A 57,671-nucleotide genomic window follows, 5' to 3' on the forward strand; every position below is an offset into this window, starting at 1 on the left:
GCGCCGCGATCATGAACGGGGGGCGTAGAAACGGAAGTCGGCAAAGTCGGCGTGCTGGTCACTGGGGGTGCGCCAGTCCTCACCGTGGCCACCGAAGAAGGTCGAGAACATCAGGCCATCGATGTGCACGTCGTCGTCGGTACGGTAGGTGAGATTGGTCTGCTCGAGCACCGGCCGACCATCGACCCACACCCGGGCAATGCCGTTGGCCTTGCCGGGGTCGTTGAGGATGATCTCCTGCTCCAGGGTGACCCACTGACCGGTGGGAAAGGTGAAGCGGCCTCGGGCCACCGAGTCGCCGTAGTCGCCCTCGCCGCCGACCACGTATTCGTAAAGTTCACCCTGGCCGTCTTCGCGCCACATGTAGCGCATGGAGAAGCCGTTCTCGCCGGTGACGTCGTCACCGCCGCTGGGCGCTTCGCCGCCGTAGAGCCCCGGCAGCTTGCCGCCCTTGACGAAGTTGAACCCGCTCTCGAAGCGAACCCGGTAGCTCAGGCAGGCGTGATCGCGCCCTTCGAGCGCGGAAGGCTCGGTGTAGAAGCCGGCGCCTCCGGTGTCGGTGTCGCCAGGCGAGGAGGTGTCCTCGGGATAGAGGACCCTGAGCGCCGGTGTCGCCGAATGACCCGACAACAGCTCGACGTTCTCCTCGGTGCCCCAGGTACGGGTGGTGTCGAAGCCTTCGCGGATGGCGTCGTGGGCGCTTTTCTCACCCAGCGCAGGGGCGGGTGAGGCGACCAGCGGATGGCGCGCCGAGCAGGCGGCGACCTGGGGGACGCCGGGGCCCTGCTGATCGGCTTCGCTGTCATTGGCGCCGTTGTCCGCCAGGGCGGGTTGGGTAGCGCAGATGGCCAGTAGGGTGGCGGACAGGCGCGTCGTCAGTGTCGACATGGCGTTCGTACTCCTGTTGGCTCACGACCACCGCGGTGGTCGTGGCAAGTGGAACGGATACGTGTAAAGAAAGAGCGTGGCTCAGCCGGCGGTGTCGGCGGCGTCGTTGTCACCAATGCCCGAGAACAGCTGGCTGGCCTGCTGGACCACCCGGCGGCCGCTCTGCCAGATCCACTCGGCGGTGGCGCCCAGCAGGGCCTGTTCGGTAAAGCGCACGTCCACCGGAGTACCGACGCTTTCCACCGGCAGCGGCTTTTCCGGTACCAGCAGCACGCTGGCGACGTTCTGCTGTTGGCGTACCCAGCTCGGGAAGCCGGCGCGCGGCTGGCGCTCGATGTCCAGCGCCACGCTGCGCACCCGAGCGCTGATCGGGCCGGAGGCGTTGGGCAGCGACAGATAGGCGAGTTGATCGGGCTCGATGCGATCGATGTCGTCCATATGCACCAGCGCCTCGACCATGACCTCGTCGTCGCCGGTACGCATCAGCGTCATGATCTTTTCGCTTTCGTTGATATAGGTGCCGTCGGAGCTCGACAGCGCCCACGCCACCAGGCAGTCGCAGGGGCTGTAGATCTCGTTCTGGGACTGGCGCGCCTGCAGCGCGGTGACCCTGGACGCCTGGAAGTCTCGGGCGGTCTCGAACTGATCGATGCGTGCACGAGCGATGTCCGGGGACACCGTCTCGAAGCTCACGGCGTCACCGTTGCCGGGCTCGGCGGAGTTGGCCAGGCTGACCTGTCCGCCATTGGCGCCGTCGAGGTTTTCCTGAAGGTTCTCGATCAGTTGGCTGTTGTAGCGCTGGGCGGCCTCGGCCAGGATCAGGTCGGACTCCAGATCGACGTCCTTGACCCGGGTGAGCTGCTCGTCCCGTGTGACACGGTCACCTGCCTTGAGTTCGTGCGCCATCAGGATGCCGGGGCTCGGTGCACGAATGTCGATGCGTGGCGCGGTGACGGCGGCGAAGTTGGGCTCGATCAGCATGAAGTTGCGATAGGCGGTGGCCGCGGCCACCACCGCGAGCACCGCGAAGCCGATGAACAGCGCCACGTAGCGGCCCATGGGCCTCGGCGGACGAGCCGCCGCCTGGGGCGTGCTGCCGGTGCCGCGACGCTTGCGTGGGGTCTGGGCATCCTCGCCCTGGACCATCTGCTCGACGTCCAGCGGTCGGCCGGCCAGGTGGGCGCGGACCACGCGGCGCAGCAGCTCAAGGTGGGAGGGGGAGATGTCGGTGATCTCGAAGCCGGCGTGGTGTGCGCCACCGCGACCTTCCAGCGCCAGGCTATGGCGGCACTGGGCGCTCACGGGCACCAGCAGCTCGCCGCTGGCGGTGGTGATGGCGATGCTGCCGCGCACCCTGGCGTCCTGGCGCATCGGGCGCGGGCTCTCGATGGCGAAGCCGCCCTGGGACAGGTCCAGCCCGCGGAAGCGGTTGCCGTCATCGAAGCGCACCTCGAAGGTCGGCGAAACGCGGATGTAGCGGCGTTCATCGCGGCGCTCATGGGCCAGTCCCGAGCCTGCCGGTGCCTCTTCTTGGCGCGGCTGAGAGCGCGCATCGCCCAGATGAGGTTCGGCGCGCGGCGCGGGGTCCGGCTGACGAGCAGGCTCGTGGCGGGGTGTTGAGGTGTCCTTGTCGTCGAAGTAATCGCTCATATCGGTGTCCTGAAGTCAGTATTCGCTGAGCCGTGGCGGTGTCTGGCCGTACATGCGGCTCAGCGACAAAGTGTGGCCGTGTCGTCGTTGTCAGCCGTGGCGTGGCTATCAGCCGTGGCGTGGCTGCACCTGGATGCGCAGGTCACTCAGCGACAGCCTGGTGTCGTGAAGATCAAGCGAGCAGCGCTGCTGGTCGGTGCAGCTCAACAGATCGCCTGGGGCTGGAGTGGTGCCCTGGGCGTCCTTGAGGCGATCGATCAAGGTCGGCGGAACCTCTAGCGTGGTGCCCTGGGGGCTGCCGCTGAGATTGGTGGCCTCGCCGATGCTGCTTGCGCCCAGGCGTTCGATCAGCCGATCGCTGATCCGCAGCTCGCCGGCAGGCAGGCGCAGCTCGCCCGAGCCATCCTCGATGCGGCTGGCCAGCCAGCGACTGGCGTCAGGCAGCGCGGCACTGTCGCTGGGCACCGGGCCTGCCCGTTCGAGGATCTTCAGCGAGGTAGCGTCAGGTACCTTCAGTACGCCGGTGGCCAGGGTCAGCACGAACAACATCAGGCACACATGAAAGCCATGCAGCAGATGCCCCATGCGACGCTGGCGGCGTACCGCCTTTTCGTCACCAGGCTCACCGGCAGAAATGCCCTGGCGTGACCACTTCTGACGGTTGAAGCGAAAGCTCACGTAGGTCTTGAGCAGGGCGCCGTAGACCTGGTTGTAGTAGATCAGCGGGATCCACAGAAGGCTGAAGCGACCACGCTGCCAGGCCAGGATCGAGGTGGAGATCCCGCGGGTGAACAGGATCCACAGGGCATAGGCGAAGATGAACGACGGCCGCACGAACAGCGTCACCAGGATCGCCACGATGGGGCCGATCAGGGTCGTCCACATGGACAGCCGCTGGTCGATCAGGCTCCACCAGGTGAACAGCCCCATCGGCCTCGGCCCCAGGGCAATGGCGCGACCGCTGGTGCGCAGCATGTTGCCGTACCAGCGACGCATCAGGTCGGTGGTCGAGGCGAAGAAGCGCTTGCGGTCCGGCAGCTCCTCGAATCCCGAGACGTAGACGTCCGGCAGGTAGAGCATCTTCCAGCCGTTCTTGAGCAACCAGTACCAGGTCGATTTGTCGTCCCCGGACAGGAACTTGAAGTTGCCGAAGCGCCAATGCTCGACGTGGTCGTTCTCGACCATGTCGATAAAGTCCGGGTGGGTCGCCAGGTCGGCGCGGAAGGCGCTGTAGCGGCCGGTCAGGACCAGCAGCCGCTCGGACACCGACATCGAGCTCATCACCAGATGACGCTGGGCGTAACGCAGGTCGTACCACTCCTTGGTGGCATCGTTGCCGGTGACGATGGCGCTGTTGTTGGTGGTCAGGGCGCCGAGATCATCGCGCAGGGCGAAGAACGACAGCGAGCGCTCCAGGGTTCCGGGCTCGAGCAGGATATCCCCGTCCATGGACACCAGCAGGGCGTCGGGGGCCGGGGCCCGGCGCGAGATCGCACGCAGCACCTCGGCCATGGCCGAACGCTTGCCGTCGCCCTTCTGGAACATGTAGCGGACCTCGATATGCGACGGCCAGCGGTGTTCCTGCAGCACGTGGGAGATGATGTCCACGTCGGTCTGGTCCGAGACCGAGGCAAAAATGGTGGTCGGCACGCCATAGTGCCGGGTCTCCTCGATCAGTGCGTCGTAGACCCGAAAACAGACGTCGGGGTCGATGCGAAAGGAGGTGCACAGCACGTAGAGCTCTGACGGCTTGCCGGACTCACCCAGGGCGTCGGCCTCGGCCCGCATCTGTGGAAAGACGCGGCGGTTGTACCACACCGATCGCAGCGCCTGGACGAACCACCATGAATAGCGCCACGCTCCGACCGCGCCAATGGCGAAGAAGAAGCTCTTCGACGCCGGCGAGAACACCTCGGAGGGCAACTCGCTGACCAGCACGATCAGCAGCGACAGCAGCAGCGCCAGGGTGGTCAGCTCCGTGGCCTTGCTGGCCACGGAGGTGTGCTTGGGTAGCGATGACATGGTGGCGTCCTTACACCCGGGGGTGTTGCAGGGAGGCGCCGCGACCCATGGCGTAGTATTCGAGACCCGCCGCTTCGACGTCCTCGGGTGAGAAGAGGTTGCGTCCATCGATCACCAGCGGGTGATTGAGGGTGCGCGCGATCTTGTCGAAGTCGACGGTGCGGAAGGCCTTCCACTCGGTGCAGATGACCAGGGCGTCCGCGCCTTCCAGGGCAGCGTCACGCTGCTTGGAGAGACACAGGTCCGAGCGCTCGCCGTAGATGCGATGGCACTCGGCGGCGGCCTCGGGGTCGTAGGCCTGGACCCGGGCGCCGGCTTGCCACAGCTGTTCCATCAGTACCCGGCTCGGCGCCTCGCGCATGTCGTCGGTGTTGGGCTTGAAGGCGAGCCCCCACAGGGCGATGGTGCGGCCCTTGAGGTTGCCGTGAAGCGCCAGTTCCAGCTTGTCGAACAGCCGCGTCTTCTGGGCGTCGTTGACCGTTTCCACCGCCTGCAGCATGCGGGCGGGGGCGCCGACCTCGCTGGCGGTGCGAGCCAGTGCCTTGACGTCCTTGGGGAAGCAGGAGCCGCCGTAGCCACAGCCGGGATAGATGAAGTGGTAGCCGATACGCGGGTCGCTGCCGATGCCGTGGCGGACCTGCTCGACGTCCGCACCCAGATGCTCGGCCAGGTTGGCGATTTCGTTGATGAAGCTGATCTTGGTGGCGAGCATGGCGTTGGCGGCGTACTTGGTCAGTTCGGCGCTGCGCACGTCCATGAACATCAGCTTGTCGCGCTGGCGGCTGTAGGGGGCATAGCACTCGCGCATCAGCTTGCGGACCTTGTCGCTGTCGGTACCGATGACGATCCGCGCCCCCCGCGAGAAGTCCTCGATTGCCGCGCCTTCCTTGAGGAATTCCGGGTTGGAGCAGACGTCGAAGTCGACCTCGGCCTGGCGTCCCTCCAGGGTATCGGCCACCGCCTGATGAACCTTGTCGGCGGTCCCCACCGGGACGGTGGACTTGTTGATGATGACGCGATATCCGTACATGTGCTGGCCGATGGTACGGGCCACGCCAAGCACGTGGGTCAGGTCGGCGCTGCCGTCCTCGTCAGGGGGCGTTCCCACCGCGATGAACTGCAACAGGCCATGGGCCACCCCTTCCTCCGGGCTATCGGAGAAGGTCAGGCGCTCGTCTTCCATATTGTGGCGGATCAGGTCCTCGAGGCCTGGCTCAAAGATCGGTACCTCACCGCGCTTGAGGCGGGCGACCTTGACCTGATCGACGTCCACACACATCACGTCGTGTCCCACATCGGCCAGGCAGGCGCCGGTGACCAGTCCTACGTAACCCGAGCCGTGAATCGTGATTTTCATGAACTCACTCCTTGCCGTCGCTTGTGATATTGGCGGCCTTGCCTCGGGCGTCGAAGGGACGCCGGGAAAGCCTTGTTCTGACCGCAATGAGGGCAAGGATCGATCCATTTATTTTTTTGTTCCGTAAAAACAATAGGTTATTGGATTACGTGCTCTGGTGAGCGTTCTCAGGGATGACCGATGGTCGGCCGGAATGTCGCCATTAAGAGACAATGGTGCGCGACGTTCGTATAAAGCATTTAAAATCAGTTGGTTATATGTTGCTCTATGGATACGCCAATGATTTTTCGTGTGATAAGCTGTTGAAAATAAAGTGAAAACACTGTTTTTTTACGTTTCGCCGATCAGCACCCGATCGGAGCATCATGCTTGAGACGGTTTTTGCGGCATGACGATCGCCATGCTGACGTTGTCGACGCCGAGTAACGGCAGAGCCGCCAGGCGTCGAGCCGCGGCGAACGTCGAGCTGGACGACCCGGTAGTGAAACAGCGCCATCAGCGGATGAGGGGAGGAATGCTTTGTTGAACAGTGGCTTAGGCTTTGAATATGGGTCGAACAGCGGTGCCGGGAGGGACCGAGGCTCACATGCGTACACTGAAGAGTATGAAGTTTCTCGCCATCATTGGTGTTAGTTAAGTATGAATGACGCGAAGTTATTGGCGTTAATTATATGAGCGTTGTTTTCAGAAGTTTGCATAAAACATCAATGGAATAGATGGGTCACAAAAATACTGTACTTGAGTCCAATGCTAGTTATAAAAAAGCTTCGCTAATACTGCTTCCACAGTGTGCCGATAAGGTGCGTTATCGAGGACAGAAATATCCTTGGGCGCGCTCGATAAACGACAACGAGCATCAGGGGAAGCGACATGAGCACGGCGACGGTGGTGATGGTACAGGGGCAGGCTTTTGTTCAGGGCACCGATGGAAGCCTTCGCGAACTCAGGCCGGGAGACGTGATCAGCGACGGGGAGCGCCTGGTGACGTCACAGGGTGGCGAAATCTCGATTTCGCCCGGTGGCGTCGGCGACCCCGTGACACTTTCCGGTAGCGGACAGGTGCGCCTGTTGCCATCCACCACCGAGCCGGCCGGCCCTTCGTTGGTCGATCAGGGGATTGTGGAGATTTCCGACGACTCTGCGCCCATTGCTGCACCCGCGACCCCTTTGGGCAGCCCGGTGACGGCTGGCGCGGCTGTCGGCATTGACGCACCGGTTCCCGAGGGCACCCAGGCGTCCGGCTCCACGGACGATGAACTCGCGGCTCTCGCCCAGATCGCCGAGCAGGCCGACAACGTGCTGGGTGACGAGGAACTCAACGAGCTGCTGGCCGCCATCGACTCCGGCGAAGGCGACCTGTTCGATGATCTTGAGGATCCGGCGGCCGGCGGCACCGGCGGGGGAGGGGACGACGAGGGCAGTGGTTTTGTCCGTCTGCTGCGCATCGTGGAGACGGTAGATCCGCTGGCCTTCCAGTTTGGCCTTGAGGGGCGCGATGGTCCCATCGAGCGTGATTTCACCGGTGTCGACGCGGTGGATCCCGGCGATGACGATGAAGGTGTCACCCTGACGGGTCTCGACGGCCCCGAACCATCGGGCCCCGGTGGTCCTGACGGCCCTGGTGGTCCTGACGGCCCTGGTGGTCCTGGTGGTCCTGGTGGTCCTGGCGGTCCTGGTGGTCCTGGCGGCCCTGGCGAGCTGCCGATTGGCGCCGCCGGTGCCGAACAAGTGCTGTTCGAAGCGGACCTGGCCGGCGGTAGCCGTGGCGACGCCACCCAGCTGGTTCGCACCGGCTCCTTTGGGTTTGATTCACCTGATGGCCTGGCCACCCTGACGGTGGGGCCGGTTTCCCTGACGCTTGCCCAGCTTGATGCTCTGGGGACCTCGCCGGTCACCATCGTCACCGATCATGGTGTGGTGACGCTGACCGGCTTCACCGGGTCGGCCGCAGGGGGCACCGTCAGCTACACCTATGAACTGACCGACAACGTCGACAATGACAGCGTTGCCGGCGCCACCGATGGCGGCTATCTCGAGAGCCTGAATGTCCAGGCGGTGGACGTGGACGGCAGTAGCGCCAGCGGCTCGCTCGACATTTTGATCGTGGATGACGCGCCCCGCGCCGAGGACGATCCTACCGTCGAGACCACCGACGATACGGCGGTGAGTATCAACGTCATCACCAATACGACCGGCGCCGATACTCTCGGTGCCGATGGCGCCGAGCTGACCGCTGCAGAACTGGTGGACAGCACCGCCGGCAGCCTGGACTTCGACGCCGACGGTACCATCACCTTTACCCCGGCGGCGGGCTTCGAGGGGACCGCCGAGATCCTCTATACCCTGACCGACAACGACGGTGATACCAGCCAGGCGACCTGGCGGGTGGAGGTGGAGGACGACGAGCCCGAGATCGAGGTCAATCCAGAGTCGCCCAACGCCTCGGGCAACAACGAGGTCGACGAGGCGGGTCTCGACGACGGCGGAAGCAAGGCGCAGACCAACCTGGAGACCACCAGCGGTGCGATCAACATCGACACCGGCAGTGACACCCTGGCCAAGGTGGAGATCGATGGTATCGATGTGACCGACGGTACCGAGGCCAATCCTGTCGAGGTCGACGGAGACCTCGGCACCCTGGAGGTGTGGAAGGATAGCGCGGGGACCTATCAGTACCGCTATACCCTGACCGACAACAGTACGGACCACACCAGCCAGGGCACCGCCAGCGACGCCGTGCAGGACGCCTTCAGCGTGGTGGTGACCGACTCCGACGGTGACGCCAGTGATCCGGCCACCCTGACCATCGACATCAAGGACGACGTGCCCGAGGCCAAGGATGACACCGCCGAGACCGATGAGAACCAGCCGATCACCGTCAATGTGCTCGACGGTACGGCGGGCGAGCCTGACGTGGCCGGGGCCGACGGTCCCTACACCTTCGTCACCGACAGCGTGAGCCTGGAAAGCGGCAGCGGCACCATCACCAACGTCGACACCAGCGGCAATATCACCTTCACGCCAGCCAATGGCTTCGAGGGTGACGCGGTGATCAACTACTCGATCCGCGACGCCGACGGTGACACCAGCACCGCGACGCTGACCATCACCGTGGACTCTACACCGGAGGTCGAGATCAAGCCCACGCCTCCGCAAGGTGGTGCTGCAAATCAGGTGGACGAGGCGGGTCTGAACGACGGTGGCAGCCAGGCGTCGACCAACCTCGAGACCACCAGCGGTGAGATCAATATCGATACCGGCAACGACACTCTCGAGTCGCTGAAGATCAAGGACAAGGATGGCACCCCGGTCGACGTGACCGGTGGCGGTACCGTGCAGGGCAATTACGGTACGCTGACGGTGACCACCTCCGGTGGCAACTACACCTACAGCTACACCCTGGCTGACAATACCGAAGACCATTCGACCCAGGGCACCGCTACCGATGGAATCAAGGACGACTTCGCGCTGGTGATCGAGGACAGCGACGGCGACGTCAACGATGACGCTGTCCTGAGTATCGCGATCAAGGATGACGTGCCCCAGGTGTTTTCGAATGCGGAGCACGTTCTGGAGAGTGGTAGCGGCAGCCTGGACTTCGGGCCCAATGTCGGAGCCGATGGGGTCGGGGAGGTGGTCTTTGCCGCCGCCCTCGACGGCCAGCCGGCGACGGATAGCCAGGGCAACGCGCTGCGAGTCGACGGCAAGCCGCTGAGCTACCGTCTGAGCGCCGACGGAACGACGCTGTACGCCGAAAGCGCCGACGGTGCCGAGGACGGCTTCAGCGTCACCCTCAACGCAGCAGGTGACGGCTACAGCATCGAGGTGATCGGTGCGATCACCAATGGCGAGGCGTTCGATTCCAAGCCGGCAGATGCCCAGACGATCGGTGACTACCTGGCCTTGAACACCGGCGATGACGTCGCGGTCAACGACCTCTTGCTGTCGGGAACGACCGACCTGGATGCCGACGGCCACGTCGCCATGGGTACCGATAGGACGGTCCGCATCGACGCGCTCAAGGGCATCACCGCGTCCGGGACGACGCCTGAATGGCAGGACCACGTAGGCCTGACGAGCTATTCGCAGAAGGTCCATGTGACCAACGGCGTCACCGCCGCGCTGTTGCTCTCTGCCGTCGTGTTCGATGCCGAAGGCGCAGGCAGCGGTGATCCAGGGGCGACCAGCGGTGCTGCCATGGATCTCAGCGTCGATGACGTCAAGGTGTTCGACGCTCGGGGCGTGGATGTCACGGGAAGGGTGTTGTTGGTCGATACCGGCGATGGCATTGAGGTCGACGGCCTCAAGGATGGCTGGGAGGTGCGCCTGAGTACCGGTGACGATCGCCCCTTCGAGGCGGTCTCCATCGAGGCGCAGCAGAGTGGCAGTGAGTCCCCTGGCGATCTGTCACTGGGTGACATCAACCATCGTAGCGGCGAGCAGCGCGAGGACTTCGAGGTGCCCCTCGGTCTGGTCGGTGTCGATGGCGACGGCGATCGGCTCGAGAGCACCCTGACCCTCAACGGAGAGGCACCGGATACCCTGTACGTGGATGACAACGACAACAGCGAACAGGCCGGTGGTGATGGCGACGACGTGATGATCGGCGACGTCGGCGGGGTGGCCCAGGCGGAGCCCGAAAACTACAACCTGTCGTTGATCGTCGACAGTTCGGGCAGCATGGGCAATGCTTCCGGTTCCAGCGGCAAGACGCGCATGCAACTGGCCAAGGACGCCTTGAACAACCTGCTGGAGCATCTCCAGACTTACGGCGGCACGATCAATCTGCAGATCGTGGACTTTGACTCCCTGGTTCGTCCTGGAGTCAATGGCGCTGGCCTGTCGGTCAACTCGCTGATCATCGAGGACTTCGGCCCTGGCGATCTGGCCCTGGCCATGGCATATATCGAGGCCATGGTGGCTTCAGGGGGCACCAACTACGAGGCAGGGTTCAACGAATCCGAGACGTTCTTCGAGGGAATTGCGGGCACGACCTCTGGCTACAAGAACCTCGCGCTGTTTTTGACCGACGGTGAGCCGACTTACCATGTCAATAGCTCAGGTGGCTTCAGCGGCCCCGGAGGCAACAACAGCACCGCGGTGATGACGCAATCGATCGCCGCCTTCAATGACTTGGTCGCCAATGATGTCGAGGTTGCTGCCATCGGCATCGGCAACGGGATCAACGAGGAAACGCTTGAGTACTTCGATAACAGCAACGTCGATGGCACTGGCAGCCTGACCATCGGCGGTACGACCTTCAATGATTCGGTCGGCCAGGTGCAGATCGTCAACGACGAGGATGGGCTCAACAACGCCATCCAGGAGGCCGCAGGAGGGCTTCTGCCACTTGGCGATGACGTCCTGTCGGGCGGAGGCGGCGACGACATCCTGATCGGCGATGTGCTCAACAGTGACCACCTGGCCTGGACGAATACCGACACCGGTGAGGTCTTTACCGCGGGCGGGCATGACGGTCTGGGCTACGAAGGGCTCTACGAATACGTCAAGTGGGGAGTCAATGGTGGTACCGAACCCACCGATGGCGAAATGATCGGTTATATCCGGGACAATCTCGATGACCTGATCGACGAGTCGCGTGATGAAGGCGGGATCAACACCCTGGACGGCGGCGACGGCAACGACACCCTGATTGGTGGCGCCGGGGGGGATACCCTCCTTGGCGGCGAAGGTAATGACACCCTGGTTGGTGGCAAGGGCAACGATACGCTCGATGGCGGCGCGGGCAACGATATCATCGATCTGGGCACCGGTGCCGATGTGGTCGCCTGGAATGATGGCGACGCTGGGACCAGTGCAACGCCTGCCAGTGATGAGGTCAACGACTTTACCCTGGGTGGCTTTGGTAGTAACGCCGAGGCCGACCGCCTGGAGATGGCGGACCTGCTCGATGGGGCGACCGAGGCCAGCGTCAATGACTACCTCTACGCCGAGGAGGACGGCAGTGGCAATACCGTGTTGTACGTGAAGAGTGACGGTGGCATCGGCGCTGGAGGGGGGGATGCCGATCAGGTCATTACCCTCAACGGTGTCGGCATGGGTGGGCAGGACTCGGCGGCCTTCCTGCAGCAGATGATCGACAACGAACAGCTGCAGGTGGAGTAGCAGGTGGAGTAGCAGGGCAGCGGTCTCCCTCGGCGCGCCCGGGGGAGGCCAACGCCGGGCCGGGGCGTCCGGTCTCGGCGAGTGACAGGCAACAGAGCCCGGCTGGCGTCGGGCTCTGTGTCGTCGGGTCGAGCTGCTTTGGTGCCGCGAGGTGCCTATCGTCGCTCGCGGCGCTTGCTGGCGTCGGGTGTGCTCAGAAGTCGATGCCGCGGCGGGCCTTGAGGCCATTGGTGAAGCCGTGCTTGACCTCCTGCATCTCGGTCACGGTGTCGGCCATGGCAACCAGTTCGCGATGGGCGTTGCGCCCGGTGATGATGACCGTCTGCTCGGCAGGCCGGTTGGCGATGGCCGTGCGCACGGTGTCGATGTCCAGGTAGCCGAACTTGAGCATGTAGGTGATCTCGTCGAGCACCACCAGGTAGACCTCGGGATCGGCCAGCATGCGGCTGGCCTCCTGCCAGACCTCGCGGCATGCCTGGGTGTCCGACTCGCGATTCTGGGTATCCCAGGTGAAACCGGTGGCCATGATCGCCACCTCGAGGTTGTCGTCGGCCTCGAGACGGTCGCGTTCTCCGCACTCCCACAGTCCCTTGATGAACTGCACCACGCCCACCCGGTAGCCGTAACCCAGGGCGCGGGTGACGGTGCCCCAGGCGGCGGTGGTCTTGCCCTTGCCGTTGCCGGTAAACACCAGCATCAGCCCGCGCTCCTCGTCGGCGGCGGCGACCTTGGCGTCGACGTGGGACTTGAGCTTCTCCATGGCCTTCTTGTGTCGGGTGTTTCTGTCCTGCTCGCTCATGCCGGCTCCCGCTGTCTGGTGAAAAGCGCAGGGTAGCCGAGGCGGACGCCGGCGTCAGCCCGGATATGCCTTTCCGCCTCAGCCGGGATCATTGGCTGGAAGGCTCTGGCGTCCCGCCTGGGGCGAAGCCGTGTTAGCCGAGCGTGCCTGTCGGCGTGCCTCCATGCGCCTGGCGAAGACCTCCATCAGGCGATCGTAGAGCGCCGCACCCAGCACGCTGTCCTCGATGCCCGCATCGATGTTGGGATTGTCGTTGACCTCGATCACCAGCACACGGTCGCCGACCTGCTTGAGGTCGACACCGTAGAGGCCATTGCCGATCAGCCGGGTGGCCTTGAGCGCCGCACGCAGCACGGCGGCCGGCACCTCGTCGATGGGGTGGCTGCTGAAGCCGCCGCTGCGGGTGCGAGCACCGGAATGATCGTAGATCTGCCAATGGCCACGGGCCATGTAGTAGCGGCTGGCGAACAGCGGAGCACCGTCGAGCACGCCGATGCGCCAGTCGTATTCGGTAGGCAGCCATTCCTGCAGCAACAGCAGGTCCGAGCTCTTGAACAGGGTATCGGCTTCCCGCGCCAGCGATTCGCTGGACGTCACCTTGACGATGCCACGGGAGAAGGCGCCATCGGGGACCTTCAGCACCCTCGGGTAGCTGAGACCCTGCGTCTGCTCGAGGAGACGTGCTCTATCCGAACGCTTGAGCAACAGTCCCTCGGGAGCGGCGACCCCCCGGGTGCGAAGCAGTTCATGCAGATAGACCTTGTTGGTGCAGCGCAGAATGTCCTGGGGCGCGTCGATGACCACCAGGCCCTCGTGTTCGGCACGCCGGGCCATGCGCCAGGTGGGGTGGTCGAGGGCGGTGGTCTGGCGCAGAAACAGAGCGTCGAACTCGGCCAGCCGGGCGCTGTCACGATGGGTGATCAGCGAGACATTGATGCCCTGGCGCCGACCGGCGCGGATAAATTGCTTGAGCGCGCCCTTGTTGCTGGGCGGCAGGTGTTCTTCAGGGTCGATCAACATGGCCAGGTCGAAGCGATAGCGCCTCCGCGCCCTGGGGGTACGCCAGATCTTCAGCGAATGGCGATTGAGGGCGCGAGCGAAGGCGTCCTGCTCGTCTTCATGAAGCCGCCCAAGCGCAAGCGGACGCAGCCGCACCAGTCGATAGCCCTGGGCGGTGCGATTCAGGCGCGCCTCCATCAGCGGACAGGGCAGGCGCTCGAACAGGCGGCGGGCGACGCGTGCCAGCAGGGGCTCGACGCATTCGCCGAACAGCACCCTGAAATGGACGTCATCGCCGAGTCGCTCGACTGCAGCGGGCCGGCTCAGCTCATCGAGCAGCCCGGTAAGGCCCTCGAGCTGCATGTCGGTGGTCGACTTGCGGCGCAGGGAGTTGAGGGTATCGACACTGGGGATCACTCTGGCACCCCGCGCCTGGGCGAGCAGCGAGACATAGTAGCCTCGGCCCAGGTAGCCGAGGTCGGAGCACAGGTTGATGACCTGTGCGCTGGTGGCGCCCGAGGTGGCCTTGGCATCGGCGATGTCCGCGGCGTCGACATAGTGGTCGGCGTCGATCACATCGTCACTGGGGTGGTAGGGCTGCCAGTCGCGCTGGCGGTCGACAACGATACGCAGGGCGCACATCGCAAGAATTCCTCGGCAAGGGGCGAGATAGGGGCGAGACAAGGGGCGAAACTGGTACGAGACAATGGCGGAGCAAGGGTGAAGCAAGGCCGCAACAAGGTGATAGCCCGAAGCCGGAGGACACCGCACGAGTCGGGGTAGAGGTCAGGGCCGACGGTGGCAGGATGCGCCTGGGTTGGCGGCAAAGCAATACGGCAAGAAAGTGAAAAATATTCATTCTGTCGGCGGCTGACAGCGGCGTGTGGGCCAGACAGAATCAACAGATAACACACGTCGCCCGAGTCGGGCGTCGGGCTGCCGAGACGGGACCTCTCACTATGCCACTTGCCTTGCGTTCGGCCACCCCAAGCGATCTCGATGCCCTGGAAGGACTGGAGAGTCGCGGTTTTTCGGGGGACCGCTTCACTCGTCGCCAATTGCGCCACCTGCTCCAGCGCGCCCATGGGCTGACCCTGATCGCCGAGGACGCCACCGGCTCCGTTTTGCCGCTCGGCTACGGTACCTTGCTGTTTCGTCGCAACAGCCGCGCAGCGCGCCTCTATTCGCTGTGTGTGGCCCCCGAGGCGCGTGGCCAAGGAGTGGGAAAGGCCTTGCTCGAGGCGCTCGAGCGCGACGGGCGCAAGCGTGGCTGCGAGCGCATGACGCTGGAGGTGCGGGCCGACAATCGTGTTGCTCTCGGCCTCTATCGACGGGCGGGCTTTCGCCTGGCTTGCTGGCTCGACGACTACTATGAGGATGGCTGCGCCGCCTGGCGCATGGTCAAGGCGCTGGGCCTGTCTCGAGAGCAGCCTGCCGTCGTGCCTCAGGGTTCACCGTCCGTGGCAGCTCCAGCGACATCTTCTGCGCCGTCTTCTACACCACCTTCCGAGCCGTCCTCCGTGACATCCCGGGAGGACGCGGTAGTGACACCCTGCGGGTCGCCGTCGATGGTAGACTAGCGTTTTTGTCAGCGGAGCAGAGCGAGCATGCCCTCTTTCGATATTGTGTCCGAATTCGATCGCCACGAAGCCCAGAACGCCGTGGACCAGGCTAACCGTGAGGTTCAGGGGCGCTTTGACTTTCGCGGTGTCGACGCCGGTTTCGAGCTGTCCGATGAATCCGTGGCGTTGCACGCCGAGGTCGACTTCCAGCTCAAGCAGATGCTCGACATCCTGCGCAACAAGCTGATCGCCAGAAGCATCGACCCGCGCATCATGGACGTTCAGGACGCCGAGCTGTCCGGCGTCAAGGCGCGTCAGACGGTCGCCCTCAAGCAGGGGCTGGAGCAGAAGGAAGCCAAGGACATCGTCAAGCGCATCAAGGACTCGAAGCTCAAGGTCCAGGCCCAGATCCAGGGCGACAAGGTACGCGTGACCGGCAAGAAGCGCGATGACCTGCAAAGTGTGATGGCACTGCTGCGCGGTGATGAGGGCCCTGATCTGGCGCTGCAGTTCGACAATTTCCGCGACTGACGGATCGGCGGCTGACATGTCTCTGTTGCCGGCATCGTGAGGCGAGTGGCCCTGCGGATTCGGCAGGCTACTGGCCTGATAGCGGCGTCCGATTGGCCTCTTCGCACCTGCTGCGTTTCAATAAGTGAATTCTTGACCAATTGGCGTGGCGAGTGCGCCGCCGGAGTTCGCCCTTGATTTCCACCACCCGTCGCCTGGCCTGGCAGTTGCTGGCCTGGACCAGCTTTGCCCTCGGTGTCATCGGGGCCTTCGTGCCGCTGCTGCCCAGCACCTGCTTTCTGCTGGTGGCGGTGTGGGCGGCGTCGAAGGGGTCGCCGCGGTTCGCTCGCTGGATTCGCAGTCATCCTCGGTTCGGCCCTGCGGTGGTGGCCTGGGAAGAATCCGGTTCGATTCCCCGTCATGCCAAGTGGATGGCGCTGGCGATGCTGTCACTGTCGGTGGTGGTGCTGTTGATCACGGTGTCACTGTGGTGGTTGAAGCTTGGGTTGACCGTCATGCTGATCGGGATCGCCATCTGGATCGTGACCCGGCCCGAGCCCGCCTCCTCGTCCTGACGCCTGCCCTGATCCGTTTCGCCTGATGGTTCCGACGTGCTCCGGGTCGCGCCGGTTCTTTGAGCCCGGCACGTCCGTACCCGTACAATATCGACGACTTTTCTGATTGGAGCATCCCCGATGTCCGACCCCCAGCCGATCCATCTGAGCGACTATCGTCCGCCGGCCTACCTTGTCTCACGCACCGAGTTGACCTTCGACCTGGCGCCTGGCGCCACCCGCGTCAAGGCACGCCTGCATCTGGAGCGTCATCCCGAGCGCGAGGCGGGTGCACCGCTTTGGCTGGATGGCGAGCAGCTTTCGCTCAAGGCCATCGCCATCGATGGCCAGCCGCTGGAGGAAGGCGAGTACGAACTGACCCGCAAGGGACTGTCGATTACCGGTGCGCCGGAGGCGTTTGTTCTGGACACCGAGGTCGAGATCTCGCCCGAGGACAATACCGCGCTATCCGGCCTCTACCGTTCCGGTGGCATGTTCTGCACCCAGTGCGAAGCCGAAGGGTTCCGCCGCATCACCTTCTACCCGGACCGCCCGGACGTGATGGCGACCTTCTCGACCACCGTGATCGGCGACCTGACCCGCGAGCCGGTGTTGCTGTCCAACGGCAATCCGGTGGAGCGGGGTGAGCTGCCGGATGGCCGCCACTTCGTGACCTGGGACGATCCTCATCCCAAGCCCGCCTACCTGTTTGCGCTGGTGGCCGGTGACCTGAAGAAGGTCGAGGACCGCTTTACCACCATGAGCGGCCGCGACGTCACCCTGCAGATCTGGGTCGAGGAAGAAAACCTCGACAAGACCGACCACGCCATGGGCTCACTCAAGCGTGCCATGCGCTGGGATGAAGAGGCCTACGGTCGCGAGTACGACCTGGACCTGTTCATGATCGTGGCGGTCAATGATTTCAACATGGGCGCCATGGAGAACAAGGGGCTCAACATCTTCAACTCGGCGGCGGTGCTGACCCACCCCAACACCGCCACCGACGCTGCCTTCCAGCGAGTCGAGGGAATCGTCGCCCACGAGTACTTCCATAACTGGTCGGGCAACCGCGTTACCTGCCGTGACTGGTTCCAGCTGTCGTTGAAGGAAGGCTTCACCGTCTTTCGCGATCAGAGCTTCTCGGCCGAGGTCAATTCCGCGCCGGTCAAGCGCATCGAGGAAGTGTCGTTCTTCCGCACCGCCCAGTTCGCCGAGGACGCAGGCCCCACAGCGCATCCGATTCGCCCCGACTCCTACATCGAGATCGGCAACTTCTACACCCTGACCATCTACGAGAAGGGTGCCGAGGTGGTGCGGATGCTGTCCAACCTGGTGGGGCCGGAGACCTTCCGCAAGGGCTCGGATCTGTACTTCTCGCGCTTCGACGGGCAGGCGGTCACCATCGAGGACTTCGTCGACTGCATGGCCGAGGTGTCCGGGCAGGATCTCGAGCAGTTCATGCGCTGGTACTCCCAGGCGGGTACGCCGGAGATCGACGCCTTCGGGGAATACGACTACGCCAACTCCCGCTACCGCCTGATCCTGCGTCAGCGCACGCCGGCCACCCCCGGCCAGCCGGAGAAACAGGCACTGCATATCCCCATTCGCCTGGGCCTGGTCGGCACCAAGAGCGGCCGCGACCTGTCGATGACCCTGGACGGCGAGAGCCTGGGTAGAGACGCCGTGATTCATCTGCGTGAAGACGAGCAGGAATTCATCTTCACCGATATCGAAGAGGCGCCGGTGCCCTCGCTGCTGCGCGGGTTCTCGGCGCCGGTCAAGCTGTCCTTCCCCTATTCGCGGGAGGATCTGGCCTTCCTGATGGCCCACGACAGCGATGGCTTCAACCGCTGGGACGCCGGCCAGCGGCTGACCCTGCTGGCACTCGATGATCTTATCGCGGCCCACCGCAATGGCGTCGAGAAGGTCATGGATACGCGTCTGGTCGAGGCCTTCCGTGCACTGATCGAGGAAGGCAATGACGACAAGGCGGTGCTGGCCGAGATGCTGCAACTGCCGAGCGAAGCCTACATCGCCGAACAGCAGCCGCTGGTCGACGTGGACGCCATCCACGCCGCACGCACCTTCATCCAGCAGTCGCTGGCGCAAGAGCTGCGTGACGAACTGCTGGCACTGTATCGCGACAACCAGAGCGACGCCGCCTACGCGCCGACGCCCGAGCAGATCGGCCAGCGCGCCCTGAAGAATGTCGCGCTGTCCTACCTGATGAGCATCGAGGACGAGGTGGCGATCGAGCTGGCCCAGGCCCAGTTCGAGGCCGACCACAACATGACCGACGTGCGCCAAGCGTTGACCCTGCTGGTCCACAGTAGCCGCTCGGATATCGCCGATCCGGCACTCAAGGCCTTCGGGCGCAAGTGGTCCCACGATCCGCTGGTGATGGACCAGTGGTTCAGCCTGCAGGTGACCCGTCCCCAGGCGGACGCCCTGGATCGGGTGCGCTATCTGATGGAGCACCCGGCCTTCTCGCTGAAGAACCCCAACAAGGTGCGCGCGTTGATCGGTGCCTTTGCCGGGCAGAACCGGGTCAACTTCCACCGCCTGGATGGCGAAGGCTATCGCCTGCTGGCCGACGTGGTGATCGAGTTGAACCGGCTGAACCCCGAGATCGCCGCACGCATCATCACGCCGCTGACCCGCTGGCAGCGCTTCGACGAGGCTCGCCAGGCGCTGATGCGCGCCGAGCTGGAGCGCATCCGTGGCGAGGAACTCTCGCCCAACGTCTACGAGATCGTGGAAAAGGCGCTAGCCTGATGTAGCGACGACGATCGCTGCTGGAGCCACCGTCATGAATGCCAACGCCGCCCCTCGGGGCGGCGTTGTGCTGTGTGCTACCGGCTCGGCTGGCCTTGAAGCCCGTCCCGCTTCAGGGCAGCAGCATGCCTAGGGTCAAGAGGCCCAGCAGAGCCCACAGCAGGGCGGCGATGGGGGAGCCTGTGAGGATCGCGCTCAGCCCCCGCCAAAGAAAGAAAAGGCCCAGCACCAGCAGCGCCAGGGTGAAGAAGGTCGGTGCGATGCCCAGCGAGCGAGACAGGCCGTCGATAAAGCCGGCGGCGGCGTCATCGATACTGTTGAAGAAGGTGCCCAGGGTATCGACCACAAAGCGAATCAGGGTGCCAAGGGCCTCGCCCAGCCAGGTAAAGACGTCTTCCACCGCCATGCATCCTTGTCGTGGAGCTTGCAAAGGGCCTCGGCGCGCGCCTTGAGCACGAGCCTTGGCCATGGGAGCCCCGAGTATCCGCATCCGACCTGTCCACGGCAAGCCCCGTGGCCGAGCGCGTCTGGGTGTTGCACAGGTCTGCGCGCGCCACTTGCTAGGGCTTGTCTGAAAAGTGCCTGCGCTCGGTAATACGGCGTTAAAAATCGGATCAAAATGCTCATTTACACCCCGTAAACTGCGCTGTCTCACCGATTTTTGCCTTGTCTAACCTTCGCTCGTCGACTTTTCGGACAGCGCCTAGCCGAGTTGTTCGGTACGCGAGATGATTCCCGCTTCCTCCGCCGCGCTGTCGGCCAGGGCGCGGCCGGCCTCGTCGTAGACGTGGTAGACCGCGTGGGCGCCCAGTTCGCGGATGGTGTCGATCTCCTCCAGGTACTCGACCACGGCGGTGATCTTGCCCGGGAAGTGGCGGCTTCGCAGCTGCTTCAAGGCGAACAGGTTACCGGCATGGTGGGGCATCGCCAGCACCACCAGTTCTACCTGAGAGGACATCAGCATCTTGTCCCAGAAGTCCGAGTCCACGGCATCGCCCTCGACGATATTGAAGCCCTTGTCGGCCAGCATCTTCACGCTCTTGGGATTGGAGTCGACCCCCAGCACCTTGAGTCCATACTCCTTGGTCAGGCGACGGTAGACGCTGCGACCGATACGGCCCATGCCCAGCACCACCGCTTCGGCGTCGCCGACCTCGATGGGGCGGTCGCTGGGGGATAGCGACGCCTCGTCGACCGGTGGCAGGCGTGGCTCGAGCCAGCGGTAGAACTGCTCGCTGACGGCATTGAGGATCGCCGATACCACGAAGCTCAGCGCGACCGCGAGCGACACCACCACCAGCCACTGCGGCGCCAGCCAGCCGCTGGATACCGCGATGGCGCCGACGATCAGACCGAACTCGGAATAGTTGCTCAGGCTGAGGGTGGCCAGCACCGAGGTACGGTGGCGCATGCCGAAACGCATCAGAATAAGCTGGTAGAGCAGGCTCTTCAGCGGCAGCAGCGCCACCAGCAGCAGGGCGATGCCGAACAGCGACCAGCTGGGCAGGGCGGTAAGGCCGATGCTCAGAAAGAAGCCGACCAGCAGCAGTTCCTTGATATTGAACATCGAGCGCGACAGCGTCTGGGCGGCGGGGTGGGGCGCCAGCAGCATGCCGATGATCAGCGCACCGAGATCCCCCTTGACGCCGACCGCCTCGAACAGGCCGTAGCCCAGCACCAGGGCCATCACCACGCCACACAGCATCTGCATCTCGCCGTGGCCCATGCGGTCGAGCAGCCGCCGCAGCAACGGCGCCAGCGGCAGCAGCGCGAACAGGCCCAGGGCCCAGGGGCTCGGCAGCTTGCCGGTGGAGGCGGTGAGAAAGATCACCGCAAACAGGTCCTGCATGATCAGGATACCGATGGCCAGGCGTCCGTAGGCCGCATGGGTCTCGCTTCGCTTTTCGAGGACCTTGACCACGAAGACGGTACTGGAGAAGGACAGGGCGAACGCCAGCACCAGCAGCGTCGTCAGGTCGAGTCCAGCGAGTAGACCGTTGGGTGACGTCAGCCAGCCGAGGGTGACGATCGCCTTCAGGACAGCCAGAATACCTACGAACAGCACGACGCTTGCCAGCATATGCAGGCTGGCGCCTCCCCAGACGTCCGGGCGCAGCAGGGTCTTGACGTTGAGCTTGAGACCGATGGTAAACAGCATCAGGGTGACGCCAAGGTGGGCGATCAGCGTCAGGACCGGCGTTTCGTCGTAGCCGAGAGCATTGAGGATGAAGCCACCGGCGAGAAAACCCACCAAGGGTGGTAGTCTGAGGGCCATGGCGGCCAGGCCTGAAACAAAGGCGGTCAGCACAAAAATTGGTTCAATCATGCAGGAACTCGGTCGCAAAGGGGGGCGTGTCTTGATCAATTGTAAGGGAAATACGGGTCAAGTCAGCGCTATGGCTGCGATTGTGCCCGTCCCGCAACAGCATAGGTGCGGCGTCGGCAGCAGGACGTGGCTGGAGGCCGGCAGGTATCGGATCGCCGCTGCGGGCCTCCATGCCGGGGGAAGGATGTGATGAAATAGGCGCCGCACAGGGAGGATGTGCGACTTTCATGAACCTCATGTGAAAAAGGAAGCGTCAGGATGACCCAGCCGCCGGGCACCAATCGGCTGATCCTCAACGGACAATCGGCGCAATTGCCGGAAGTGCGAAGCGCTGTCTTCGCCTGTCGGCGAGGCGGCCTCGATGTCGATGTGCGTGTCACCTGGGAAAAGGGCGACGGCGAACGCCAGGCCACCCAGGCTGGACGCGATCGGGTCAAGCGGGTCATCGCCGGCGGTGGTGACGGTACCGTGCATGAGGTGGTCAACGGGCTGATGCAGTTGCCGCGCGAAGAGCGTCCGGAGCTTGCCATCATGCCGTTGGGCAGCGCCAATGACCTGGCCAAGTCCCTGGGCCTGCCGCTCGGCCAGGCAGCGTCGCTGGACGCCGCCTGTCGTCTGCCCAGCCGCTGGGTGGATGTGCCAAGGATGAACGATCGCTATTTCATCAACATGGCCACCGGAGGTTTCGGTGCCGAGATCACCACATCGACGCCGAAGCCACTCAAGCGCTTGATGGGCGGGGGAGCCTACTCGGTGTTCGGTGCCTTCAAGGCCTGGCGCTATCAGCTCTACCAGGGCCACCTGGCCTGGGATGGCGGGGAGAGTCGAGCGGGCATCTTTCTGCTGGGTATCGGCAATGGCATCCAGGCAGGTGGCGGTCAGCAGTTGACGCCGGCGGCGCGACTGGACGACGGCCTGTTCGACGTGCTGCTGGTGCGTGACTTCCGCTCGCTGCGCCAGCTTCGGGCGATGATGCAGGAACTGCGGGCCAGGCCCTACCATGGGCAGTACGTCGACGCCTTTCGCAGCGCCTGGTTGCGCTTTGAAGCCGATGGCGAGGCGCGCCTGCCGCTGACGCTGGACGGCGAAGCCTGCTATCAGCGCGCGTTCGAGGCCCGGGTCATGCCGTTGGCGCTGCGTCTGACCATGCCCGACAGCTGTCGAATGGCCTCACCCCGAGGAGAATGATCAGGGCGGGAGCCGCCATAGACGTCGCCCGATAGGCGAGATTGCGGCGTGCTGCAGCGCCAACGCAAGTTGCGTGGCCGGGGTGGCTTTGTTGCAATAGCGCGCGATCAATCATGGAGATTGGGCGCATGGACAAAGGCTTTATGGAGAGAAGACGATGGCAATGACCCCTCGAATGGCGGCGGCCCTGGTGGCGCTGAGCGTACCGCTGTGGCTGGTTGGGTGTGATGGCGAGGAGCCCCCGGCGTCTCAGAGTGAGCCTTCAGCTGCTCAGGAAGAGCCGTCAACGACTGACGAGGAGCCTTCAGCTACTGAGGAAGAGCCTTCAGCTACTGAGGAAGAGCCTTCAGCTACTGAGGAAGAGCCTTCAGCGACTCAGCAAGAGCCCTCAGCTACTGACGAAGAGCCCTCAGCGACTCAACAACAGCCATCCGATTCCGAGAGCGGGATGTCCGCAGCCCAGTCAGAGTCATCGAGTGAAGCGGCGTCGAGCGGGGCCGACGGGGCGCAGAGCAACAGTGACGCCGATGGGGCCGATGTAGACCTCGGCAGCAGTGCCACCGACACCCTGGAGCAGGGCCAGGCGCTGCCGGGGGAAAGCACCGAGTCAGATGTCGATGCCATCCTCGAGGAGACCGAGCGTCGCTTCGAGGAAGCGCAACGCAAGATCGACGAGACCTATAAGCAGGCCGAGGCAACGAGCGCTACCCAAGGCACACCGGACAGTGAAGGGCAGCAGAGCGACGCAGGCGGCGGAGAAGCCTCGGCGCCCTCGGTGCCGGACCCTGTCGAGGAACCGGTGCAACTCGAGGGATCGAGCGAGGAGGTCGACGCCATCCTTCAGGAAACCGAACGCCGGTTCGAGGAAGCCAAGCGCAAGATCGACGAGACCTTCGAGCAGGCCGAGCGCCAGGTCCCCGAGGAGGTGCCCGCCGACGCGGACGCGTCCTTCGATGCCGACGTCAACGCCGAAGGCGACGTCGAGACCCGTACCGACAACGCGCCCTGAGCCAGTATTGGCAGGGCATCAGGTCCGGGTGGCTTAGTCATTCATGGCTTAGTCATGGCTTAGTCATGGGCCCAAGGCTTGCAGGCAAGCTCTTACGGCATCCGATCGGCCCCCCGGCAGGCTCTGCCGACCAACAAGAAAGGCCCACCGTATGGTGGGCCTTCTTGTCGCATGATCGAGGATTGTCACAACTTGCGGCAATCCTGCTCAAGCGCTGTTGCTTCACGGGGTGGCTAGATCACCTTGAATGCGATCTCCCCGTGACAAGGTCAGACAGGCACTAGGCTCAGTCGGCGACCTTGATGTTGGAGGCCTGAAGGCCTTTCTTGCCCTGAGTCACCTCGAAGGAGACCTTCTGGCCGTCCTGCAGGGACTTGAAGCCTTCAGCCTGAATCTCGGAGAAGTGGGCGAACAGGTCGTCTCCGCCGTCGTCCGGAGAGATGAAGCCGTAGCCCTTGGTATCGTTGAACCACTTGACAGTGCCAGTTGCCATTGTCGATTTCCTTAACTCGCTAAATGATGGTGCAGGCTCAACCACCCGGGGAGCTTTTCTCCCGTCGTGTGGTCTGAACCCTGTTGCGTGGGCATGACAAGAAAGAAGGGCGCATTGCGTGTTTCGACAATAGAGCGATCGAACTACCACTGCTGACGTTTCTACTTGCTGTCCTACGCTGCGGTCGAGTTCGCGATTCCGATTACCCGGGAAACGACACCTCTGGTGTCGACCACCCCTGGCAGGCGAGAATGGCTTACCTCGACTCGCCAAGTTACTGTAGATCGAAAGGCCAGCAGCGTCCAGCCGGACGCCCGTTGCTGCCTCTTAACGGAAAAGATGACACAAGGAATTCACATGACTGCCCCCGTGATCCATAGCGACGATACCCACTCCAAGGTGGTGGGCTACCTGTTGTGGCTGTTCGGTTTCCTCGGCGCCCACCGGTTCTATTACGGCAAGCCGGTGACCGGCACCATCTGGTTTCTGACCCTCGGACTGTTCTTCATCGGCTGGATCATCGACCTGTTCTTGATCCCGAGCATGGATCGCGAGGCCGACCTGCGGTTCCGCGGTGGTCCCACCAACTACACCCTGGCCTGGGTGCTGCTGACCTTCCTCGGGGTATTCGGCCTGCACCGTTTCTACATGGGCAAATGGGTGACCGGCATCATCTATCTGCTCACCGGTGGTCTGTTCTTGATCGGTATCCTCTACGACTTCTGGACGCTCAACGACCAGATTTCGCTGAAACACTCCGATAGCCTCGAGTCCGTGCGCTGATGGAAGGCTGGATCGATGCCCAGTTGCTGGGCTTCGTGGTGGCGATCACGCTGTTGAGCGTCACTCCCGGGGTCGACACCTTGCTGGTGATTCGCAACACCGCTCGGGGCGGATTGCGCGACGGTGTGCTGACCAGCCTGGCGATCTGTTCGGGGCTGTTCGTCCACGCCACCATCTCCGCCCTGGGGGTATCGCTGATCCTGCTGCAGTCGGCCTGGGCGTTTTCGGCGTTGAAGATGATCGGGGCCGGCTACCTGGCCTGGCTGGGAGTCGCCAGCCTGCGTCAGGCCTGGGCCGGCAAGGGGCTCGCGGTGTCGGCGGCGAGTGGCGCCCGCCGCCAGCGCGTGTCGCCGTGGCGGCCGCTGCGCGAGGGGTTGCTGTCCAACGTGCTCAATCCCAAGACGGTGGTGTTCTACATGGCCTTTCTGCCTCAGTTCATCGCCCCCACGGATCCGGCCTTGCTGAAGTCCCTGTGGCTTGCCGGTATCCACTTCGTGATTGCCAACCTGTGGCAGATCCTGGTCGCGGTATTGGTGGGCAGCGCCAGCCACTGGCTCGCTCGGCCGGCGTTCTCGCGCGTGCTCAACGGCTTGACCGGCGGTGTGCTGGTGGCGTTCGGGGTCAAGCTGGCGTTGACGCGGGCGCCGTCCTGAGCCGACGCGATCGGCGCGGAGGCCAATAGCCCGAGACACAGGCCAGCGAAGCTACCGCAAAAAACCGGACCTCGACAGCAAGAACCCCCGACCACAGGCCGGGGGTTCTTGCTTTCCGAGGCGATCTCACCTCATCGACGTGCCGGGGCTCCGCCACATCATCGACGTACCATGGAACCGTCGTAGCGGGAGCTCTTCTCGGCCGCTGTCAGCACCTGTACGCCCTGGGTCGAGCCCTGGGCCAGGCTCTCGAACACTACCCGGTACTCGAGCACCGCGCGCACATAGCGGCGGGTTTCCTTGAAGGGGATCTCCTCGACGAACAGGTCGAATTCGCCCGGCGCGCGGGCAAGCCAGGTGTCGACCCGGTGGGGGCCGGCGTTGTAGGCCGCCGCCGCGGCGATACGGTTGCCGCCGTAGCGCGCGATCATGTCACGGATATAGGTGCTGCCCAGACGAATGTTGGTGGCCGGGTCGAGTACGCCGTAGGGTCCAGGATCACCGATGCCCACCTGGCGTCCCACCAGCGCGGCGGTACCCGGCATCAACTGCATCAGGCCCCTGGCCCCGGCGGGTGATAGCGCCTCGGGGTTGTAGGCGCTCTCGCGACGGGCGATCCCCATCAGCAGGTAGGGGTCGACGTTGTTGGCCTGGCCCCAGCGGCGGAAGTCCTCCCGGTAGGCTTCGGGAAAGCGCCAGGGCAGGGCGTCGAGCATCTTGCCGACGATGGTCGTCTGCACCAGGCGTACGTGCCAACCGCGTCCTGCGGCGTAGTCCGCCAGGCGCCGGGCATCGGTGGGGCCTGCGCTGCGTACCGCATGATTCCACTCGAGGTTGGCAAGCCCTTCCTGTCCGACGCGCAGCAGCGCCTCGGTGCGACGCACCGTCGGCCAGCCGGCGACCTGCGCGCGCTCGGCCTCGCTGAAACGCGTGTCTTCCATGTTGAGATCGTAGGGCTGGCCAAGGCGGTCGGCGGCGACGAAGCCGAAGAAGTCGCGTTGACCCGCTGCCCGGGCGTAGGCGGCCTGCGCGTCTGCCTGCTGCCCGCGCAGGGCCAGCGCGCGGCCCAGCCAGTATTGCCAGCGCGCCTTGGCCTGGGTCTCGGCGGGCATGATGCCAACGGTCCGCTCGACGGCGGCCCAGTCGCGATCGCGGATGGCCAGGCGTGCACGCAGTTCGAACACCTCCGGATCCTGCTGGCCGGCCAGGGCGCCGTCGATCCAGCCGAGCAGGCTGCGCTGGTCGCGGCGCAGGGCGTAATAGATGATCTCGCGCTCCAGCGCCTGGCGAGACTGGGCCGGCAGGCTCACATTGCCGGAGACCTGCTGCCAGGCGGACAGCGCCGCCGCCGGGGATGACTCTGCAGTGGCGATGATGGCGGCCCGCACAAAGGAGGCGGTGCCGGCGCAGTTGGGGCCGACGCAGCGCGCTACGCTTGCCAGCCGCGACGGATTGGCGGCCACGCTTTGCTGTGCTGCTGCAGCGGAGCTCCAGGCGGGTCCCAATTGACGGCCAAGATAACTGACCAGTCCGTCTTCGCCGTTTTCCCAGGCCAGCATCATGCGCTCGAAGATTTCCGTGCCACCGATCTCGCCGCGGGCGCGCAGGGTGGAGAATAGGGAGTCGCAGGCATCCGGCTGGGAGCGACCCACCAGCCATAGTTCGCGGCCGCCCTGAGCGGCGACGGCGGGGCTCTGACCCAGTTGCGCGGTGTAGTAGTAGCACTGCTCGGCGGTGGTCTCGGGAACGCCGCCGGCGACGGCCAGCAGGTCGCCGTAGCGCCCGGCCTTGCCGTAGCGCAGGATGGCCTGCTCACGCATCCAGTCACCCAGCGGTGCATCGGCATTGGCCGAGATGTAGCTGAGAACTTCCTGAGGGCTGGCGTTGGGCAGGCGGTCGCGCAGACGATAGTACGCCACATAGCCGGCCAGTTCGTGGCCACGAATGGCGGCGTCGTTGATGTTGTGGAAGTTGCCGCTACGGGCGGCTTCCAGGGCGCTGCGCATGGCGCCGTCACTGCCCTGGGCGGTAGCCGTCAATGGCATGCACAGTGCCGTGGCTGCCACCAGCGGCACGAGGCGACGAAACAAGGCGAATGGCATGGAGACCCTCCTGGTCTGTGAAGAAGAAGACATTGCTGCCTTTTTGTGCCGTAGACGGCGAATCGATGTCGGATCGAAGCCACATGGTGACCGAACCGGCGGGCCTTGAACAGTTGCCCGGCCAGGTTACGAGACTTGACCCCGGTCAGCTTCGCCCCCATGTTGCGATAAGACGACGTCGACGCCATGAAGATAGCCGTTGACACCCGATAAATACCATCGGCAATCGTTGGTGCTGAATTGAGTCGAGGAGACTATCCATGGCCCTGTTTGATCGAATCCCCGTTATTGGTCGCTTTACCCAACGCACACGAGCGTTCAAGCATATAATGCGGGCGCTCAAGCTGTTTATCCCGATGCTGCAGGACGTGCTCAGCGGTCGCTACCGCCCGGTGCCCTGGGCGGCTTTCGGCTGGATGGCGGTGGCCTTTGCCTATCTGGTGTCACCGCTGGACCTGATTCCCGATGTGCTGCTGCTGTTCGGTCTTCTCGACGATGTGGTCATCGTCGGCTGGTTGCTGACCAAGGTGGACAATAGTCTGGCCGACTATCGCGCCTGGCGTGGTATTGGCGAGGACGATGCTCCGCGGGAGGAGCGGGATATCCACGACATCTAGGGTGCCTTGTTCTTGATTTTCTGGCTCGAAGTGTGCGGATTCGAGCTTTTTGCGTTTGCTTCAGGATACGTCGTCTGTTTCTGACGTTTGGCGAGCATTTGGCGGGTAAAAGGTAAAGGTGCGGACCAAGGACGTATTGTGGCGTCGGCGGGCTGGGTCTAGATTGTCAGTCAAACGTTTGAATTCGAGCCCGCTCATGTCCTCCTCGCACCGCACTCTGCAGCCACCCTCCGTGTCGCTCTGGCGGCAGGCGCTTCAGCGCTTTGTCGATGTCATTCCACATACCCAGGCGCTCGGCATGCGCGTCGTTGCGGTGGATGCCAGCGGCGTCACCTTATATCTGCCCGGGGGCGCCGAGTTATGCGGTGATCGCTCGAGAAGCCTGGTGCACAGCGGGGTGCTCAGCGTACTGCTGGACACCGCCTGCGGTGCCTCGGTCCTGCCGGCACTGCCAAGTCCTGAGGTCTGTCCCACCCTGGATCTGCATATCAGCCATCGTCGCCCTGCCTGTCAGGGGGCGTCATTGTGGGTACGTGCCGAAGTGGAGGCCATCACCGACTCGGTGGTGTTCACCGAGGCCCGAGCCTGGCAGCACGAAGGACAGGTGGTGGCCTGCGCCCGCGGGCACTTTGCCCGGCTGGGGCCGCGCAACACCCCAGCAGGTTTTGCCGAGGCCATGTTCGCCGGTCTTGTGGAAGACGAGGGCGATCCCCGTATCGAAGAGAAGGCCCCAGTTGGCGATGGCGCCAGTGGCGCGATAGCGGCGGCCCCACACGAGAGTGTCAGCGGCCTGCTGGAGCGTGGGCGTGCCAGCGGTGAGATCAACGCCTGGCTTGGCGAGGTGCCCTACGCCGACTTCATCGGGGTGAGGGAGGACAGCGATGAGCGCGGCAGGCGCTTTGTACTGGAGACGCGCCCCCACAACGTGGGCAATCCGATGCTGCCGGCGCTGCACGGCGGTGTGGTGTCGGCCTTTCTGGAGACTGCTGCAGCGCTGGATACCCTGGCGCAGACCCGTGAGCCGCGCCTGCCGAGGCTGGTCAACGTCACCGTGGACTACCTCAGTTCGGCCGGGGTGAAGCCAACCTACGCGCGTTGTCGTCTGGTGCGCGAAGGGCGGCGCATGGCCAATGTCGAGGCATGGGCATGGCAGGACGACGAAGACGCGCCGGTTGCCCGGGCTCGCTTGACCTACGTGCTGGGGGCGCCGGCGTAGGTGAGAGCCGCCCCGGGCAGCCGTTAGACAGGTGACCACGGCCAGGGACGTCGGCCCAGGTCTGGCCAGCCTTGACGTGAAGGTGCCAGCCTTGACTTGGTGGCGCCAGCCTTGAAAAGCGCAGCGCGGACCCCATATCGATTGTCATCTTGAATGACGTGCGGCGCGAGCCGTGCACTCTGGACCGCCAGCGACCCATCGCTGGCCCGGAAATCGCCATGTCGAAAGGGGTTCGATCTACCATGACCACCGCTACCCACGAAGAAACCCTGGGCTTTCAGACCGAGGTCAAGCAGCTTCTCAACCTGATGATCCACTCGCTGTACTCCAACCGCGAGATCTTTCTTCGGGAGCTGATCTCCAACGCCGCCGACGCCTGCGACAAGCTGCGTTATCAGGCGCTGGACAATGATGCGCTCTACGAGGGCGACAGCGAGCTGCGCGTCGAGATCGAGCACGACAGCGAGGCCGGCACCGTCACCCTTCGTGACAACGGTATCGGCATGAACCGCGAGGACGTGATCGCCAACCTGGGCACCATCGCCAAGAGTGGCACCGCCGAGTTTCTCAAGCAGCTTTCCGGCGAACAGCAGAAGGACGCCCGGCTGATCGGCCAGTTCGGGGTCGGCTTCTATTCTGGTTTTATTGTCGCCGACGAGATTACCGTGCGTACCCGCAAGGCCGGTGACGCCGCCGATGCCGGCGTCGAGTGGCGCTCGAAAGGCGAGGGCGAGTTCGTGGTCGCCGAGATCGAGCGCGAGAAGCACGGCACCGAGATCATCCTCCACCTCAAGGAGGACGCCAGGGAGTTCGCCGACGACTATCGCCTACAGAGTCTGGTGCGCAAGTACTCCGACCATATCGAAGTACCGGTGAAGATGCCGCGTACCGAAAAGGCCACCGACGACGATGGCAACGAGGTCGACGGTAGCGAGGTCACCACCTGGGAGACCGTCAACGAGGCGACCGCGCTGTGGGTGCGGCCCAAGAGCGAGGTCTCCGAGGACGAGTACAAGGCCTTCTACAAGCACGTGGCCCACGACTTCTCCGACCCTCTGACCTGGAGCCACAACAAGGTCGAGGGCAACCTGGAGTACACCAGCCTGCTGTACGTGCCTGGCCGCGCCCCCTTCGACCTGTACGAGCGTGACGGCGCCCGTGGGGTCAAGCTGTACGTCCAGCGCGTGTTCATCATGGACGACGCCGAGCAGTTCCTGCCGCTGTACCTGCGCTTCATCAAGGGGGTGCTGGACACCCGCGATCTGTCGCTGAACGTGTCCCGTGAGCTGCTGCAACAGGACCCGAAGGTAGAGAAGATCAAGTCCGCGCTGACCAAGCGTGCCCTGGACATGCTCAAGAAGCTGGCCAAGGACAAGGAAGCCTACCAGACGTTCTGGAACACCTTCGGTTCGGTGCTGAAGGAAGGCCCGGCGGAGGACTACGCCAACCGCGACAAGATCAGCGGCCTGCTGCGTTTCTCTTCCACCCACACCGACAGCGCCACCCAGGATCAGTCCCTGGCCGACTACGTGGAGCGGATGAAGGAAGGTCAGGACAAGATCTACTACATCGTCGCCGATGGCTTCAACGCCACCAAGAACAGCCCTCACCTGGAAATCTTCCGCAAGAAGGGCATCGAGGTGCTGCTGCTCCACGATCGCATCGATGAGTGGCTGATGAGCCATCTCACCGAGTTCGATGGCAAGAAGTTTGCCGATGTTGCCAAGGGCGATCTGGACCTGGGGGACGTCGAGGACGAAGACGAGAAGAAGGCCCAGGAGGAGACCGCCAAGTCCAAGGAGGATCTGGTCAAGCGGGTCAAGGAAGCGCTCGGCGAGGAGGTTCAGGAGGTCAAGATCACCCACCGCCTGACCGATTCACCGGCCTGCGTGGTGCTGCCCGAGCACGAGATGGGCTTCCAGATGCGCCGTATCATGGAGGCTGCGGGCCAGAGCCTGCCGGAGGTCAAGCCGATCCTCGAGCTCAATCCGGACCACGCCCTGGTCGCTCGCCTGGAAGGGGCCGACGGTGACGGCTTCGGCGATCTGGCGCGGATCCTGCTCGATCAGGCGATCATCGCCGAGGGCGGTCATCTCGACGATCCGGCCGCCTACGTCAAGCGTCTCAACGCCCTGCTGAGTGCCTGACAAGCTGGCTGCCTACGTCAAGAGCTCAAGCGCCCCAACCACGACGCCACCTTCGGGTGGCGTCGCTGCGTTCAGGCAACTGCAAGGCGTCGTTCTTGCCGCGCCGATGGCGGTTGTTCAGCGTTTCAGGCTGGCGAAGAGGTCGGGGCACTGGCGCTGAAGCTCCCTGTCGTCGAGCATGGCCTCGCGCTGGCGCTGGATGGCGTGACCTCGGCGCTTGAGCACCGCATCGATGTCATCGCCGCTGGCGCAGCTCACCTTGAGCAGGTTGATCAGTGCGTCCAGCCGCTGGGGAGAACTCGCCAGGGCCGCCTCGATATCGGCTCGGGCATTGTCGTACTGGCCCAATCGGTAGTAGGCGTAGCCACGATAGGAGAGGGCGTCGTTGTTGTTCGGATCGATCGCAAGCGCCCGGGTGTAGTCGGCCACCGCGCCCTCGAAGTCGCGCTCGATGCGCTTTTCACGTCCCGCGCTGACCTGCTGCTGGGCCGACTGCATGGGCGCCTGGCGGGCGATGATGGTCAGGTAGCGCGGGGCCACGTCGCTGCCGAGGGCCAGGGCGGCCTCGAAGTAGCTTCGAGCCTTGTCGAGCTCACCGGCGGAAAAGGCGTTGATGCCGGCGTTGTTGAGGGTCTTCAGGCGCACCTCACGCAAGCCGTCATGACCTTGACTCGCCCTGAGTGCCTGCTCGAACAGCGCTGAGGCGTCAGCGTGGCGGCCTTCCCGATAGAGAATCCAGCCCTGGGCGTTCAAGCCTTCCATCCGAGCCAGCGGATCAGGACTTTCGAGCAGAGGGCGTAGTTCGCGCAGGGCGGCCTGGTTGTCACCCTGCTGCAACAGCGCCTTGGCCCTGGACAGCGGGGCCTGCTGGGCAACCACCGGCCACGCCACCCCGACGCTCAGCAGCACGATCAGCAGGGCGTTTATCGTAGACGTGGGTTGGCGCCGTCGTTTTCCCTTCGCTGGCCCGGCCAGGTCTGTCGCCATCGCGCGCGACGCCAAGGCGCCCTGCCTGTTCTTCATTAGAAGCCTACCTGCGGAGAATCTCGCTCCGCTGCAGCGATGACGTCGGCCAGTTGGCTCTTCAAGGCGTCGCGCTCCTGCTCGATGGCGATCAGCCGGCCGTGCAGATCGTTGTTCAAGATGCGCAGCACATTGTCGTCCTGGACCTTCAGCACGACCGTGCCCCGGCCATCCAGCGGCATGTCCCGCTCCTGCAGACGGATGACCGGCAGCACGCCTTCGGGCGGGGCGATGGAAAGATTGACCTGGCTCGAGGGTTTCATCATCGCCATGGCCAGCCCACCGACGAAGAACAGCAGACTCAGCGCCATGAACAGCCTGGCGTTCTTGGAGATCTCCTGCAGATAGCGAATGCGCAACTCGGTGCCCTCTCGGGTCTCGCCAGAGCGCTCATTGAGCAACAGGGTGTGGGTCTTGTTGAGCAGGTGGTAGCCGAGGATCAGCAGCACCACGGCGAAGCCTGGCAGACCGTACTCCAGAAGCGTGGGAAAGCTGTTCATCACGGGCACCCAGCGGTGGGACAGGGCTCAGGCCTACGTATGCCCTTGTCAGCATAGCGCAGGCGGCCGTCCTCGCCGCGCGAAATTGGCCTGGTACAGGTTTCTTGGCCGCTTCGCTCGCGCTGTATCGCTGTCCTGTGGCGCCATGATGCGGGTCAAGTAGGGGCGACGGGACTACTGCTAAGGTCGAATTGTGCTCTCGAGGGCAGGTGTTTTTTCGCCGATCGAGAAGCGTGCAGCACACCCGCCGCCTCCGATGCGGCGACCGCTGCTGCCACCGAACAGGCGGGCCGGCTGCCATCTCCGAGGGATGGCCGTCGCTCAGCATGCAGGACTAGCGTTGTCATTTACTCTGTTGAGGTGCAAGTCGATGAAAGAGCAATTCGCGCAAGCGTGGGAAGGGTTTGCCGGGGGCGAGTGGAAGAAGGACGTCGACGTACGAGACTTCTTGCTGGCCAACGTGACCCCCTACGAGGGTGACGAGCGTTTCCTGGTCAGCGAGCCGGCGGCCAGCACTCGCGAGCTATGGGACACTGTGATGGAAGGCGTCAAGAAGGAAAACGCCACCCATGCACCGCTGGACTTCGACACCTCGCTGGTCTCGACCATCACCGCTCATGACGCCGGCTATATCGATCAGCGTCTCGAGACCATCGTTGGACTGCAGACCGACGCGCCGCTGAAGCGGGCGATCATGCCCAACGGCGGCATCAAGATGGTGGAGGGCTCATGCCAGGCCTACGGTCGTGAACTCGATCCTCAGGTCAAGAAGGTCTTCACCGAATTTCGCAAGACCCACAATCAGGGGGTGTTCGATGTCTACACCCCGGACATCCTCAAGTGTCGCAAGTCAGGGGTGCTGACTGGACTGCCGGACGCCTACGGTCGTGGACGCATCATCGGTGACTACCGCCGGGTCGCCCTTTACGGTGTCGATTTCCTGATGCGTGACAAGCAGGCGCAGTTTGCCTCGCTGCAGCAGCGCTTCGAACAGGGCGAGGACCTGGAGGCGGTGATCCAGCTGCGCGAGGAAGTCGCCGAGCAGCATCGTGCACTCGGCCAGCTCAAGGAAATGGCCGCCAAGTACGGCTTCGACGTCTCGGTCCCGGCTGCCACCGCCCAGGAGGCCATCCAGTGGACCTACTTTGGCTACCTGGCGGCAGTGAAGTCGCAAAACGGCGCCGCCATGTCACTGGGACGTACTTCCAGCTTCCTCGATATCTACCTGGAGCGTGACCTGCGCCAAGGCGTGATCGACGAAGCCCGCGCCCAGGAGCTGGTCGATCACTTCATCATGAAGCTTCGCATGGTGCGCTTCCTGCGCACCCCTGAGTACGACGAGCTGTTCTCCGGCGACCCGATCTGGGCCACCGAATGCCTGGGCGGGATGGCGCTTGACGGACGCACCCTGGTCACCCGTACCAGCTTCCGTTTCCTCAATAGCCTCTACACCATGGGTCCGAGCCCGGAGCCGAATCTCACGGTGCTGTGGTCTGAGCAATTGCCCGACGGCTTCAAGCGTTACTGCGCCAAGGTGTCCATCGATACCTCGTCGATCCAGTACGAGAACGATGATCTGATGCGCGTGGACTTCGCCTCCGACGACTACGCCATCGCCTGCTGCGTGTCTCCCATGGTGATCGGCAAGCAGATGCAGTTCTTCGGTGCCCGGGCCAACCTGGCCAAGACGCTGCTTTACACGATCAATGGCGGCGTCGACGAGAAGCTGAAGATCCAGGTCGGCCCCAGGAGTGAGCCGATCGCCTCCGAGGTGCTCGACTTCGACGAGGTGTGGGCACGCATGGATGGCCTGATGGACTGGCTGGCCCGCCAGTACGTGACCGCCCTCAATGCCATCCACTACATGCACGACAAGTACAGCTATGAGGCGGCGCTGATGGCGCTGCACGACCTCGACGTCAAGCGCACCATGGCCTGCGGCATCGCCGGGCTGTCGGTGGCGGCGGACTCGCTGTCGGCGATCAAGTACGCCAAGGTGCGCCCGGTGCGTGATCCTGACGGCGTGGCGGTGGACTTCGAGATCGAGGGTGACTACCCCTGCTTCGGCAACAACGATCCGCGCGTCGACGATATCGCCTGCGAGCTGGTCGAGACCTTCATGAACAAGATCCGCAAGCTCAATACCTACCGTGGCGCCGAGCCGACCCAGTCGGTGCTGACCATCACCTCCAACGTGGTCTACGGCAAGAAGACCGGCACCACGCCGGACGGTCGTCGCGCCGGCGAGCCCTTCGCACCGGGTGCCAACCCCATGCATGGGCGTGACACCAAGGGTGCGGTGGCCTCGTTGACGTCGGTGGGCAAGCTGCCCTACGCCCACGCCAAGGACGGGATCTCGTATACCTTCTCCATCGTGCCGAGGGCGCTGGGCAAGGACGAGGGCGCCCAGCGCAGCAACCTGTCCGGCTTGCTCGACGGTTACTTCCACCACAGCGAGCGTCAGGAAGGCGGCCAGCACTTGAACGTCAACGTGCTCAACCGCGAGATGCTCGAGGACGCCGTGGTCAATCCGGACAAGTATCCTCAGCTGACCATCCGCGTGTCCGGCTACGCGGTGCGCTTCAACTCCTTGACCGCGGAACAGCAGCGCGACGTGATCTCCCGGACCTTCACCGAAACGCTCTGAGCCGACAGTCGTCTCGCCCGGGGCCGCGACAGCGGTCCCTTTCCGGGCTCCGGGTGTCTCCCGGAGCCCCTTTTCGTTAGGAGTCCTGATGATGATCACTGGCCGTCTCCATCACCTGGAGAGCTGTGGTGCCGTGGATGGCCCAGGCATTCGCTTTCTGGTGTTTCTGCAGGGCTGCGTGATGCGCTGTCAGTACTGCCACAACCGCGACAGCTGGGATCGCCAGGGCGGACGTGAGGTGACGGTGGACGAGATACTCACCGAAGCCAGAACCTATCTGCCGTTCATGCGGGCGTCTGGGGGCGGCATCACCTGCACCGGCGGCGAGGCGCTGCTGCAACCGGCGTTTGTGCGCGACCTGTTTCAGGCGGCCAAGGCCGAGGGCATGCACACCTGCCTCGACACCAATGGCTACGTCTGCCACTACGATGAGGTCCTCGACGAGTTGCTTGCCGCCACCGACCTGGTGCTGCTGGATCTCAAGCATCTCGACGAGGGCGTGCACCGCGAGCTCACCGGTATCCCCCGACGCCGTCCCCTGGCCTTTGCCCGTCATCTGGCGGCGATCGGCAAGCCCACCTGGATTCGTCAGGTGATCGTGCCTGGCTTTACCGACAGCGAGGCATCCATGCACCTGCTGGGGGAGTTCGTCGAGACCATGGACAACGTCGAGCGTATCGAGCTGCTGCCCTATCACGCACTTGGCGAGTACAAGTGGCAGGAGCTGGGAGAGCACTATCCGCTGGCAGGAGTGGCGCCACCGAGTGGCGAGACCATGCAGCGCCTGGTGACGATCGCCTCGCGGTATCACCCGGAGGTCATCGCTGGCTGACGTGGTGTCGTCGCCCGCTCGAACAACGCAGCGAGCCCCTCTCACCCTTTGGTGAGAGGGGCTCGCTGTTGTTTCAGGAGAGCTGTTGTTTCAGGAGATGAGCAAGCGCGGCAGCGCCTCTGGGCGTCAGTCGCTCAGTTCGCCCCTGCGGCTGGCGGCGGCGGTGAACAGCACATCGGTGGAAGAGTTGAGGGCGGTCTCGGTGGAGTCCTGGACCACGCTGATGACGAAGCCGATAGCAACCACCTGCATCGCCACGTCGGCCGAAATGCCGAACAGGCTGGCGGCCATGGGAATCAGCAGCAGCGAGCCACCGGCCACGCCGGAGACGCCGCAGGCGGCCAGGGCGGAGACCACGCACAGCAGCAGGGCGGTGACGAAGTCCACGCTGATGCCCAGGGTATGGGCGGTGGCAAGGGTCATGACGCTGATGGTGATGGCGGCACCGGACATGTTGATGGTGGCGCCGAGCGGGATCGAGATGGAGTAGGTGTCCTCATCCAGCTTCAGACGCTTGCACAGCTCCAGGTTGACCGGGATGTTGGCTGCGCTTGAGCGGGTGAAGAAGGCGGTGATGGCGCTACCGCGCAGACAGCTGAAGACCAGCGGATAAGGGTTCTGGCGAGTGGCCAGGAAGACGATCAGCGGATTGGTCACCAGGGCGACGAACAGCATGCAGCCGACGATCACCGACAGCAGTTGGGCGTACTCCAGCAGCGCACCGATTCCGGCTTCGGCCAGGGTGCCGGCGACCAGTCCGAAGATACCCAGCGGTGCCAGACGAATGACCCAGCGCACCAGGGTCGATACCGCCTGGGACAGGTCCTCGATCATGCCCTTGGTAGCGGCACTGGCGCTGCGCAGCACCAGGCCGAGGCTGACGGCCCACACCAGGATGGCAATGAAGTTGGCGTTCATCAATGCGCTGACCGGGTTGGCCACGGCGCTCAATAGCAGGTTGCGCAGGATCTCTACCACGCCGCCTGGCGGATTGCCGCTGGCCTGAGCGGTATTCAGGGTCAGTTCGGTGGGGAGGGCGAAACTGGCCACTACTGCCACCAGCGCCGCCACCAGGGTGCCGATCAGATACAGCACCAGTACGCTGTGGATCTGGGTCGGCTGGCCGCGCTGATGGCCGGCGATGGCGGCCATCACCAGCACGAAGACCAGCACCGGGGCGACCGCCTTCAAGGCCGAAATGAATACCTGGCCGAGCAGCGATACCGAGGCGGCGAGCTCGGGGGACAGGGTGGCGACGGCGATACCGCAGAGGATACCGATCACGATCTGAGGGATCAGCCCCAGACGATTCAGCGCCTTGAAGGGGGCGCTCAAGGAGGTGGACATGGCTCTGGTCTCGAAGCGTGGAGTGTGCATCGACCGTCGCGTCAGGACGGATGGGCGTCGGCTTGTGGCCGGAAGGAGGGCGATTCTATCACCGTCGGCCACACCCAACGGTTCGACTTAAGCATGATATCAGCAGTAAGAATCTGGCATGGATCAGCAGTTGCATAGATGGTGTGGCTGCATTCCAGGTGTCCGCTGAAAATATTGACTGGGTCGGGGAGATGTTCGGCCCGGTGGCAGCAAGCCCCGCCTGATCGGCGGGGCTTGCGTGGGGAAGAGAGGCTTCCCGGGAGTGGCTTGGCGCAAGGCCTGGCGTGAGTCTCCTCGAGGCGTCTTTCTGTCGAGCAGACGCCGACAGGGCCTTTGTACCGGGATCACGCGATAAGGAGTTCTTTACCGGGGTTCTTGACCGGGGTTCTTTGCCAGGGCTTAGCGGGCGCCGGTCAGCGCCTGGGCCAGCTCGCGCGTCAATTCGAGCACGGCTTGGGTACCTTCGGCGGGAGTGTCGCCGCTGGCCTGGGCATCGATCAGCGCCGAACCTACCACCACGCCGTCGGCGAAGGCGCCGATCTCTCTGGCCTGGGCGGCGGTGCGAATACCGAAACCGACGGCGATGGGAATATCGCTGTGCTCGCGGATGCGGGCTACCTCCTGTTGCACGCGTTCGGCGCTTGGCGCAGCACCGCCGGTGACCCCGTTGCTCGAGACGTAGTAGAGAAAGCCCGAGGTATTGGTGAGCACCCCCGGCAGGCGTCGGGCATCGGTGGTGGGGGTCGCCAGACGAATGAAGTTGAGCCCGGCTTGATTGGCAGGCAGGCACAGCTCGTCGTCATGTTCCGGCGGCAGGTCGACCACGATGAGACCGTCGACGCCGGCAGCCTTGGCCTGATCGAGAAAGCGTGTCACGCCACGGGCGTAGATGGGGTTGTAGTAGCCCATCAGCACGACCGGTGTCTGTTGATCGGTCCGACGCAGTTGGCGGACCATCTCGAGGGTCTTGTCCATGGTCTGGCCGGCATCCAGCGCCCGGCGGGTCGCATGCTGGATGGCGGTGCCGTCGGCCATGGGGTCGGTGAACGGCATGCCGAGTTCGATCACATCGGCGCCGGCCTCGCCCAGGCCCTTGAGAGTCGCGAGGCTGGTGTCATAGTCGGGATCACCGGCGGCGATGTAGGTCACCAGGGCGGCGCGTCCCTGCTGGCGAGTCTCGGCGAAGCGACGTGCGAGGCGCCCCTCGGCGGTAGTGGTCGTGGTCATGGTCTCTCTCCTGGAATCCGGGGTGTCAGTCCTGCTGGTCGGGCTTTCCCAGGCCCAGTTCATCGGCAAGACATTCGGTGGCGGTGGCCATGTCCTTGTCGCCGCGGCCGCTCAGGTTGACCACCATCAGATGATCCGCCGGCAGTCGCGGGGCGCGCTTGATCACCTCGGCCAGGGCGTGGGAAGACTCCAGCGCCGGGATGATGCCTTCCTTGCGACACAGCAGGGTGAAGGCGTCCAGCGCCTCACGATCGGTGGCCGCCACGTACTCGGCGCGCTCGATGGCATGCAGCCAGGCGTGTTCGGGTCCGATGCCGGGGTAGTCGAGGCCGGCGGAGATGGAGTGGGCGTCGCTGATCTGGCCTTCGTCGTCCTGCAGCAGAAAGGTACGGTTGCCGTGCAGCACGCCGGAACGTCCACCCTTGAGGCTGGCCGCATGGCGTGGGGTGTGGAGGCCTTCGCCGGCCGCCTCGACGCCGACCAGCGCCACTTCAGGGTCGTCGAGGAAGGGGTGAAACAGGCCCATGGCGTTGGAGCCGCCGCCGATACAGGCGACCAGCGAATCCGGCAGGCGTCCTTCCTTGGCGGTGATCTGGTCGCGCACCTCTCGCCCGATCACCGACTGGAAGTCGCGCACCAGCGCTGGGTAGGGGTGGGGGCCGGCCACGGTGCCGATGATATAGAAGGTGGAGTCGACGTTGGTGACCCAGTCTCTCAGCGCCTCGTTCATGGCGTCCTTGAGGGTTCCGTCGCCGGCGGTGACCGGAATCACCTTGGCGCCCAGCAGTTGCATGCGCTGGACGTTGGGCTGCTGGCGATGGATATCGGTGCTGCCCATGTAGATGACGCAGTCCATGCCGAAACGCGCGGCGACGGTCGCGGTGGCCACACCGTGCATGCCCGCGCCGGTCTCGGCGATGATGCGACGCTTGCCCATGCGACGGGCGAGCAGGATCTGGCCGAGGGCGTTGTTGATCTTGTGGGCGCCGGTGTGCATCAGGTCTTCGCGCTTGAGATAGATGCGCGCGCCGCCCAGATGCTCGGTCAGGCGCTCGGCGAAGTACAGCGGACTCTGGCGTCCGACGTAGTCGGCCGACAGCGAGGCCAGCTCGTCAGCGAAGCTCGGGTCCTGGCGTGCGGCGTCGTATTCCTGCTCGAGATCCAGAATCAGCGGCATCAGGGTCTCGGCCACGAAACGACCGCCGAAGTCACCGAAGAAACCACGAGGGTCGGGTCCGTGACGGAGGCTGGGAGTTGGGCGTTGCTGGTTCATGACGGGCTCCAAGGCTGACCAGGCGCGATCTGCGCCCCGAATGGCATGGACAGCAGCGTAGCGCTGCATAAGGCCGGAAAAAATCGAAATAACAGCCAGGATGTGTGAGAAAATCTCACCAGTTGAGGGACTGCAAGACCACTCGGCCCTTCACTGTGGTCCCGAACGCGGCCGTGAGCCGTGCCCCGGAAGTCCGCACGCACGGCACGCGGTGGCACCATCAGCTGACCTCTGGGCGCCGGGGCACACCAGGCCCAGACGAGCTAAGACAAGACACCCCATGCCAAGCCGGGAGAGACGCTCGCCATGACATCGCACAACCAGGACGTCCCGTTGCCCTCGCTCAGGGCGCTCAGGGCCTTCGAGGCGCTGGGGCGCCACGGTAGCGTGTCGCGGGCGGCGGCCTCGCTGCACCTGACCCATGGTGCGGTCAGTCGTCAGATCAAGCTGCTCGAGGACCAGTTGGGGGTTGCCCTGGTCGAGAAGGAAGGGCGGGGGTTGAGACTGACCGATGCCGGCCGTGAGCTGGCCGACGCCGCCGGATTCCATCTTGGCGCCCTGGCACGGGTCTGCGCCGAGGTCGCTCGCACCAGCGTCCAGTCGCCCTTCGTGCTGAGCTGCCCAGGCTCCTTCCTGGCGCGCTGGTTCATTCCTCGACTGGCCCGGTTGAAGCAGGCTCTGCCGCAGTTGGAGTTGCATCTGACCGCCGGTGAGGAAGGTGTCGCGACGCTATCCGGGGTCGATGGTGTGCTGCGCTTTCAGCGCTTGCCGGAAGGGGAGCCGCCGGGCGAGGTCACCCGTATCCTCGGGCAGGAGCGCATCGGTCCTGTGCTCAGTCGTGAGCTTGAGCTGCATCGGTCCGGCGGGGCTACAGCAAGCCCGCCCGACCCGCGGGTACTGCTCGGCCAAGCGCTGTTGCATACCCGTTCACGTCCCTCCGCCTGGGGCGACTGGAGTCGCCGCCAGGGGATCGCGCCGGAGCGGCTGACGATGGGCCAGGGCTTCGAGCACCTCAACTACCTGCTGGAGGCGACCCTGGTGGGGCTTGGGGTCGGCATTGCGCCGGACTACCTGGTGGAAGAGGACGTGCGCGCAGGGCGCCTGGTGGCGCCTTGGGGCTTTGTCGCCACCGACGCCTGCCTGGTGCTGGAACTGGCTGCCGGGCCTAGGGGGGCGCGCCATCCGCTGGCAAATGATCTGGCCGACTGGTTGGCGGCAGAGCTGGCCGAAGCGCCGGCGCTGGGCTGATACGAGGTGCTGGGCTGATACGAGGTGCGAGCCGGCAATGGCGCGGCTCGCCGCGCTGTGAACGGGTGCTCGGTCGCGCTGCTGCGTGCTGATGGTAGAGCAGGATGTCCGAATGCAGTCGTTGTTAATGTTATGTTATAACGTAGTTTTTTATCAGACTGAACCGGCGGTGAAAGGATGAATGACGCACAGATCGAGGCCAGCCAGGCCGTCAACGACACAGTCAGCGATACGGTCAACGACACGGTCAGCGACACAGACGCCCGGGGGAGGGAGCCCATCGACGATCCACAAAGGCTGTCGGATGTGGCCGTGCAGCAGGTGAGCCAGGGCGTCGCCCTGGACTGGGTCGGCATGGAGGGCATCGCGCTGCCCGTCGAGCTGGCGGGACAGCGGATCGAAGCCAGGGTGAACGCAGGGGTCAGTCTTGACGCCCCGGAGGCCCGCGGGATTCATATGTCGAGGTTGTACCTGGCGCTTGACGACCTGACCGAAGAAGCGCTGACGTTGCCTCGACTGGACGCCTGCCTGGCGCGCTTTCTCGACAGTCACGAGGGTCTCTCCCGGTCTGCCAGTCTGTCTCTCGAGGGACGTTTGCTGTTGAAGCGTCCGGCGTTGGTCAGTGACCTGGCTGGTTGGAAGGCCTATCCCTTTCACCTTGAAGTCGAGCAACGAGGTGGCCAGCGGTCGGTAGTCCTGCGTCTGGAGGTGGGCTATTCCTCCACTTGCCCCTGTTCCGCGGCGCTGGCGCGTCAATTGATCCAGCAACAGTTCAACCGTGACTTTGCCGCAGAGCCTCATCCGGCCCGTGATGAGGTGCACCGCTGGCTGGGGCAGGAGTCGGGGATCGTGGCGACGCCTCACAGCCAGCGCAGCCAGGTGATCATGGCGCTCAGGCTGGGCCTCGAGGTCGAGGACGTCCCCATGGTCGAAGTCATCGACAGGGTGGAGCAGAGCCTGGGCACGGCGCTGCAGACCGCGGTCAAGCGTCCCGACGAACAGGCCTTTGCATTGGCCAACGGGCAGAACCTGATGTTCTGCGAGGACGCCGCACGTCGTGTGCATGGTTGCCTGATGACCATCCCGGGGATCGATGGCTTCGAACAGAAGGTGATCCATGCCGAGAGCCTGCACGCCCACGACGCCGTGGCCCGCAGCAGTTGGCGCTGGTAGCGTGGGCAAGTACCTGAAGCGGCCTTGCCCTTGTATGGCCGGCCGGCAGGCTAGCGAGGATGCGTGCTGTGATCTGGTAGCGTGCGCAAGTACCTGAAGCGCACTTGTCCTTGTATGGCCGGCTGGCAAGTTCGCGAGGATGCGTGCTGTGATCTGGTAGCGTGGGCAAGTACCTGAAGTGCACTTGTCCTTGTATAGCCGGCCGGCAGGCTAGTGAGGATGCGTGCTGTGATCTGGTAGCGTGCGCAAGGGCCCGAAGCGGTCTTATCCTGGTATGGCCGGCTGGCAAGCCAGCAAGGATATGTGCTTCGGCACGCGTAGGAGACCACTTGGTGGGAGGGCAGGTCGAAACAGGGGTTTGAGACGTGGTTTTATAGGACGGAACACACCGTTCAGGGCGTGGTCATGACAAGGCCATGAAACATCCATGACGTTGCGAGAACAGCACGCCATTGTTGCCTGGTGGGTAGACGCGTCCGTGTCGACTGGTGTCTCCCGAGGGTCGTCTTTCACCATGGAAGGGTAGTAGAGAGGCGCTTCAGGTTTCTAAACGTGACGGTTTGTGTCTTTTGCTTTACTCTTTTCACATCATCGGTAGCTGATTCAGCATATAAGCGAAGATTGCTTCCACGCCCAAGCAGGAGGCCATAGGGGGAGATGTGAGATATTGCTGGCGACTCATGGTCCTGGGGCTGACACTGGCGTCGCCCCTGTCGATGGCGCTCGAACCGCCCTCGGGCACGCCTTTGTTGAAGGTGTCCGGTGACATCGGGGTCACCAATGTCGGTGATCAGGCCTGGTTCGACCGCGACATGCTCGAGGCGTTACCCCAGGGCACGATCACGACCCATCTCCCCTGGTTTGACGGTGCCTCTGTCTATCGGGGGCCTCTGCTCGAGGGGCTGCTCGATGCGGTCCAGGCGCGCGGTACCGAGCTGCGTGTTTCCGCATTGAACGATTTCGTGGCGTCGGTTCCGGTGCAGGATGCCTCGACCTTCAACCTTGTGCTGGCGATGTGGCGCGATGGCGAGCGCCTGGAAGTGCGCAATCAAGGGCCCCTGTTTGTGATTTATCCCTTTGATCAGCATCCTGAAATTTACAACGCTGTCTACCTGACGCGGTCCGTCTGGCAGGTGGAGTCCATCGATGTCCACTGAGCCGCCGGTGGCCGAGGTCAGATTATGCTGAAACTGCCGTATCGCTCGAGGGTGGCGGCCACCGCAACGGTGCTGTTTTTTGTCGCGGCACTGGTGGCGGGAGGCCTGACCTTCGATCGGCAGCAGGAATTGCAGCATCGCATCCTCGATACCGTCACCTGGAACCTCTACCAGTTCGATCGCATGGTGCGCGAAATGCGCATTCAGGCCGCCGAGGTCAGCGCGGATGATATCGATAGCCTGGTCCTCGACTACGAGATTCTGCACGGACGAAGCGACTTGTTGCGTCAGGGGCAGACTCGGGACTTTCTGCGTCAGACCAGTGCCTCCCAGGAACTGTATCGGCGCGCGGAGCAATTGATCGACGATCTGGGGGGGCGAGTCGAGCCTCTGGAGCAGGGGGGACGCCTGCTCGACGACGACAGGGATGCACTCAAGCAGACCCTGGGGCAGTTGCAGAACGTCAGTCGCGATATGCTGTTGCAACACAAGGCCAGTGTGGCCGAGTTGCGCACCCGAGATACCCAGTCGATGCTGCGTCTCTATGGTGTCGTACTGGCCTGCATCGTGCTTATCATGGTGACCGGTACCGTGCTGGTGCTGGCGCTGATGCGTGAGGGGCGTGCCCACACCCTCAAGGCGGAGTTGCTGCAGGCCCAGTCGCGAGCACTGAAGGAAGCGGTGGAGCGTGCCGAGAACGCCAGTCGCGCCAAGTCCGATTTCATGGCGATCATGAGTCACGAGATGCGCACTCCGCTCAGTGGCGTCATGGGCATGACCGATCTGCTGCGCGACGAATCCCTGAGCGATCAGGGCAAGCGTCATATCGAAGGCCTGGAGGCCAGCGCGACGGGACTGCGCTCGGTGATCAACGATGTGCTCGACTATACGCGGCTGGAGACCGGCCGGATCGAGGTCGAGCGCGAACTGTTTGCGCTGCGCCATATGCTCGACCAGACCACCCTGGGCTATCGTTCGCAACGCCTGGGCGATGTGCAGTTTCTGATGCGCCTGGCCCCGGACCTGCCCGCTTGCGTGGAAGGAGATCAGCATCGGCTGCGCCAGGTACTGCAGAACCTGTTGAACAACGCCTTCAAGTTCACCCGCCAGGGGTTCGTGATGTTGAGGGTTTCCTGTGCCCAGGATCAGCGCATTGCCTTCGTCGTCTACGACACCGGGTGCGGGATATCTCAGCTGGATGTCGAGCGCATCTTTGAGCCCTTCGAACAATCCGATCCGGTGATGGCCAGGCGTCATGACGGTGCCGGTCTTGGCCTGCCCATCGCACGTAGCCTGGTGCGCGCCATGGGGGGCGACCTCAAGGTGGACAGCCAGCTGGGCAGCGGTTCCAGATTCTGGTTCGAACTTCCCTTGCCGGCCAGCGATCAGAAAGAGGAGAAGGTCGAGGTGGCGTCTGCCCCGGCGCCGCTGGCGCCGCACCATGTGTTGGTGGTGGACGACAACCTTCTCAACAGGGAGCTGGTGGCCAGTATGCTGGCCCGCCTGGGCCAGTCCTGCGAAGTCGTGTCCAACGGCGAGCAAGCGCTGCAGGCGCTGTCACAGCGTGACTTCGATCTGGTGCTGATGGATCTGCAGATGCCGGTCATGGATGGTCTGGAGACGACCCGGCGCTGGCGCGAGCGGGAAGCGGCGATCCACCGTGGTGATGGCGACGACGACGCTCGGCTGCCGATCATCGCGGTGACGGCCAACGTTCTGCCGGAACATCGCCGGGCCAGCCGCGAGGCGGGGATGGATGACCTGATTGGCAAGCCTTTCACGCGTCAGGATCTAGGCCAGGTGCTTGGTCGCTTTCCCTCTCGGGTCTATCCCTCCCTCGACCCCGACGAAAACTTCTGGACGCCGCCGAGTACATCCGCCCACGAAGGGGCCTCCGCGCCCACCCAGACGGCGACGGAAGAAAGAGTCGCCAGTGCCGACCTGCTGTCGCGAACGACGCTTCAAGAGCTGCGCTCGATGGTCTCGGCGGATGCTCTGGAGCGCATGGTACGCGGCTACCTGGCCCGCTTTCCTGCTCGCATCGCGAGGCTCTACACGGCCCATGAAGAAAGGGACTTCGACATGCTGGTCGGTGAGGCCAGGGAGCTTCATCATGCGTCAACCACCCTGGGGTGCACGGCAGTGGTCGCGGTGGTGGAGGCGATCATCGAGCATGGTGAGATGGGCCGTCACGAGCCGCTGGTGCCTCTGATCAAGGAACTGGAGGACATCGGCACCCGCACCGGTCTTGCCTGGCGAACCACCGGAGTGCTCGACAGCTTTCGCTGAATCCTGAGCGTGAATGCCTTCCCTGGCCGTTGAACTGGCAGTAGCATGTCGCTGGTACGGCAAAAATTCGTCGAGAATGCCGATTTTCAATGGGAGAGGCGTCATGGGATGGCGAACCATCGCGTTGGTGATGCTATGGGGAATGGTCGGACAGGCTCTTGCGCTGGACGCCCCCGGTGGCAGGGTGATCCTCGAGGTGGGTGGGCGCATCGCCGTGACCAATGTGAGTGATGAAGCCCACTTCGACCGCGCCATGCTCGAGGCGCTGCCCCAGCATGTCGTGGTGACCGGCAATCCCTGGATCGATGGTCAGTCTCGCTTTGAGGGGCCGCTGCTCAGCGATGTACTGGCTGCGGTGGAGGCCGAGGGCGACGAACTCAGGGTGGCCGCCATCAAGGACTACGAGACGCTGATGCCGGTGAGCGACGCCCACGAACATGGCGTGATCCTCGCCATGCGCCGCGATGGAGAGCGCATGAGAATCCGCGACAAGGGCCCCTTGTTCGTGGTCTATCCTTTCGACGACCAGCCGGAACTCAAGACCAATATCTACTTCAGTCGATCTGTCTGGCAGGTCGCCCGCATCGACGTCAACTGAGTTCTCATGGCCCATCGTCTGCGCATCAGGATTCCTGCGATCGCTGCCGTCGTCTTCATTGTCGCCGTGATGGTGACAGGAGGGCTGATCTATGACCGCAACAAGGCGATCTACCACCGAGACGTCGACACCGTCACCTGGACCCTGTATCAGTACGATCGCTCGCTGCGCGATCTGCGGCTGGCCATCTGGGAGCGCGGCGATAGCCGGCTGGACGAGACCCTTTTGGATTTCGAACTGCTGTACGGGCGCTTCATGGTGCTGCTGGAGGGCCAGACGAGCAACTTCCTGGATCGCTACGCGACCGGTCGTGAGCTGATCGACGAGCTGGATCGTGGCATGCAACGGCTGGATCGACGCTTCATTGCGGTGGCCGATGGAGACGTTGCCTATGACGCTGCACTGCGACGCGAACTGATAGAGCGTCTCGGCGAAGCGCAGGAACTGAGTCGGCAATTGATGCTGCATCATGGTCGAATCGCCGCGGAAGAGCGCAGCGCGGACATGGGCGTGCTTGGGCGATTGTACATCGCGGTGCTGATCTCGATCCTGCTGTCGCTGATCGCCGGTGGCGTGCTGATTCGTGCGCTGGTGAAGGAGGCGCGTCAGCATCGCCACAAGACCCATTTGCTCGAATCCCAGTCCGAAACCCTGCGCGAGGCCTATCAGCGCATGGAAGTGGCGAATCGCGCGAAGTCCGACTTCATGGCCATCATGAGCCATGAAATCCGCACGCCACTCAACGGCGTGCTGGGCATGGCCGAGCTGCTGCACGACGAACCCTTGAGTGATCAGGGACGCCGCCAGATAGAAGGGCTGCGTGACAGCGCCGCTGGGCTGCGTTCGGTGATCAATGACGTGCTCGACTACACCCGTATCGAGGCAGGGCACCTGGCGGTCGAACGTCAACCCTTCCACCTGTCGAGAATGCTGGAGCAACTCGCGACCGGCTATCAGACCCAGAGCCGCAGCGGGGTGCAGTTCCTGATGCGTGCCGCTCCCGCCTTGCCCACCTGGGTCGATGGCGACGTGCATCGGCTGCGCCAGGTGCTGATGAATCTGCTCAACAACGCCTTCAAGTTCACCGAAAGTGGCTTTGTGATGCTCAGGGTCTCCGACAATGGGGACGGCCGGCTGACCTTCATGGTCTACGATACCGGCTGCGGTATCGCCCAGCAGGACCAGCAGCGCATCTTCGAGCCCTTTGCCCAGACCGATACCGCCCTGTCACGCCGCCATGAAGGTGCCGGCCTGGGGTTGGCGATCTGCTCGCAGCTGGTCGCGGCCATGGGCGGAGAGCTCAAGGTGGAAAGCCAGCCGGAGTCCGGCAGCCGATTCTGGTTCGATCTTCCCTTGCCGGTGGTGGCGGGGGTGGAAGAGGGTGCTGCCAGCACCGGGCAGCAGGAGCCGCTGGAAAGCCAGCACGTGCTGGTGGTCGAGGACAATGCCCTCAATCGTGAGCTGGTGGCCGCCATGCTGACCAGACTGGGACAGACCTGCGAACTGGTGGGCAATGGCGAGCAGGCGCTGGAGGCCCTGGGCCAACGACGTTTTGATCTGGTCTTGATGGACATGCAGATGCCGGTAATGGACGGGCTGGAGACCACGCGTCGCTGGCGCCAGCACGAAGAGGCTCTACGCGAACAGGGCCAGCGGGTCCAGCGTTTGCCGGTCATCGCGGTGACCGCCAACGTCATGCCCGAGCATCATCGCGCCTGTCTCGATGCGGGAATGGACGACGTCATCGGCAAGCCGTTCTCGCGCAAGGAGCTGTCTGCTGCGCTGCGCCGTTACAGCCGGGTGCACGCGGCACCGAGCTCCGCTGACGCGAGTCCATCAGGTGGCGACAATGCCGGCAGGGGGGGCGATGGCAGGGGTTGCGATGTCAGGGCGAGCGATCCGGATCGCGACCTGGATAGCGAGACCTTCGGCGATACTGTCGAAGCGGCACCCGCCGTCGTTGCCCCGATGCTCGAGGATCGGCCCCGGATCGACGAGACGCTGCTCGCCGGAGACACGGTAGAGGAGCTGCGTCAGGTGATGTCGCCCCAGGGCCTGAGTCGCATGGTGGCCAACTATCTGCAGCGTTTCCCGGAGCGGCTCGAGCAGATGCGAGAGGCGCTGTCGGTCGGCGACCACCAGGCACTCGGTCAGATTGCTCATGACGTCAAGGGCGTCTCTGCTTCGCTGGGCTGCCAGGCCCTGGAGGCGCAGGCCGCCCGAGTGGAGCGCATGGCAAACGAAGGCCAGCAGGCGGAACTCGAGACTCAGCTCGAGATACTCGCCCGGCTGGGCCCGGCGACCGGCCAGGCTCTGCGATCGGCGGGGCTGTTGCAGACCTGAAAGCGGCCCTGGGCGGGACCCTTCGATGAGGTGACGTCCCGCCGCTGGCGGGGCCTAGACGTCGCCGGGAGCCACGCCGCTGGCCCAACGTTCGTCCGGATGCACCTCATTGGCCGGCATCACCGGATCGTAGCCCTCGTGGCGCAGGGCCTCGATGACCTCTCGGGTATGTTCGCTGCCCAGCGTCTCCAGGGTGGCTTCGACCTCGGTGGCGCGCAGCGACAGGTCGGTGAAGGTACGCTGGTGGGTGATGCTGATGACGTTGGCGCGCTGCTCGGCGAGCAGTTGGGTCAACTCCGACAGCGAGCCGGGTACGTCGGAGATGCCCACGCGAACCCGCACGATGCGACCAGAGCGCACCAGGCCGCGCTGGATCACCGACGACAGCGCCTGCATGTCGATATTGCCGCCGCACAGGACCAGCCCCACCTTGCGACCGCGGAAGCGCTCCGGCTGGCTCAATACGGCAGCGAGTCCCGCCGCACCGGCGCCTTCCGCGACCGTCTTCTCGATCTCCAGGAACATCAGGATCGCCCGCTCGATGGTGGCCTCGTCGACCAGCAGGATGTCACTGACGTGCTCGCGCACCAGTTCTCGCGTGATCTTGCCGGGCTGCTTGACCGCGATCCCCTCGGCAATGGTAGCGAGGCTGCAGTGGATCTTTTCACCCGCCAGCGCCTGCTGCATGGCGGGAAAGCGGGCGGTCTGCACCCCGATGATCTCGATGTCGGGATTGAGTCCCTTGGCGGCCACGGCGTTGCCGCCGATCAGGCCGCCGCCGCCGATGGGGATGACCAGCGCATCCAGATCCGCCACGTCTTCGAGCATCTCCAGCGCGATGGTGCCCTGGCCGGCAATCACGCGCTCGTCGTCGTAGGGGTGGACGAACACATAGCCGTGCTCCTCGGCCAGGCGAGCCGCGTAGTCTCCGGCCTCGTCCACCCCCTCACCGACCAGGTGCACTTCGGCGCCAAGGGCCCGGGTATTGCTGACCTTGAGATTGGGAGTGTGGCGCGGCATCACGATGACCGCCCGGATGCCGAGCCTTGAGGCGTGGTAGGCCACCGCCTGAGCGTGGTTGCCGGCCGACATGGCGATGACCCCCCGCTGGCGCTCGTCTTCGGACAGGGACAGCAGGTGGTTGAGGGCGCCGCGTTCCTTGAAGGCGGCGGTGAACTGGTGGTTCTCGAACTTGATGTACAACTCGCAGCCGGCCAGCCGCGACAGCGTGGCGGAATGCAGAAAGGGAGTACGGGCGATATGGCCGACGGTCGCATCGGCGGCACGTCGAATGTCTTCAAGGGTCACACTCATCCGGGATCTCCAGCGGGTAACAGACAGATGGCCGGAGGTCGTCCGGCACAAGGTGTCGCCGGCGGGGTCGCCGGCTCGATCCGAGAGCCAGGCGTGGCCGGCATTGCCGAGGGGAAGGGCGGCGCTCAGTCGGTGGTAGCCGGGTGAGTCGCCGCCTGGCGCATTCGACGGCGCAGGGCGGCCGCCAGGCCGAAGACGTGGTCGTCTTCGCCACCCATGGCGTGCAGGGCGTCTGCCAGGTGCAGCAGGTAGTCTCTGTTGGGGCCGCTGGGGCCATGGGCGTGGGCGATCTGCTCGGCGATGCTGTCATCGGAGGCGTCACCGAGATAGGCCGGGTTGGCATCACCGGCGATGTAGACCAGCCCCTCGGCGGTCCTGGCGGTGGTCAGGCCGTCATCGTCGAGCGGGTCATCGACATCAGGCTGATCATTGTCGGCGAGATCGTTGTCCAGAAAATGCAGCGTGACACGCTCACGCAGATAGCCGTTCTTTTCACGCAGGTCCAGGGGGGCCAACACCTCCGGCCCGATCAGGTAGGCCATGCCCAAACACCGCGAGCCCGGCTGGTGGATCAGCGTCGCGACGCGACCAGGAGCCTCAGGAGTGCCGCGATGATCGTGGGAGCCCTGCCAGAACCGGCGGGCGTAGCCTTCGATCAGCGCTGGACGACGTGCGCGATAGGCGAAGTCCGCCTTCCAGATCAGCGAGCCGTAGCCGAACAGCCAGATCGCCTCGCGAGAGCCGAAATGGTCCTGGCGTCGATTGGCTTCCCGGGTGTCCGCGCTGACAGGCGTTGGCCGGTTGGAAGGGGAGTCCTGCGGGTGCATCGAAGATCCTTGTCGAATGAAGTCAGACGGACTGGTGGCGCTCGAGTCGATACCGCCACGCCGACACTGCGCCGGGCAACCGGTTTGTCAGTACAGGAGGCGCGGGTATGATGGTGAGCGCCACGCAAGAAGCCACGAGGGCCAGGTGCCTTGGACCGCCCATAGGCAAATTATCAGCTCCGAAGGCCAGGATGAAGTCCGAATGTCCTGGTCCCTCTTTCGGGTGACGGCCGGTGGCGGCGTCCTGGCACTCCGACAATGATTCATGCAAGACCGAGAAAAAGGAAATGAGGCCATGAGTTTTACCGTCTATCTGTCCGGTGAGATCCACACCGACTGGCGTGAAGAGATCAAGCAGGGAGCCAGAGACGCCGGGCTCGACGTGGTGTTCACCCAGGCGGTGACCGACCATGATGCCAGCGACGCCGCCGGAGACATGCTGGGCGTGCCGGAAAGTGGCTTCTGGCGGGATCACCAGTCTTCCAGGGTCAACGCCATCCGGACCCGGACCCTGATCGAGCAGAGCGATCTTGTGGTGGTGCGCTTCGGTGACAAGTACAAGCAGTGGAACGCGGCCTTCGACGCCGGCTACTGCTCGGCTCTCGGCAAGCCCTATGTGACGCTGCACGGCGAGGACATCGTGCATCCGCTCAAGGAGGTCGATGCCGACGCCCAGGCCTGGGCCACGACCACCGACCAGGTGGTAGAGATCCTGCGCTACGTGCTGCGGGACTGATGTCGGCGCTGCCTCGAGCCTCGCACGATGGCATCCACTGGCGAGGGCGGGCACTGCCATTGCCCAAGGCCGTGGCTTCAGCGATAACGCTCGGGGCAGTAACGACATGGCCCGGGATCCTGAAGGAGGATCCCGGGCCATGTTTCAGGGGCCTTGGCCCCTGGCTGGACGTCCCGTCTGGTGACGGCAGAGGTCGCCAGCGCTGTATCAGGCGTTCTGGTCGATGAACTGGGTCAGCTGGGACTTCGACTGGGCACCTACCAGGGATGCCACCTTGGCACCTGACTTGAACAGCATCACGGTGGGGACGCCACGCACGCCCTGCTCGGCGGCGATTTCCGGGGCATCATCGACGTTGATGCTGACGACCTTGAGGGCGCCGTCACGCTCCTCGGCGACTTCATCGACCACCGGTGCCATGACCTTGCAGGGGCCACACCAGGGAGCCCAGAACTTCAGCAATACCGGGGAGTCGGCCTGCAGAACTTCCTGCTCGAAGTTGGCATTGGTGACATCGACATTGTTAGCCATGTGTTTCTCCATCTACGTTGCGCTTCATCGAGCGGAATGTGGGACATGTCTGCCATGTCCGGTGGGACGATGGTAGCGGTCGGCCCATACGCTGGCAAATATTGGGTCGATAGTTTCTTAGTCAGCTTACGAATCGCTGCATCTCATCTCATTATGCTATAAAGTAATCACAAAGGTGGTTTTTTATGGCGCTTTGGCATGTTGTCATGCCCGAGGTCCAGTGCTTGAACCCGGGCAAGGACGCTGTCACGCCGCCAGCGCGATGGCTCCAGTCTAGTCCGCTTCCGCGACCACCGTGCCAATCCGTCGACTTCGGACGAGGTAAGCCCCGGCCATGAAATTACAGCAGCTGCGCTATATCTGGGAGGTTTCCCGCCACAACCTGAATGTGTCGGCTACCGCTCAGAGTCTTTTTACCTCTCAGCCAGGCATATCCAAGCAGATTCGTCTGCTGGAAGACGAGCTTGGCGTGGAGATCTTCGCGCGCAGCGGCAAGCACCTGACTCGCGTGACACCCGCAGGGGAGGCGATCATCGAGCTGGCAGGCCAGGTGCTCAGGCTGACCGCCAACATCAAGGATGTGGCCCAGGAACACAGCGACGAGCGGCGGGGCAGCCTGTCCATCGCCACCACCCATACCCAGGCGCGCTACTGCCTGCCGCCGGTGATCCAGAACTTTACCCAGCGCTACCCGGATGTCGCTCTGCATATGCAGCAGGGGACGCCCAAGCAGATCGCTCAGATGGTCAGCGAGGGACAGGCCGACTTCGCCATTGCCACCGAGTCGCTGGAACTGTTCAACGACCTGGTGTTGCTGCCGTGTTATCGCTGGAACCGCTGCATCCTGGTGCCGCGGGATCACCCCCTGGCCGAGGTCGAGCGTCTGGGACTCGACGAACTGGCCAAGCATCCGCTGGTGACCTACGTGTTCGGTTTCACCGGACGCTCGCAGCTCGACGATGCCTTCCGTGCCCGTGGACTCTCTCCCAATGTGGTGTTGACCGCCGCCGACGCCGATGTGATCAAGACCTACGTGCGTCTGGGGCTGGGGGTCGGCATCGTGGCGCACATGGCGGTGGACGAAGTGCTCGATGAGGATCTGGTAGCGCTGGACGCCAGCCATCTGTTCGAGAGCTCCACGACCAAGATCGGTATCCGCCGCGGCACCTTCATGCGCGGCTACATGTATGACTTCCTGCAGCAGTTTGCCGACCATCTGGACCGTGATCTGGTCGACGCTGCCCTGGCAGCGGGACCGCGCCATGAACACGCGCTGTTCGAAAAGATCAGCCTGCCGGTGCGCTGACCGCGGCGAGGTGGCACCAGGCGAGCTTCACTGACGTCGTCATGAACGGCGTCGTCATGAACCGAAAGGCCCCGGACTCAAGCGAGTCCGGGGCCTTTGCGATCTTGTGAGGCTGTGCAGCCAGGTACCTCAGAACGTCAACTGGTGGCCGCCTGGGGCAGGTTGAGGGCATGCAGCCCGCATTCCTTGCCACCCTGGTCTTCCCACCACCAGCGACCCTCACGTTCATGCTGGCCCGGCAGAGTGGGGCGGGTGCAGGGGGCGCAGCCGATACTGACGTAGCCCTTTTCGTGCAGGGCGTTGTAGGGCACATCGAAGGAGCGAATGTAGTTCCACACGTCTTCGCTGGTCCAGTGGGTCAGCGGGTTGATCTTGTAGAGCGGTTGATCGTCACTGCCGAAGGCGGTGTCGCGCTCGGCGATCTGCAGCTTCGAACGGGTGCCCGGGCTCTGGTCCCGACGCTGCCCGGTGACCCACACCGGCAGGCCTGCCAAGCGCTGGCGCAGCGGCGCGACCTTGCGGATGCCGCAGCACTCGTGGTGACCGTCCTGATAGAAGCTGAACAATCCCTTCTCGCTGGTCAGCGCCTGCACTGCCTGCTGATCGGGGAAGCGAATATCGAGCTCGATATCATAGTGATTGCGGACTCGTTCGAAGAACTCGTAGGTCTCGGCGTGCAGACGCCCGGTGTCCAGGCTGAACACCTTGACCTTGTCCTTGGGCGCGACCTTGAGCGCCAGGTCGACGAGCACCACGTCCTCGGCGCCGGAGAATGACACGGTCAGTTCGCCGAAGGCCTCGTAGGCGGCTTTCAGGATATTCTTGGGTGTCGCCTGGTCATTGGCCAGGACAAACGCATTGGGGTCAAAGGACGTCACGGCGACCTCCACTGGGGGTTTTGCCGATACCCTACCAAAACCCGCCGCCATCGCCCCAATATCGATTGGTTCGGTTCTTATATAGCGTTTATCGATTAGCGGTAAGGTTTCTTATTACTATTTGGCAGGTGTGCCCAGGGCGGCCATTAGATGGCGAATCTTGTCCTGGGTTTCTGTGTACTCGGCCTGTTCCCGAGAATCCGCCACCAGGCCACCACCGCCCCAGATGTGCAGTCGGCCGGCATCGGCGACCAGGGTACGGATGGCGATGGACGTATCCATATGGCCACGCACATCGACGTAGCCGAGGCTACCGCAGTAGGCGCAGCGTCGATCCGGCTCCAGTTCGTCGATGATCTGCATGGCGCGAATCTTGGGGGCGCCGGTGATCGAGCCGCCGGGGAAGGCCGCTTCCAGCAGCTTGAGCGGTGGCGTCTCGTCGGGTAGGCGTCCCTTCACCACGCTCACCAGATGGTGAACATTGGCGTAGCTTTCCAGTCCGCACAGTTGGGGGACCTTCACCGTGCCGGGCTGACACACACGACCCAGATCATTGCGCAGAAGGTCCACGATCATCACGTTCTCGGCGCGATCCTTGATGCTCGAGGACAGCTCCTGTGCCAGGGCTGCATCCTCCTGCTCATTGGCCCCCCGTGGCCGTGTTCCCTTGATCGGACGCGTCTCCACCTCGCCCTGGCGGCTTTCGACGAAGCGTTCGGGCGACAGCGACAGCAGCGCCTGTTCGCGCCCTGCGCACTGCCAGGCCATGAAGCCGGCGAAGGGGGTCGGCGTCGCGTCACGCAGGCGGAGATAGGCCTGCCACAGGTCTCCCCGGTAATCCGCCGAATACCGTTGAGCCAGATTGATCTGGTAGCAGTCTCCGGCACGGATATAGTCCTGCACCCTGGCAAAGCGATCGCGGTAGCCCGCTTCGCTCAGGTTGGAGGTGAAGGCGGAGCTCAGCGAAAAGTCGCCGGCAGGTGTCGCTGTCGCCAGCCAGGTCTGTACCTGCTGGCGCCGTTCGGGGGAGGCGACGAGAAGGCAGCGGCGCTCCTGGTGGTCCTGGATCAGCGCCCAGTCATACAGGCCAAGCCGGGCCTGAGGCAGTGCGGTGGCGGTCTGTGAAGGCCCTTCGATTCCCGCCAGTTGCCGGCCCAGGTCGTAGCTCCAGTAGCCGATCAGCCCGCCGACGAAGGGAAGATCAAGCGGCTGGCGTGGACGGGGCAGGCGTTCGAGCAGGCGCTGCTGAGCGTCGAAGGCGGAACCCTCGAGGGCCCTGCCGCTCGAGTCTCTGGGCAGACCATGCTGATCGACTTCCAGCCATTCGATGGGGTCGCTCGAGAGGATATCGAATCGTCCGCCGGGGGCCTGGGGCCGGCCGCTGTCCAACAGCACCGCCCCGGGCCTCGAGCGCAGAGCCTCGAAATAGCGCAGGGGGGTCGCGTGGTAGGGCAGGGAGGTGGTCTGGAGCTCGGCGTTCATTCGGGGCCTCGGGCGTTGCAGGCGGCATATTCTACGGGCAACGACAGGGCTTGTCGTTGTGGAAGGATGGCGCGAGTCAACGCTGCATTGTCGACAGGACAAGGAAGATGGATGGCATTGTCTACAACCAATGGTTAAGGTTATGAGCCTGATCAGGCCATTGACCCGCGCCTTGGCGTATCTTACATTTCCGTTATCCCAACATTGTCGACAATGATCCCATGACCAGCGCCGAATACGAGACCCCCGCCACCCCCGAAGTCAGAACCCTCGCCGAGCGGGTCTTTCATCAATTGCAGGACGCCATCGTCCGGGGAGAACTGGCGCCGGGCAGCAAGATCACCGAGCCGGGACTGTCCAAGGCCTACGGTATTTCTCGTGGGCCGCTGCGCGAGGCCATGCGACGACTCGAGGCTCACCGGCTGATCGAACGGGTACCCCATGTGGGTGCCAGGGTGGTCAAGCTGTCGATGAAGGAGCTGATGGAGCTGTTCGACGTGCGCGAGGCGCTGGAAAGCATGGCCGCCAGGATCGCCGCCGAGCATATGACCGCCAGCGAGATCGCCGGCCTCCGAGAAGTGCTGGCAGTGCACGAGAAGCAGGCGGATCTTGCCAGCGGTGAGGCCTACTATCAGCGCGAGGGCGATCTGGACTTCCACTATCGTATCGTGGTGGGCAGCCACAATCGCATGCTGATGGCCCTCTTGTGCGACGACCTCTATTACCTGGTCCGGATGTATCGCACCCAGTTCAGCGCCAGCGGTGCACGTCCGCAGAAGGCCTTCGTCGAGCACCACCGTATCGTCGACGCCATCGAGGCGGGTGACGCCGAGCTGGCTGAGCTGCTGATGCGTCGCCACGTCAGCGCCTCCCGCGAGAACGTGATGGCGCGCTACGCCGCCTCGCTGGAGGGGCGCGACGAACCCCAGGTGGTCGCCGGCAACGGCCTGGTGACCTGATCTTACTTTCCCCTGACTGGAGCCCCCCATGACATCCTCGTCCACTTCGACCCCTGGTGCCCGCTTTCGTGCGGCGCTCAACGCCAATAGCCCGCTGCCCATCGTCGGCACCATCAACGCCTACACCGCGATGCTGGCCGAGCGGGTCGGGCATCAGGCGATCTATCTGTCCGGC

44 protein-coding genes (1 of these 44 running past the window's edge) are annotated in these 57,671 nt (G+C 63.9%); 24 read left to right on the top strand and 20 right to left on the bottom strand.

All coding sequences use genetic code 11. From position 1 onward, the window contains the following. Window positions 1–9 precede the first annotated feature (9 nt). From RBB39_RS16200 to RBB39_RS16215, 4 genes are all read right to left on the bottom strand, one after another. Window positions 10–888: a polysaccharide lyase gene (locus tag RBB39_RS16200; protein ID WP_204248942.1), complete on the bottom strand. Its 879-nt coding sequence runs from the start codon at window positions 886–888 to the stop codon at window positions 10–12. A gap of 81 nt (window positions 889–969) precedes the next feature. After that, the gene (locus tag RBB39_RS16205; protein ID WP_045992564.1) at window positions 970–2,538 is read right to left on the bottom strand and encodes a PilZ domain-containing protein; all 1,569 of its coding nucleotides are present in this window, start codon (window positions 2,536–2,538) and stop codon (window positions 970–972) included. A gap of 108 nt (window positions 2,539–2,646) precedes the next feature. Next, on the bottom strand, window positions 2,647–4,560 hold the full coding sequence (locus RBB39_RS16210) for a glycosyltransferase (protein ID WP_045992565.1): 1,914 nt from the start codon (window positions 4,558–4,560) through the stop codon (window positions 2,647–2,649). 10 nt (window positions 4,561–4,570) lie between these two features. Continuing rightward, on the bottom strand, window positions 4,571–5,917 hold the full coding sequence (locus tag RBB39_RS16215) for a UDP-glucose/GDP-mannose dehydrogenase family protein (RefSeq protein ID WP_045992566.1): 1,347 nt from the start codon (window positions 5,915–5,917) through the stop codon (window positions 4,571–4,573). An 870-nt stretch (window positions 5,918–6,787) separates the two neighbouring features. On the opposite strand from RBB39_RS16215, the gene RBB39_RS16220 reads away from it, so the two are divergent. Then, window positions 6,788–12,043, top strand: a complete 5,256-nt coding sequence (locus tag RBB39_RS16220) for a retention module-containing protein (protein WP_253028871.1) — start codon at window positions 6,788–6,790, stop codon at window positions 12,041–12,043. A gap of 193 nt (window positions 12,044–12,236) precedes the next feature. On the opposite strand, the gene cobO is transcribed toward RBB39_RS16220, so the two are convergent. Together cobO and RBB39_RS16230 are read right to left on the bottom strand one after the other, a co-directional pair. Further along, the gene (gene cobO, locus RBB39_RS16225; protein WP_045992569.1) at window positions 12,237–12,842 is read right to left on the bottom strand and encodes a cob(I)yrinic acid a,c-diamide adenosyltransferase; all 606 of its coding nucleotides are present in this window, start codon (window positions 12,840–12,842) and stop codon (window positions 12,237–12,239) included. A 78-nt stretch (window positions 12,843–12,920) separates the two neighbouring features. Continuing rightward, window positions 12,921–14,483 carry a RimK family protein gene (locus RBB39_RS16230; RefSeq protein ID WP_045992570.1) on the bottom strand — a complete coding sequence of 521 codons (1,563 nt, stop codon included), beginning with the start codon at window positions 14,481–14,483 and terminating at the stop codon, window positions 12,921–12,923. Between the two features lie 317 nt (window positions 14,484–14,800). Between RBB39_RS16230 and RBB39_RS16235 the strand changes: the two genes are divergently transcribed. The 4 genes from RBB39_RS16235 to pepN all read left to right on the top strand — a co-directional run bounded on the left by RBB39_RS16235 (window position 14,801) and on the right by pepN (window position 19,242). Continuing rightward, a complete protein-coding gene (locus tag RBB39_RS16235; protein WP_071211107.1) occupies window positions 14,801–15,421 on the top strand; it encodes a GNAT family N-acetyltransferase in 621 nt (206 codons plus the stop codon). Between the two features lie 27 nt (window positions 15,422–15,448). Then, complete coding sequence (locus tag RBB39_RS16240) at window positions 15,449–15,934, top strand: YajQ family cyclic di-GMP-binding protein (protein ID WP_045992571.1); 486 nt, start codon at window positions 15,449–15,451, stop codon at window positions 15,932–15,934. Between the two features lie 173 nt (window positions 15,935–16,107). Then, complete coding sequence (locus RBB39_RS16245; protein WP_239452539.1) at window positions 16,108–16,488, top strand: YbaN family protein; 381 nt, start codon at window positions 16,108–16,110, stop codon at window positions 16,486–16,488. A 120-nt stretch (window positions 16,489–16,608) separates the two neighbouring features. Beyond that, complete coding sequence (pepN, locus tag RBB39_RS16250) at window positions 16,609–19,242, top strand: aminopeptidase N (RefSeq protein WP_045992572.1); 2,634 nt, start codon at window positions 16,609–16,611, stop codon at window positions 19,240–19,242. A 112-nt stretch (window positions 19,243–19,354) separates the two neighbouring features. On the opposite strand, the gene RBB39_RS16255 is transcribed toward pepN, so the two are convergent. Next, on the bottom strand, window positions 19,355–19,642 hold the full coding sequence (locus RBB39_RS16255) for a hypothetical protein (protein ID WP_306169190.1): 288 nt from the start codon (window positions 19,640–19,642) through the stop codon (window positions 19,355–19,357). A gap of 303 nt (window positions 19,643–19,945) precedes the next feature. After that, window positions 19,946–21,568, bottom strand: a complete 1,623-nt coding sequence (locus tag RBB39_RS16260) for a cation:proton antiporter family protein (protein ID WP_197037166.1) — start codon at window positions 21,566–21,568, stop codon at window positions 19,946–19,948. 258 nt (window positions 21,569–21,826) lie between these two features. Here RBB39_RS16260 and yegS point away from each other — a divergent pair, with 258 nt between their 5' ends. Next, window positions 21,827–22,756, top strand: coding sequence for a lipid kinase YegS (gene yegS / locus RBB39_RS16265; protein WP_045993797.1), 930 nt, complete (start codon window positions 21,827–21,829; stop codon window positions 22,754–22,756). Window positions 22,757–23,204: 448 nt separating this feature from the next. After that, on the top strand, window positions 23,205–23,765 hold the full coding sequence (locus RBB39_RS16270; RefSeq protein WP_052704433.1) for a hypothetical protein: 561 nt from the start codon (window positions 23,205–23,207) through the stop codon (window positions 23,763–23,765). A 286-nt stretch (window positions 23,766–24,051) separates the two neighbouring features. Here RBB39_RS16270 and RBB39_RS16275 read toward each other — a convergent pair whose 3' ends face one another. Continuing rightward, window positions 24,052–24,258 carry a cold-shock protein gene (locus RBB39_RS16275; RefSeq protein ID WP_045993796.1) on the bottom strand — a complete coding sequence of 69 codons (207 nt, stop codon included), beginning with the start codon at window positions 24,256–24,258 and terminating at the stop codon, window positions 24,052–24,054. A 357-nt stretch (window positions 24,259–24,615) separates the two neighbouring features. Here RBB39_RS16275 and RBB39_RS16280 point away from each other — a divergent pair, with 357 nt between their 5' ends. Next, entirely contained in the window at window positions 24,616–25,041 is a 426-nt protein-coding gene (locus RBB39_RS16280) for a TM2 domain-containing protein (RefSeq protein ID WP_045993795.1), read from the top strand. Continuing rightward, window positions 25,041–25,694 carry a LysE family translocator gene (locus RBB39_RS16285; protein ID WP_045993794.1) on the top strand — a complete coding sequence of 218 codons (654 nt, stop codon included), beginning with the start codon at window positions 25,041–25,043 and terminating at the stop codon, window positions 25,692–25,694. The genes RBB39_RS16280 and RBB39_RS16285 overlap by 1 nt, the downstream gene beginning before the upstream one ends. A 158-nt stretch (window positions 25,695–25,852) precedes the next feature. Here RBB39_RS16285 and RBB39_RS16290 read toward each other — a convergent pair whose 3' ends face one another. Further along, complete coding sequence (locus RBB39_RS16290; protein WP_045993793.1) at window positions 25,853–27,796, bottom strand: transglycosylase SLT domain-containing protein; 1,944 nt, start codon at window positions 27,794–27,796, stop codon at window positions 25,853–25,855. Window positions 27,797–28,056: 260 nt separating this feature from the next. Here RBB39_RS16290 and RBB39_RS16295 point away from each other — a divergent pair, with 260 nt between their 5' ends. The 3 genes from RBB39_RS16295 to htpG all read left to right on the top strand — a co-directional run bounded on the left by RBB39_RS16295 (window position 28,057) and on the right by htpG (window position 31,776). After that, complete coding sequence (locus tag RBB39_RS16295; RefSeq protein ID WP_045993792.1) at window positions 28,057–28,413, top strand: YkvA family protein; 357 nt, start codon at window positions 28,057–28,059, stop codon at window positions 28,411–28,413. A gap of 196 nt (window positions 28,414–28,609) precedes the next feature. Beyond that, on the top strand, window positions 28,610–29,629 hold the full coding sequence (locus RBB39_RS16300) for a PaaI family thioesterase (RefSeq protein ID WP_239452579.1): 1,020 nt from the start codon (window positions 28,610–28,612) through the stop codon (window positions 29,627–29,629). A gap of 242 nt (window positions 29,630–29,871) precedes the next feature. After that, window positions 29,872–31,776: a molecular chaperone HtpG gene (gene htpG, locus RBB39_RS16305; RefSeq protein WP_045993791.1), complete on the top strand. Its 1,905-nt coding sequence runs from the start codon at window positions 29,872–29,874 to the stop codon at window positions 31,774–31,776. A 117-nt stretch (window positions 31,777–31,893) separates the two neighbouring features. Here htpG and RBB39_RS16310 read toward each other — a convergent pair whose 3' ends face one another. After that, window positions 31,894–32,799 carry a tetratricopeptide repeat protein gene (locus tag RBB39_RS16310; RefSeq protein ID WP_045993790.1) on the bottom strand — a complete coding sequence of 302 codons (906 nt, stop codon included), beginning with the start codon at window positions 32,797–32,799 and terminating at the stop codon, window positions 31,894–31,896. Further along, the gene (locus RBB39_RS16315; protein ID WP_045993789.1) at window positions 32,799–33,299 is read right to left on the bottom strand and encodes a hypothetical protein; all 501 of its coding nucleotides are present in this window, start codon (window positions 33,297–33,299) and stop codon (window positions 32,799–32,801) included. Before RBB39_RS16315 ends, RBB39_RS16310 begins: the two co-directional genes overlap by 1 nt. Before the next feature lie 370 nt (window positions 33,300–33,669). On the opposite strand from RBB39_RS16315, the gene pflB reads away from it, so the two are divergent. Next, window positions 33,670–35,946 carry a formate C-acetyltransferase gene (gene pflB / locus RBB39_RS16320; protein WP_045993788.1) on the top strand — a complete coding sequence of 759 codons (2,277 nt, stop codon included), beginning with the start codon at window positions 33,670–33,672 and terminating at the stop codon, window positions 35,944–35,946. A gap of 88 nt (window positions 35,947–36,034) precedes the next feature. Then, window positions 36,035–36,778, top strand: a complete 744-nt coding sequence (gene pflA / locus RBB39_RS16325; protein WP_045993787.1) for a pyruvate formate lyase 1-activating protein — start codon at window positions 36,035–36,037, stop codon at window positions 36,776–36,778. A 126-nt stretch (window positions 36,779–36,904) separates the two neighbouring features. Here the strand turns inward: pflA and sstT are convergent, their stop codons facing one another. The 3 genes from sstT to trpB form a co-directional block, all read right to left on the bottom strand. Beyond that, window positions 36,905–38,125, bottom strand: a complete 1,221-nt coding sequence (sstT, locus tag RBB39_RS16330) for a serine/threonine transporter SstT (RefSeq protein ID WP_045993786.1) — start codon at window positions 38,123–38,125, stop codon at window positions 36,905–36,907. A 429-nt stretch (window positions 38,126–38,554) separates the two neighbouring features. Beyond that, window positions 38,555–39,382: a tryptophan synthase subunit alpha gene (gene trpA, locus RBB39_RS16335; RefSeq protein WP_045993785.1), complete on the bottom strand. Its 828-nt coding sequence runs from the start codon at window positions 39,380–39,382 to the stop codon at window positions 38,555–38,557. A gap of 25 nt (window positions 39,383–39,407) precedes the next feature. Then, window positions 39,408–40,655, bottom strand: a complete 1,248-nt coding sequence (gene trpB / locus RBB39_RS16340; protein WP_045993784.1) for a tryptophan synthase subunit beta — start codon at window positions 40,653–40,655, stop codon at window positions 39,408–39,410. Between the two features lie 306 nt (window positions 40,656–40,961). Here trpB and RBB39_RS16345 point away from each other — a divergent pair, with 306 nt between their 5' ends. From RBB39_RS16345 to RBB39_RS16370, 6 genes are all read left to right on the top strand, one after another. Beyond that, window positions 40,962–41,903, top strand: coding sequence for a LysR family transcriptional regulator (locus RBB39_RS16345; protein WP_045993783.1), 942 nt, complete (start codon window positions 40,962–40,964; stop codon window positions 41,901–41,903). 177 nt (window positions 41,904–42,080) lie between these two features. Further along, on the top strand, window positions 42,081–43,076 hold the full coding sequence (gene folE2, locus RBB39_RS16350) for a GTP cyclohydrolase FolE2 (protein WP_083970516.1): 996 nt from the start codon (window positions 42,081–42,083) through the stop codon (window positions 43,074–43,076). A 680-nt stretch (window positions 43,077–43,756) separates the two neighbouring features. After that, window positions 43,757–44,233, top strand: a complete 477-nt coding sequence (locus RBB39_RS16355; protein WP_045993782.1) for an oxidoreductase — start codon at window positions 43,757–43,759, stop codon at window positions 44,231–44,233. A gap of 24 nt (window positions 44,234–44,257) precedes the next feature. Next, complete coding sequence (locus tag RBB39_RS16360) at window positions 44,258–46,522, top strand: ATP-binding protein (protein WP_045993781.1); 2,265 nt, start codon at window positions 44,258–44,260, stop codon at window positions 46,520–46,522. A 103-nt stretch (window positions 46,523–46,625) separates the two neighbouring features. Further along, the gene (locus tag RBB39_RS16365; protein WP_045993780.1) at window positions 46,626–47,120 is read left to right on the top strand and encodes a molybdopterin-dependent oxidoreductase; all 495 of its coding nucleotides are present in this window, start codon (window positions 46,626–46,628) and stop codon (window positions 47,118–47,120) included. Between the two features lie 6 nt (window positions 47,121–47,126). Then, window positions 47,127–49,463 (top strand): ATP-binding protein, encoded by a 2,337-nt coding sequence (locus tag RBB39_RS16370; RefSeq protein WP_052704432.1) that lies wholly within the window; start codon window positions 47,127–47,129, stop codon window positions 49,461–49,463. 54 nt (window positions 49,464–49,517) lie between these two features. Here the strand turns inward: RBB39_RS16370 and RBB39_RS16375 are convergent, their stop codons facing one another. Together RBB39_RS16375 and RBB39_RS16380 are read right to left on the bottom strand one after the other, a co-directional pair. Beyond that, on the bottom strand, window positions 49,518–50,777 hold the full coding sequence (locus RBB39_RS16375; protein WP_045993779.1) for a threonine ammonia-lyase: 1,260 nt from the start codon (window positions 50,775–50,777) through the stop codon (window positions 49,518–49,520). A 125-nt stretch (window positions 50,778–50,902) separates the two neighbouring features. Further along, a complete protein-coding gene (locus RBB39_RS16380; RefSeq protein WP_045993778.1) occupies window positions 50,903–51,604 on the bottom strand; it encodes a gamma-glutamylcyclotransferase in 702 nt (233 codons plus the stop codon). Between the two features lie 295 nt (window positions 51,605–51,899). Here RBB39_RS16380 and RBB39_RS16385 point away from each other — a divergent pair, with 295 nt between their 5' ends. Then, complete coding sequence (locus tag RBB39_RS16385) at window positions 51,900–52,340, top strand: YtoQ family protein (protein ID WP_045993777.1); 441 nt, start codon at window positions 51,900–51,902, stop codon at window positions 52,338–52,340. A gap of 207 nt (window positions 52,341–52,547) precedes the next feature. On the opposite strand, the gene trxA is transcribed toward RBB39_RS16385, so the two are convergent. Continuing rightward, on the bottom strand, window positions 52,548–52,871 hold the full coding sequence (trxA, locus tag RBB39_RS16390; RefSeq protein ID WP_045993776.1) for a thioredoxin: 324 nt from the start codon (window positions 52,869–52,871) through the stop codon (window positions 52,548–52,550). A 334-nt stretch (window positions 52,872–53,205) separates the two neighbouring features. Here trxA and cysB point away from each other — a divergent pair, with 334 nt between their 5' ends. After that, entirely contained in the window at window positions 53,206–54,177 is a 972-nt protein-coding gene (cysB, locus tag RBB39_RS16395; RefSeq protein ID WP_045993775.1) for an HTH-type transcriptional regulator CysB, read from the top strand. 137 nt (window positions 54,178–54,314) lie between these two features. Here the strand turns inward: cysB and RBB39_RS16400 are convergent, their stop codons facing one another. Both RBB39_RS16400 and pabB read right to left on the bottom strand, forming a co-directional pair. Beyond that, a complete protein-coding gene (locus RBB39_RS16400) occupies window positions 54,315–55,106 on the bottom strand; it encodes a phosphoadenylyl-sulfate reductase (protein WP_083970515.1) in 792 nt (263 codons plus the stop codon). A 66-nt stretch (window positions 55,107–55,172) separates the two neighbouring features. Then, a complete protein-coding gene (gene pabB, locus RBB39_RS16405) occupies window positions 55,173–56,537 on the bottom strand; it encodes an aminodeoxychorismate synthase component I (protein WP_045993773.1) in 1,365 nt (454 codons plus the stop codon). Between the two features lie 221 nt (window positions 56,538–56,758). On the opposite strand from pabB, the gene RBB39_RS16410 reads away from it, so the two are divergent. Further along, window positions 56,759–57,496: a GntR family transcriptional regulator gene (locus RBB39_RS16410; RefSeq protein WP_045993772.1), complete on the top strand. Its 738-nt coding sequence runs from the start codon at window positions 56,759–56,761 to the stop codon at window positions 57,494–57,496. Between the two features lie 28 nt (window positions 57,497–57,524). Then, window positions 57,525–57,671, top strand: the 5' portion of a protein-coding gene (prpB, locus tag RBB39_RS16415) for a methylisocitrate lyase (RefSeq protein WP_045993771.1). 747 nt of this gene lie beyond the right edge of the window; only the first 147 of its 894 coding nucleotides appear in the window; it begins with the start codon at window positions 57,525–57,527; its stop codon lies off the right edge, out of view.

The organism is Halomonas sp. MMSF_3323 (assembly GCF_030733595.1).
Classification (GTDB): domain Bacteria; phylum Pseudomonadota; class Gammaproteobacteria; order Pseudomonadales; family Halomonadaceae; genus Halomonas; species Halomonas litopenaei.

Coding starts and splice junctions, on each gene's coding strand:
- RBB39_RS16370 (WP_052704432.1), top strand. CDS start 47,127: ATGGCCCATCGTCTGCGCATCAGGATTCCTGCGATCGCTGCCGTCGTC.
- RBB39_RS16275 (WP_045993796.1), bottom strand. CDS start 24,258: ATGGCAACTGGCACTGTCAAGTGGTTCAACGATACCAAGGGCTACGGC.
- RBB39_RS16360 (WP_045993781.1), top strand. CDS start 44,258: ATGCTGAAACTGCCGTATCGCTCGAGGGTGGCGGCCACCGCAACGGTG.
- RBB39_RS16215 (WP_045992566.1), bottom strand. CDS start 5,917: ATGAAAATCACGATTCACGGCTCGGGTTACGTAGGACTGGTCACCGGC.
- RBB39_RS16355 (WP_045993782.1), top strand. CDS start 43,757: ATGGTCCTGGGGCTGACACTGGCGTCGCCCCTGTCGATGGCGCTCGAA.
- RBB39_RS16365 (WP_045993780.1), top strand. CDS start 46,626: ATGGGATGGCGAACCATCGCGTTGGTGATGCTATGGGGAATGGTCGGA.
- RBB39_RS16285 (WP_045993794.1), top strand. CDS start 25,041: ATGGAAGGCTGGATCGATGCCCAGTTGCTGGGCTTCGTGGTGGCGATC.
- pflA (WP_045993787.1), top strand. CDS start 36,035: ATGATGATCACTGGCCGTCTCCATCACCTGGAGAGCTGTGGTGCCGTG.
- RBB39_RS16345 (WP_045993783.1), top strand. CDS start 40,962: ATGACATCGCACAACCAGGACGTCCCGTTGCCCTCGCTCAGGGCGCTC.
- sstT (WP_045993786.1), bottom strand. CDS start 38,125: ATGTCCACCTCCTTGAGCGCCCCCTTCAAGGCGCTGAATCGTCTGGGG.
- RBB39_RS16400 (WP_083970515.1), bottom strand. CDS start 55,106: ATGGCGGCGGGTTTTGGTAGGGTATCGGCAAAACCCCCAGTGGAGGTC.
- htpG (WP_045993791.1), top strand. CDS start 29,872: ATGACCACCGCTACCCACGAAGAAACCCTGGGCTTTCAGACCGAGGTC.
- pepN (WP_045992572.1), top strand. CDS start 16,609: ATGTCCGACCCCCAGCCGATCCATCTGAGCGACTATCGTCCGCCGGCC.
- RBB39_RS16300 (WP_239452579.1), top strand. CDS start 28,610: ATGTCCTCCTCGCACCGCACTCTGCAGCCACCCTCCGTGTCGCTCTGG.
- RBB39_RS16270 (WP_052704433.1), top strand. CDS start 23,205: ATGTCCGCAGCCCAGTCAGAGTCATCGAGTGAAGCGGCGTCGAGCGGG.
- RBB39_RS16260 (WP_197037166.1), bottom strand. CDS start 21,568: ATGATTGAACCAATTTTTGTGCTGACCGCCTTTGTTTCAGGCCTGGCC.
- trpA (WP_045993785.1), bottom strand. CDS start 39,382: ATGACCACGACCACTACCGCCGAGGGGCGCCTCGCACGTCGCTTCGCC.
- cobO (WP_045992569.1), bottom strand. CDS start 12,842: ATGAGCGAGCAGGACAGAAACACCCGACACAAGAAGGCCATGGAGAAG.
- trxA (WP_045993776.1), bottom strand. CDS start 52,871: ATGGCTAACAATGTCGATGTCACCAATGCCAACTTCGAGCAGGAAGTT.
- RBB39_RS16290 (WP_045993793.1), bottom strand. CDS start 27,796: ATGCCATTCGCCTTGTTTCGTCGCCTCGTGCCGCTGGTGGCAGCCACG.
- RBB39_RS16200 (WP_204248942.1), bottom strand. CDS start 888: ATGTCGACACTGACGACGCGCCTGTCCGCCACCCTACTGGCCATCTGC.
- RBB39_RS16410 (WP_045993772.1), top strand. CDS start 56,759: ATGACCAGCGCCGAATACGAGACCCCCGCCACCCCCGAAGTCAGAACC.
- RBB39_RS16240 (WP_045992571.1), top strand. CDS start 15,449: ATGCCCTCTTTCGATATTGTGTCCGAATTCGATCGCCACGAAGCCCAG.
- RBB39_RS16295 (WP_045993792.1), top strand. CDS start 28,057: ATGGCCCTGTTTGATCGAATCCCCGTTATTGGTCGCTTTACCCAACGC.
- pabB (WP_045993773.1), bottom strand. CDS start 56,537: ATGAACGCCGAGCTCCAGACCACCTCCCTGCCCTACCACGCGACCCCC.
- RBB39_RS16375 (WP_045993779.1), bottom strand. CDS start 50,777: ATGAGTGTGACCCTTGAAGACATTCGACGTGCCGCCGATGCGACCGTC.
- cysB (WP_045993775.1), top strand. CDS start 53,206: ATGAAATTACAGCAGCTGCGCTATATCTGGGAGGTTTCCCGCCACAAC.
- RBB39_RS16210 (WP_045992565.1), bottom strand. CDS start 4,560: ATGTCATCGCTACCCAAGCACACCTCCGTGGCCAGCAAGGCCACGGAG.
- yegS (WP_045993797.1), top strand. CDS start 21,827: ATGACCCAGCCGCCGGGCACCAATCGGCTGATCCTCAACGGACAATCG.
- RBB39_RS16280 (WP_045993795.1), top strand. CDS start 24,616: ATGACTGCCCCCGTGATCCATAGCGACGATACCCACTCCAAGGTGGTG.
- RBB39_RS16315 (WP_045993789.1), bottom strand. CDS start 33,299: ATGAACAGCTTTCCCACGCTTCTGGAGTACGGTCTGCCAGGCTTCGCC.
- RBB39_RS16235 (WP_071211107.1), top strand. CDS start 14,801: ATGCCACTTGCCTTGCGTTCGGCCACCCCAAGCGATCTCGATGCCCTG.
- RBB39_RS16385 (WP_045993777.1), top strand. CDS start 51,900: ATGAGTTTTACCGTCTATCTGTCCGGTGAGATCCACACCGACTGGCGT.
- RBB39_RS16310 (WP_045993790.1), bottom strand. CDS start 32,799: ATGAAGAACAGGCAGGGCGCCTTGGCGTCGCGCGCGATGGCGACAGAC.
- RBB39_RS16380 (WP_045993778.1), bottom strand. CDS start 51,604: ATGCACCCGCAGGACTCCCCTTCCAACCGGCCAACGCCTGTCAGCGCG.
- RBB39_RS16205 (WP_045992564.1), bottom strand. CDS start 2,538: ATGAGCGATTACTTCGACGACAAGGACACCTCAACACCCCGCCACGAG.
- pflB (WP_045993788.1), top strand. CDS start 33,670: ATGAAAGAGCAATTCGCGCAAGCGTGGGAAGGGTTTGCCGGGGGCGAG.
- RBB39_RS16230 (WP_045992570.1), bottom strand. CDS start 14,483: ATGTGCGCCCTGCGTATCGTTGTCGACCGCCAGCGCGACTGGCAGCCC.
- trpB (WP_045993784.1), bottom strand. CDS start 40,655: ATGAACCAGCAACGCCCAACTCCCAGCCTCCGTCACGGACCCGACCCT.
- RBB39_RS16220 (WP_253028871.1), top strand. CDS start 6,788: ATGAGCACGGCGACGGTGGTGATGGTACAGGGGCAGGCTTTTGTTCAG.
- folE2 (WP_083970516.1), top strand. CDS start 42,081: ATGAATGACGCACAGATCGAGGCCAGCCAGGCCGTCAACGACACAGTC.